This window comes from Enterococcus italicus DSM 15952 (assembly GCF_000185365.1).
GTDB lineage: Bacteria > Bacillota > Bacilli > Lactobacillales > Enterococcaceae > Enterococcus_G > Enterococcus_G italicus.
Genome location: NZ_GL622241.1, coordinates 1,969,361 through 2,023,671 on the forward strand (window position 1 = coordinate 1,969,361; position 54,311 = coordinate 2,023,671).

General features: G+C 40.4%; 43 protein-coding genes, 1 pseudogene, 2 CRISPR repeat arrays and 1 other annotated feature. Of the genes and pseudogenes, 7 read left to right on the forward strand and 37 right to left on the reverse strand.

The features are described from left to right. Window positions 1–338: 338 nt before the first annotated feature. From ppk1 to HMPREF9088_RS09170, 11 genes are all read right to left on the reverse strand, one after another. Window positions 339–2,462 carry a polyphosphate kinase 1 gene (gene ppk1, locus HMPREF9088_RS09120; protein ID WP_007208936.1) on the reverse strand — a complete coding sequence of 708 codons (2,124 nt, stop codon included), beginning with the start codon at window positions 2,460–2,462 and terminating at the stop codon, window positions 339–341. Window positions 2,463–2,469: 7 nt separating this feature from the next. After that, complete coding sequence (locus HMPREF9088_RS09125) at window positions 2,470–4,020, reverse strand: Ppx/GppA family phosphatase (RefSeq protein ID WP_007208937.1); 1,551 nt, start codon at window positions 4,018–4,020, stop codon at window positions 2,470–2,472. A gap of 171 nt (window positions 4,021–4,191) precedes the next feature. After that, entirely contained in the window at window positions 4,192–5,070 is an 879-nt protein-coding gene (locus HMPREF9088_RS09130; RefSeq protein WP_007208938.1) for a PPK2 family polyphosphate kinase, read from the reverse strand. A 215-nt stretch (window positions 5,071–5,285) separates the two neighbouring features. Continuing rightward, complete coding sequence (locus tag HMPREF9088_RS09135) at window positions 5,286–6,380, reverse strand: PLP-dependent transferase (RefSeq protein WP_007208939.1); 1,095 nt, start codon at window positions 6,378–6,380, stop codon at window positions 5,286–5,288. Between the two features lie 13 nt (window positions 6,381–6,393). Then, the gene (locus HMPREF9088_RS09140; RefSeq protein WP_040367404.1) at window positions 6,394–7,575 is read right to left on the reverse strand and encodes a MalY/PatB family protein; all 1,182 of its coding nucleotides are present in this window, start codon (window positions 7,573–7,575) and stop codon (window positions 6,394–6,396) included. 11 nt (window positions 7,576–7,586) lie between these two features. Then, window positions 7,587–8,540, reverse strand: a complete 954-nt coding sequence (locus tag HMPREF9088_RS09145; protein WP_007208941.1) for a homoserine O-succinyltransferase — start codon at window positions 8,538–8,540, stop codon at window positions 7,587–7,589. Between the two features lie 318 nt (window positions 8,541–8,858). Beyond that, the gene (locus tag HMPREF9088_RS09150; protein ID WP_007208942.1) at window positions 8,859–9,632 is read right to left on the reverse strand and encodes an HAD hydrolase family protein; all 774 of its coding nucleotides are present in this window, start codon (window positions 9,630–9,632) and stop codon (window positions 8,859–8,861) included. A 31-nt stretch (window positions 9,633–9,663) separates the two neighbouring features. Further along, on the reverse strand, window positions 9,664–10,815 hold the full coding sequence (locus HMPREF9088_RS09155) for a cation:proton antiporter (protein WP_007208943.1): 1,152 nt from the start codon (window positions 10,813–10,815) through the stop codon (window positions 9,664–9,666). A 138-nt stretch (window positions 10,816–10,953) separates the two neighbouring features. Then, the gene (gene icd / locus HMPREF9088_RS09160; RefSeq protein WP_007208944.1) at window positions 10,954–12,225 is read right to left on the reverse strand and encodes an NADP-dependent isocitrate dehydrogenase; all 1,272 of its coding nucleotides are present in this window, start codon (window positions 12,223–12,225) and stop codon (window positions 10,954–10,956) included. 336 nt (window positions 12,226–12,561) lie between these two features. After that, window positions 12,562–13,209, reverse strand: a complete 648-nt coding sequence (locus HMPREF9088_RS09165; protein WP_007208945.1) for an NADPH-dependent F420 reductase — start codon at window positions 13,207–13,209, stop codon at window positions 12,562–12,564. Between the two features lies 1 nt (window position 13,210). Next, complete coding sequence (locus tag HMPREF9088_RS09170) at window positions 13,211–14,254, reverse strand: Atu2307/SP_0267 family LLM class monooxygenase (protein ID WP_040366946.1); 1,044 nt, start codon at window positions 14,252–14,254, stop codon at window positions 13,211–13,213. 181 nt (window positions 14,255–14,435) lie between these two features. Here HMPREF9088_RS09170 and HMPREF9088_RS09175 point away from each other — a divergent pair, with 181 nt between their 5' ends. Continuing rightward, window positions 14,436–15,605, forward strand: coding sequence for an SAM-dependent methyltransferase (locus tag HMPREF9088_RS09175; RefSeq protein ID WP_007208947.1), 1,170 nt, complete (start codon window positions 14,436–14,438; stop codon window positions 15,603–15,605). Window positions 15,606–15,924: 319 nt separating this feature from the next. On the opposite strand, the gene HMPREF9088_RS09180 is transcribed toward HMPREF9088_RS09175, so the two are convergent. Further along, the gene (locus HMPREF9088_RS09180) at window positions 15,925–17,028 is read right to left on the reverse strand and encodes an SLC13 family permease (protein ID WP_007208948.1); all 1,104 of its coding nucleotides are present in this window, start codon (window positions 17,026–17,028) and stop codon (window positions 15,925–15,927) included. A 249-nt stretch (window positions 17,029–17,277) separates the two neighbouring features. On the opposite strand from HMPREF9088_RS09180, the gene HMPREF9088_RS09185 reads away from it, so the two are divergent. Continuing rightward, complete coding sequence (locus HMPREF9088_RS09185) at window positions 17,278–18,981, forward strand: hypothetical protein (protein ID WP_007208949.1); 1,704 nt, start codon at window positions 17,278–17,280, stop codon at window positions 18,979–18,981. Between the two features lie 20 nt (window positions 18,982–19,001). On the opposite strand, the gene HMPREF9088_RS09190 is transcribed toward HMPREF9088_RS09185, so the two are convergent. The 13 genes from HMPREF9088_RS09190 to HMPREF9088_RS09250 all read right to left on the reverse strand — a co-directional run bounded on the left by HMPREF9088_RS09190 (window position 19,002) and on the right by HMPREF9088_RS09250 (window position 34,755). Then, window positions 19,002–20,972 (reverse strand): heavy metal translocating P-type ATPase, encoded by a 1,971-nt coding sequence (locus HMPREF9088_RS09190; protein WP_007208950.1) that lies wholly within the window; start codon window positions 20,970–20,972, stop codon window positions 19,002–19,004. Between the two features lie 146 nt (window positions 20,973–21,118). Then, window positions 21,119–21,484, reverse strand: coding sequence for a Rid family detoxifying hydrolase (locus tag HMPREF9088_RS09195; RefSeq protein ID WP_040366949.1), 366 nt, complete (start codon window positions 21,482–21,484; stop codon window positions 21,119–21,121). 99 nt (window positions 21,485–21,583) lie between these two features. Further along, a CRISPR array of direct repeats spans window positions 21,584–22,264; the repeat unit is 36 nt; unit sequence GTTCTCGTCCCCTCTTATACGGGGTGGGTTCCGATT. A gap of 111 nt (window positions 22,265–22,375) precedes the next feature. After that, window positions 22,376–23,110: a CRISPR-associated endoribonuclease Cas6 gene (gene cas6 / locus HMPREF9088_RS09200; RefSeq protein ID WP_007208952.1), complete on the reverse strand. Its 735-nt coding sequence runs from the start codon at window positions 23,108–23,110 to the stop codon at window positions 22,376–22,378. Further along, window positions 23,107–24,399 (reverse strand): type III-A CRISPR-associated CARF protein Csm6, encoded by a 1,293-nt coding sequence (csm6, locus tag HMPREF9088_RS09205; protein WP_007208953.1) that lies wholly within the window; start codon window positions 24,397–24,399, stop codon window positions 23,107–23,109. The genes cas6 and csm6 overlap by 4 nt, the downstream gene beginning before the upstream one ends. Continuing rightward, the gene (gene csm5, locus HMPREF9088_RS12095; RefSeq protein ID WP_007208954.1) at window positions 24,400–25,449 is read right to left on the reverse strand and encodes a type III-A CRISPR-associated RAMP protein Csm5; all 1,050 of its coding nucleotides are present in this window, start codon (window positions 25,447–25,449) and stop codon (window positions 24,400–24,402) included. It lies immediately after the preceding gene. Then, window positions 25,446–26,369, reverse strand: coding sequence for a type III-A CRISPR-associated RAMP protein Csm4 (gene csm4, locus HMPREF9088_RS09215; RefSeq protein WP_007208955.1), 924 nt, complete (start codon window positions 26,367–26,369; stop codon window positions 25,446–25,448). Before csm4 ends, csm5 begins: the two co-directional genes overlap by 4 nt. Further along, a complete protein-coding gene (csm3, locus tag HMPREF9088_RS09220; RefSeq protein ID WP_007208956.1) occupies window positions 26,370–27,014 on the reverse strand; it encodes a type III-A CRISPR-associated RAMP protein Csm3 in 645 nt (214 codons plus the stop codon). Between the two features lies 1 nt (window position 27,015). Then, window positions 27,016–27,438: a type III-A CRISPR-associated protein Csm2 gene (csm2, locus tag HMPREF9088_RS09225; RefSeq protein ID WP_007208957.1), complete on the reverse strand. Its 423-nt coding sequence runs from the start codon at window positions 27,436–27,438 to the stop codon at window positions 27,016–27,018. After that, window positions 27,438–29,705, reverse strand: a complete 2,268-nt coding sequence (cas10, locus tag HMPREF9088_RS09230) for a type III-A CRISPR-associated protein Cas10/Csm1 (RefSeq protein WP_007208958.1) — start codon at window positions 29,703–29,705, stop codon at window positions 27,438–27,440. The genes csm2 and cas10 overlap by 1 nt, the downstream gene beginning before the upstream one ends. Before the next feature lie 56 nt (window positions 29,706–29,761). Next, the gene (gene cas2, locus HMPREF9088_RS09235) at window positions 29,762–30,067 is read right to left on the reverse strand and encodes a CRISPR-associated endonuclease Cas2 (protein WP_007208959.1); all 306 of its coding nucleotides are present in this window, start codon (window positions 30,065–30,067) and stop codon (window positions 29,762–29,764) included. Next, the gene (gene cas1 / locus HMPREF9088_RS09240; RefSeq protein WP_007208960.1) at window positions 30,067–30,975 is read right to left on the reverse strand and encodes a type II CRISPR-associated endonuclease Cas1; all 909 of its coding nucleotides are present in this window, start codon (window positions 30,973–30,975) and stop codon (window positions 30,067–30,069) included. The genes cas2 and cas1 overlap by 1 nt, the downstream gene beginning before the upstream one ends. 78 nt (window positions 30,976–31,053) lie before the next feature. Continuing rightward, window positions 31,054–32,226: a CRISPR direct-repeat array (repeat unit 36 nt; unit sequence GTTCTCGTCCCCTCTTATACGGGGTGGGTTCCGATT). A 153-nt stretch (window positions 32,227–32,379) separates the two neighbouring features. Next, entirely contained in the window at window positions 32,380–33,291 is a 912-nt protein-coding gene (locus tag HMPREF9088_RS09245) for a LysR family transcriptional regulator (RefSeq protein WP_007208963.1), read from the reverse strand. 162 nt (window positions 33,292–33,453) lie between these two features. Then, the gene (locus tag HMPREF9088_RS09250; RefSeq protein WP_007208964.1) at window positions 33,454–34,755 is read right to left on the reverse strand and encodes an O-acetylhomoserine aminocarboxypropyltransferase/cysteine synthase family protein; all 1,302 of its coding nucleotides are present in this window, start codon (window positions 34,753–34,755) and stop codon (window positions 33,454–33,456) included. Between the two features lie 54 nt (window positions 34,756–34,809). Then, window positions 34,810–35,036 (reverse strand) — a binding site (T-box leader). Window positions 35,037–35,284: 248 nt separating this feature from the next. Between HMPREF9088_RS09250 and HMPREF9088_RS09255 the strand changes: the two genes are divergently transcribed. The 3 genes from HMPREF9088_RS09255 to HMPREF9088_RS09265 all read left to right on the forward strand — a co-directional run bounded on the left by HMPREF9088_RS09255 (window position 35,285) and on the right by HMPREF9088_RS09265 (window position 39,280). Beyond that, window positions 35,285–36,763, forward strand: a complete 1,479-nt coding sequence (locus HMPREF9088_RS09255; protein ID WP_040366952.1) for an alpha-amylase — start codon at window positions 35,285–35,287, stop codon at window positions 36,761–36,763. Between the two features lie 97 nt (window positions 36,764–36,860). After that, a complete protein-coding gene (locus tag HMPREF9088_RS09260) occupies window positions 36,861–38,063 on the forward strand; it encodes an MFS transporter (RefSeq protein WP_007208966.1) in 1,203 nt (400 codons plus the stop codon). Between the two features lie 221 nt (window positions 38,064–38,284). Beyond that, a complete protein-coding gene (locus HMPREF9088_RS09265; protein WP_007208967.1) occupies window positions 38,285–39,280 on the forward strand; it encodes a LacI family DNA-binding transcriptional regulator in 996 nt (331 codons plus the stop codon). Window positions 39,281–39,354: 74 nt separating this feature from the next. Here HMPREF9088_RS09265 and HMPREF9088_RS12545 read toward each other — a convergent pair whose 3' ends face one another. From HMPREF9088_RS12545 to HMPREF9088_RS09290, 6 genes and pseudogenes are all read right to left on the reverse strand, one after another. Continuing rightward, window positions 39,355–40,041 carry an LPXTG cell wall anchor domain-containing protein gene (locus tag HMPREF9088_RS12545; protein WP_338063974.1) on the reverse strand — a complete coding sequence of 229 codons (687 nt, stop codon included), beginning with the start codon at window positions 40,039–40,041 and terminating at the stop codon, window positions 39,355–39,357. A 138-nt stretch (window positions 40,042–40,179) separates the two neighbouring features. Then, window positions 40,180–41,223, reverse strand: a pseudogene (locus HMPREF9088_RS12440) (glycosyl hydrolase 53 family protein); the annotation flags it as partial. A 144-nt stretch (window positions 41,224–41,367) separates the two neighbouring features. Beyond that, complete coding sequence (locus tag HMPREF9088_RS09275) at window positions 41,368–42,399, reverse strand: aldose epimerase family protein (RefSeq protein WP_007208969.1); 1,032 nt, start codon at window positions 42,397–42,399, stop codon at window positions 41,368–41,370. 2 nt (window positions 42,400–42,401) lie between these two features. Further along, window positions 42,402–43,916, reverse strand: coding sequence for a UDP-glucose--hexose-1-phosphate uridylyltransferase (locus HMPREF9088_RS09280; protein WP_007208970.1), 1,515 nt, complete (start codon window positions 43,914–43,916; stop codon window positions 42,402–42,404). A gap of 2 nt (window positions 43,917–43,918) precedes the next feature. Continuing rightward, on the reverse strand, window positions 43,919–44,914 hold the full coding sequence (gene galE, locus HMPREF9088_RS09285) for a UDP-glucose 4-epimerase GalE (RefSeq protein ID WP_007208971.1): 996 nt from the start codon (window positions 44,912–44,914) through the stop codon (window positions 43,919–43,921). After that, window positions 44,911–46,101: a galactokinase gene (locus tag HMPREF9088_RS09290; RefSeq protein ID WP_007208972.1), complete on the reverse strand. Its 1,191-nt coding sequence runs from the start codon at window positions 46,099–46,101 to the stop codon at window positions 44,911–44,913. The genes galE and HMPREF9088_RS09290 overlap by 4 nt, the downstream gene beginning before the upstream one ends. Before the next feature lie 252 nt (window positions 46,102–46,353). Here HMPREF9088_RS09290 and HMPREF9088_RS09295 point away from each other — a divergent pair, with 252 nt between their 5' ends. After that, on the forward strand, window positions 46,354–46,698 hold the full coding sequence (locus HMPREF9088_RS09295; protein WP_007208973.1) for a PadR family transcriptional regulator: 345 nt from the start codon (window positions 46,354–46,356) through the stop codon (window positions 46,696–46,698). Then, window positions 46,685–47,521 (forward strand): DUF1129 domain-containing protein, encoded by an 837-nt coding sequence (locus HMPREF9088_RS09300; protein WP_007208974.1) that lies wholly within the window; start codon window positions 46,685–46,687, stop codon window positions 47,519–47,521. Before HMPREF9088_RS09295 ends, HMPREF9088_RS09300 begins: the two co-directional genes overlap by 14 nt. 116 nt (window positions 47,522–47,637) lie before the next feature. Here the strand turns inward: HMPREF9088_RS09300 and HMPREF9088_RS09305 are convergent, their stop codons facing one another. The 6 genes from HMPREF9088_RS09305 to argC form a co-directional block, all read right to left on the reverse strand. After that, window positions 47,638–48,609 (reverse strand): bile acid:sodium symporter family protein, encoded by a 972-nt coding sequence (locus HMPREF9088_RS09305; protein ID WP_007208975.1) that lies wholly within the window; start codon window positions 48,607–48,609, stop codon window positions 47,638–47,640. A gap of 385 nt (window positions 48,610–48,994) precedes the next feature. After that, window positions 48,995–50,017, reverse strand: a complete 1,023-nt coding sequence (gene argF, locus HMPREF9088_RS09310; RefSeq protein WP_007208976.1) for an ornithine carbamoyltransferase — start codon at window positions 50,015–50,017, stop codon at window positions 48,995–48,997. Between the two features lie 10 nt (window positions 50,018–50,027). After that, window positions 50,028–51,179, reverse strand: a complete 1,152-nt coding sequence (gene argD / locus HMPREF9088_RS09315) for an acetylornithine transaminase (protein WP_007208977.1) — start codon at window positions 51,177–51,179, stop codon at window positions 50,028–50,030. Continuing rightward, window positions 51,154–51,927 (reverse strand): acetylglutamate kinase, encoded by a 774-nt coding sequence (gene argB / locus HMPREF9088_RS09320; protein ID WP_040366955.1) that lies wholly within the window; start codon window positions 51,925–51,927, stop codon window positions 51,154–51,156. Before argB ends, argD begins: the two co-directional genes overlap by 26 nt. Window positions 51,928–51,972: 45 nt before the next feature. After that, window positions 51,973–53,169 carry a bifunctional glutamate N-acetyltransferase/amino-acid acetyltransferase ArgJ gene (argJ, locus tag HMPREF9088_RS09325; RefSeq protein WP_007208979.1) on the reverse strand — a complete coding sequence of 399 codons (1,197 nt, stop codon included), beginning with the start codon at window positions 53,167–53,169 and terminating at the stop codon, window positions 51,973–51,975. 13 nt (window positions 53,170–53,182) lie between these two features. Continuing rightward, a complete protein-coding gene (gene argC / locus HMPREF9088_RS09330) occupies window positions 53,183–54,211 on the reverse strand; it encodes an N-acetyl-gamma-glutamyl-phosphate reductase (RefSeq protein ID WP_007208980.1) in 1,029 nt (342 codons plus the stop codon). Between the last annotated feature and the right edge of the window lie 100 nt (window positions 54,212–54,311).

Below are 54,311 nucleotides of genomic sequence, written 5' to 3' on the forward strand. Positions count from 1 at the left end.
ATCGTTGTGCTGCGACAACTTTTATATCATAACATCGTTTCAACGTGATGTCAACAACTAATTTTTATTTTTTTAAATTTCAGTTGTTGTCCTATGTTAGCGACTTGATTATCATATCAAATGCAATGTTATTTGTCAACATGTTTTTTGAATTTAAAAACTGTTTTATCAGTATTTAAACGCCTTGTAACAAGTCAACTTCGTTATATTACCATCGATAGTGGCAGCCGTCAACGTTTTTTAATTTAATTATTAAAATAATCGTAAAAAAATCGCCGGTATAGCTACTCAATGCGCTATACCGGTGATTTTTTAGATTGTTTCCTTCATTTCGCTCGCTATTTCTTCCATAAATGACGAATACGTTTCACCCAGGTTGGACGATTTTCTTGTGATTCTGGGTATTTTTTTGGTTGAATGGCTTGTTGTTCAATTGCATTGGCTACAAATGTCGCTTGTGCCGAAAAGAAAGAAGTGCTCACCTTTCTTTGATACGTTCCATCATTTTGCAAATAATAGGATTTATAGTCATCCTTTTGATAGATTTGGACAATATCGGCCATTTTTTGTTTGGCCTTGGCTTCCTCAATAGGGGCAGCTATTTCTACTCGCAACATCATATTACGGGTCATCGCATCCGCCGATGATAGCCAATACTCTTCATGATCGGTTACAAAAGAATAAACGCGGCTATGCTCTAAAAAGCGCCCAACAATACTTTTTACTTCTATTGTCTCACTTTTATCTGGAATACCTGGTCTTAGACAGCAAGCACCGCGAATAAGTAAATGAATCGGTACTCCCTTTTGACTTGCTTCATATAAACTTTGAATAATCACCCGATCAGTGAGTGAATTCATTTTAAAAAAGATAGAACCCGTCTTTGTTTTTTCGTAGTAATCCGCCGTTGCTGAGATTTTTTCTATTAACATTTGGCGAATGCCTTCTGGTGAGACGGCTATTTTTTGATAGTCGGGGCGTTCTCTATATCCACTCAAATAATTAAAAAAGGCGGTGACATCTTCGACATAAGAAGTATGAGAGGAGAACAAACTAAAATCAGTGTAAATCCTTGCCGTCGATTCATTGTAATTGCCGGTACCAATATGTACATACTGTTGCAATTGATTCCCGTTTTTCTTGACTACTAAGGTCGCTTTACTATGTGTTTTTAAATGCATTAAGCCATACGTAACATAACAACCCGCTTCTTCTAATTCTTGGACCCAATGTAGATTATTTTCTTCATCAAAACGCGCCTTCAACTCAACCAGCGCAGTCACTTGCTTGCCTGCTCTAGCAGCTGACTTCAACGCTTCGACAATCCGTGAATTTTTTGCCATGCGGTACAACGTCTGTTTGATGGCAATCGTATGTGGATCTCTAGCAGCCGTCTCAATAAAAGAGACGACTGACTCGTAGGAATCATACGGGTGCTGAATAAGTACATCTTGTTTATCTAATGTCTCATACAATTTGGTACCAAGCCATTGTTGATTGACATAAGGTCGAAACACTGGAAAAACCGCGTCAATGCCTTCTTTACTTAATTCTTCTAAATAAGAGAACAAATACGTCAAATCTAAAGGACCCGGTATGCTATAAATGTCTCGATCTTTTAACTCCAACATGTGGGTTAAAAACGCAATATCCACACTTTGTCTATCCTGTAGTTCAGAAATTTCTAATCGAGAAGGCAATCCTTTCGAGCGCTCTTGAATGTATTCTTCCATTTGGATGAATAGATTTTCTTCTGTGTCTTCTTCAAAAGCTAAATCCTTGTCATACGTAATTCGAAAGACAAATGAATGTACAATCTTCCAACCGACAAATAATTGCGCTAAATGTTGTTCAATCAAATCCTCAATCAAAATTACTTGCTTCATTCCTTCGACTTGGATATACCTTGGAAACAATGCTGGTAGAGGGATAATCGCTCGTTCTTCCCGATCACCATCTTTTACCCGCACAAGTAGATGGGCTTTTTTTTCGACAATTTTAGGGAAGGCATGATACGCGTCAAGAGCAATTGGCGTAAGTGACGGCAAAATCATCTCTTGGAAATAAGCAGTCATCTTCTCTTTAGCTGTATCGGAAAGCTCTTGGTACGCCACTGTCTCATACCCCATTTTTGCTAAATCACTAAGTAAACTTTGATAAAGTGTGTATTGCTCGGATACATTTTCTGTTTGGATGGCAAAGAGTTTTTCAAGTATCTCTTCTTGTGTCCAACCCGTGCGAGAGTCTACTTTTTCTCCAGACATACGCGCCAGGCTCTGAATTCCTGGTACTCGAATCATAAAAAACTCATCTGCATTGTTGCTTGCAATAGCTAAGAAGCGCAACCGCTCTATTAGCGGATTTTTTTCATCTTTTGCCTCCTGAATAACACGCTTATTAAATAATAACCAACTTAAATCACGATGAAAATAATCTCTGGACGTATAAGGAGAATCTTGCACCGATTTCTCACTCCTTCTTCTCACTTCTAGTAAACTCTAATTTCACTGACTTATTGATTACTGCTTCAAAATTTTTCTTTTGACGATTTGCACGATACGATTCAGCCAATGGTTCCTTCGACCAATCAATAGCTAGGACATAACTTTTTTTATCCTTTGTTAAAGAGATACTGCAGATTTCATTAACTCTTGTAATCAATAACGACTCGGTGAATTTAATCAAACTCCCTGCTTGACGAATTAAACTCAATTCTTGAGAGCTAAACCAATCCGGTACGTTTTGCAAAAACTTGCGGGTCAGCGATTTGTTTTTGTAACTAGCCAATAAAGCGAGTGCGACGCGTTCTTTATGCGTGAAGCCATTTAAATTGCTATTTGCTAGTAAGTAAAACGAATGCATCGAGCTATCATCTTCCTCTATATAAGAGCCAATATGATACAAAAAAGCAGCATAGTAGACATATTGCAATAATTTAGGATCAAGCGTCACAAGTCCTTCCTCTTGGCAAAGCGTCAAGAGTTTTTCTGCTAATGCTCTGCGCTTTTGCGCTAATGCTACATCGATACCGTAGCTTTCGGTCATCCGCATCAGCACACCTTCAACGACTCGATCTGGATCATATACTTGCTCGGTCGTATTACTTAATTCCTTCAAAAGCAATCCTTCACGCAATCCTTTATTACAAAAAACAAATTTTTCCGCTTCTGTTATTTCACAAAGCGCCAAAAAAGTGAGGTTCGCTGGCAAAATAATATCGGCACGATCTTTACTTAAGCCGTCTAAATTTTGTAACTCTGCTAAGGTCAAGCTTTGAAACAATTCACTTGTTTCATTCAAGTTCGCTTTCGTCATTTCATATTCATGGATACCTGATAGTGGATAATTCGAAACAATCTGATAGACACTAGCAATATTACGAGCACTTCCCCCGATGCCAATGATCGGCACATCACGTGGTTTTATCCATTTTTGACTAGCAAACTGTTTTCGCACATAGTCTTTTGTTTTTTTTATTGCTTTTGAATCATTGGGTTCTTTATTTTGAAAAAAGAGATTTTTAAGCGTGACCACACCAAATGGGAAGCTATGAGAATGTTGAATCTGGTTGTCTTTAAAGTACGTCACCTCCGTACTGCCTCCGCCCATATCGACCGTGTATCCTTCCGAGAATTGTGTTGTCCGTACGACGGCGTATTGGCCATAATAGGCCTCTTCTTCTCCTGATAATAGTCGCAAGTTGAGCTTTGTTTGTTCCGCTACTTTTGCCAATACTGCTTGCCGATTGGTTGCTTGTCGGATAACTGCAGTAGCCGTAGCTATAATTTCATCCACGTCAAACTCGGAAAGAATCTCTTGAAAAAGCTGAATCACTTCAACTAATTTCGCTGTCCCTGACTCACTTAGTTCTTGGTTTTCATCTAAGTACTGATACAGACGAGCAGGCAATTTCACATTTTGCAATTGAGAAATATTTCCTACTGGGCTCACTTGGTAAATGACCAAACGAACGGTATTCGAACCAACGTCAATAATCGCGACTTTTTTCGTTTTTCCCACTACTTCTCCTCCGTTTCTCTTCCACTCTTATCATACTAAAAAATAACCAACTTTACACAATGAATCACTTCAATCTCTTGGAAAATTGCAAAAATTCTGTAAAAAAGAAGTAAACCTTACGTAAACAAAACATGATCACCTTTCCAAGATGGAAAAGCAATCATGTTTTTCTTATTCTTCCTTTTCCAAAACCTTTTTGCTTCGCTCGAGCGCAGCCTCTTGCTCCGCCGACACACTTGGAAATGCTAAATCCATCTTTGCAAATTGCTCATTGATAATCTCGCTGACCAATAAACGCGAGGTCCACTTGTCATCAGCGGGAATAATGTACCATGGGTTGGCTTTGGTTGCCGTCGCTTTGATGGCTTTTTCATAGGCATCTTGATAATCATCCCAATATGTCCGTTCCTTCATATCTGATTCGGAGAACTTCCAGTTTTTTTCTGGCAACTCGATTCTACGTAAGAAGCGATTTTTTTGTTCTTTTTTGGAGACATGCAAGAAAAATTTTAACACGACAAATCCTTCACGCGCTAAATAGGACTCGAACTGCTTAATTGATTTGTAACGATGGGTGTAAAATTTTTCAGTAATATCTTCTAATGAATCAACCCCAGGTAGACGTTCCTGCAACAAAATTTCCGGATGTACGCGAGTAATCAAGACATCTTCATAATATGAACGATTAAATATGCCGATGTCACCTCTTCTTGGCACTGCTCGGTGGACACGCCACATGAAATCATGGTCCAATTCCAATGTTGAAGGTTGTTTGAAACTAGTCACAACACAACCTTGTGGATTGACTCCACTCATGACGTGCTGAATCATACTGTCTTTGCCAGCTGCATCCATCGCTTGGAAGATAATTAACACACCTTTTCGATCTTGTGCATAGAGCTTTTCTTGGTGGTCTTTTAAATCTTTGATATTTTTTTCAATTTCCTCTTTGATTTCTTCTTTTGATAGCTTTAACTCAATGGCCGTTTTGTATTCAGATAGTTGAAAATCTTTTGCTTTGGTCACTTGATATTTTTTTGTCTTAGCCATACGCTCACCATCCTTTCTTCTATTAGACAGCGTTTTCGTTTATTCAGCAAGTCAAACGCTTATTTGCTATTTTTCAGCTTGTTATTTGGATTGACACAGCTACCCGATCATTTCAGATCGTTCTAAAAAAAGAGTGTGACAACTGCTCGTCGCACTCCCTTAGATTCCAAAGTCACCCCATTGGCAATACTATGGATCCCATTCGTACGGGTCAATTACTCAAAGACGTTCGCAGCTCGCGCAAAGTCGGCAATAATATCATCAGCGGACTCAATTCCCACTGACACACGCAACAAATCAGGTGTTAAACCGTATGATTCGCGCAATTCTTTCGGAATATCTGCATGAGTTTGTGTCGTTGGGTACGTAATTAGCGTTTCTACTCCTCCTAGACTTTCGGCAAAAGTCACCAATTCAAACGCCTCTAAAAACGCGCCTACTTTTGATTCATCCACGACACGAAGACTAACCATCGCTCCTTTGCCAGGATAGATGACTTCTTTGATGCCTGAAAGTTGCTTCAAGGCAGCCACGATTGCTTGAGCATTGGCTTGTTGCTTTTCAAAGCGCAATGGGAACGTTTTTAGACTACGGATGAACAACCAACAGTCAAAGCTACTTAAAGATGGCCCAATTGTATTGGATAGAAAGACTAAGCGTTCGCCTAATTCTTTGCTTTTCGCAACAACCACCCCTGCTAGGATATCGTTGTGGCCAGTTAAGTATTTGGTCGCTGAATGAATCACTAAGTCTGCCCCTTCATCCAATGGTTTTTGAATCAGCGGAGTAAAGAACGTATTGTCGACAATCAATAACGCTTGGTTTTGATGTGCCAAGTCAGCAACTGCTCGGATATCCGTCTCAGCCATAAGTGGATTGGTCGGTGTTTCCAAAAACACTGCTGTAACTTCTGGCGAAAGCTGCTCTGCTAACTCCTCTAATGAAGAAAAATAACCAAAAGAAGCAATCCCGCGTTGCTCTAATTCTTGAAAATAGCGGTAACTACCCCCGTATAAATCACGCGAAACCAAAAAGCGACTACCATTATCAAATAAATCAAAAACCAAAGCAATCGCACTCATCCCTGAGCTTGTGACAATTGCTTGGGCGCCATTTTCCAGTACTGCCAAGCCTTCTTCTAAAATATCGCGCGTAGGATTTTTGGTACGTGTGTAGTCATACCCTGTACTTTGCCCTAGTCCTGGATGAGCAAAGGTAGTCGATAAATAAATTGGTGCACTGACAGCTCCTGTTTGCTTATCAGAGCGATTGCCAAGTTGTGCTAAATACGTGTCAAGATTGCGTGTCATTTTTCCGTCTCCTTTATTGCTTTGCAGCGAGTATGAATTGCTTTAATGCCTGTTTGATAATATCCGGTGTGGTTGCCAAATTGATTCGGATGTAATGCTTGTAAGCTGGCGAAAACCATTCCCCATAATCAATGGCTAACTTGGCCTTTTCTTGTATGAACTCTTTCACCGATTCTCCTGCTAGGACAGACTCAATATTTAGCCAAGCTAGATAGGTACCTTGTAGCGGGCTAATCGTGATTTCAGGAAACGCTTCTTGTAAAGTTGATTTGATGAATAAGTAATTTTCTTCGATGACTTGCAGAAAGGCTTGATGCCACTCATCACTACTTTGGTAAGCAGTTTTTGCTGCGACTTGTCCCAAGACACTGATTTCTGTTTGTCGATGCTGCTTTGCCCACTTTTGAAACTGGGTCCGTAGTGCCTCATCTGGAATCCAAATATGCGAGTGCAACAAGCCCGCAAAATTAAAGGTTTTTGATGGGGAGTTGCAGACAATCAGATCACGAAAGCCCACTTCTTTAGCGACGGTCAAAGCGGAGACAAACGTATGATTGTGTACGACTAAGTCTGAATGAATTTCATCTGACAACAAGCGCACATTGTATGTTTGACATAGACGTAAGACCGCTTGTAACTCATCTTTGGTCCAAACACGGCCAATTGGATTATGCGGTGAACACAAAATAAACAACTGAATATTTTTCGCCTTAAACAGCTCTTCCATTTTCACTAGATCCATCGTATAGTCCTCATCATCGTTTAACAAAGGTGCTTCTACTAACCGACGCTTTTGGTCTTTAATACTATTAAAAAACGGATAGTACACAGGTGTTTGGATCATAATGCCGTCTGCTTCATTAGTGAAACAGGCAATCAAATCATAAAGCGACTGAACCACCCCAGTCGAAAAGATGAGCCATTCTGCTTTGACTTGCGTGCCCTCATGGCGGTCTTGCCACCCTTGATAGCTAGCGACATAGTCAGCTGAACGAATAGAGTATCCATACGCGCCTTCATCCACACGCTTCACCAGTGCGTCTTTGACTACTTGATCAGTCGAAAAATCAGCATCCGCTACCCATAATGGCAATAACTCATCGGATCCAAAGCGTTCCTTTAAGGCATCCCACTTTAATGAATCTGTTCCTTTTCTAGTAATTGCATACTTGTCAATAAATGTCTTTGTGTCCAAATCGCTCACTCCTATTCTTCCAATTGATACTCATCTGGATGATGAAATTCCGCTTGACCGACTTGAGTTAAATCAAACGGTGTCCGTTGATACACATCATTTACCCAATTCATGAAGAGCAAGGATGCATTTGAACGCCAAGTGTTCGGAATCGTTTCATTGTGTTGGTCATCTTCTTGATAATAATACTGCGGCTTTTCTGTTGCGACACCTGTTTGTTGATCACGCAAATACTCTTCTTCCAATGTCTTTGTATCATATTCAAAATGCCCGAGCAAAAAGATATTTTTTCGGTTGTTAGATACTAAGATGCTCGGGCCAGTCTCTGCACTTTTTGCCAAAACAGTCAACGGTGTGTTGGGTATTTGTTCCTCACAAATGCCGGTATATCGAGATTGGGGGGAAGCAAAAGGATTCGAAAAGCCTCTTAGCAACGGATGAGCATGCACGATAGTTTGCGAAAACACGCCAAACAATTTTTTCTCATACAATGTTTTTTCAATACCGTAATGATGAAACAACCCCGCCTGCGCTCCCCAACAAATGTGTAAGATTGACGTGCAATGCGTCTGGCTCCAGCTCATGATTTCGACCAACTCCGACCAATAATCAACATCCTCAAAAGGCTTTTGTTCCACTGGCGCACCGGTAATGATCAACCCATCTAAATTTTCTTTCATCATCTCTTTCGGTGTCCGATAAAATTTTTTCAGATGATTCTCATTCGTATTTTTACTTTTATGATTCGCCATGCGTACCAAGCGAATATCCAATTGCAACGGACTCATTGAAAGCAGTCGTAATAACTGGGTCTCCGTTTGAATTTTTTTTGGCATTAAATTAACAATGCCGATTTTTAGCGGCCGAATATCTTGTCTTTGTGCACTTTGATCACTTAGCGCAAAGATGGATTCCTTTTTTAATATTTCAGCAGCTGGTAAATCTCGAGCGATGATAATTGGCATAGCTGTCTTCCTTCCTATAAATACAAAAAAGCCCCTTTACCGTCAAACGATAAAGGGACGTCAAATACGTGATACCACCCTAGTTCGTATTACTCTCACAAGCAATACCTCACTTAGTATTAAATACTGAGTCATTTAACGGTAACTAGCCGTCTGCAACGCGTGAACGATGCAAATACTCAGAGTTCATCTTCATTTCTTACTATCTGTCTCCATTTCCACTATCAGGAGTCTCTTGAACAAGCAAGTAAATTACTCTTCTCATCACAGTACTTCTCATATTATTTTCATCATTCTATAATGAATAGACGCCATTTGTCAAATCCAACCAAATTTTTTACACGCATAGTAAATTCCATCCTCGGTATTCGCCTTCGTGACAAAGCTCGCTTGCTCCTTTAATTCTGGCACGGCATTACCCATCGCGATACTTGTCCACCGCTTGTCAAACATCACTAAATCATTCACATCATCGCCAAAGACCACGACGTCTTCGATTGGCGCTTGGAGTTGCTTCATCATATGAAGAATACCGACATTTTTATCATCAAATTGATACATTAAGTAATCTGGTACATAGTATAAATTGGCTAAGGTATCTTGGGATGGTAACTTTTCGTGACCGTGCTTTGGCAGAGCGAAATACATTTTATAAATTGCGTCGACTTCATCAATATCTAGAGTCGAATTAATCACGTAATTCGTCGGTTCTTTACGTTCTCCGACTTGCTCACGAAATAAATCATTCGGCGCGTATACGTTAATCGAATCATCCAATGCTAAAAGCGAACCAACGCCGGCTTCTTGCGCTTCCTTGTAGATTTGTTTCGCCTTAGCCAGATCAAGCGAACGATTTTCACGTAAGATTCGATCGATAACGATTGCTCCTCCACCGGCACACACCATATTATCAATGCCGAGTGTTTCCATCAAAGGGACAGCCTTATAATGGGCCCGACCAGTCGCTATCGCCACAAAATGTCCTCGAGCCTGCAACTCTGTTAATGCAAGTTGTGCACTTGGAACGATTTGATTGGTGGTGCGGTCTGTCAACGTTCCATCAATATCAAAAAAGAAATATTTTTTCTCCATCAACAACGCTCCATTCTTGTTTCCCTTTATTTTAGGCAGAATAGACTTTCTTTGTAAAGTACTTCAAGAAAAATGGTGACAAAAGAGTACTTACAATAATCACAATCACCATTGGACCGAACAATTCATGCGGAACAATCTTGGCTTTATCGCCCAATTGTAAAATAATCAAAGCCATCTCACCTCTAGAAATCATCCCAGATCCTATCATCAACGACGAATTTGTGGAAAATCCGACCAGACGACTGCCTATAAACCCTCCTGCTAATTTACTAACTAAGGCTAACACTAGTAACACGATGATAAAGAGTCCTTGGCTTGCGAGTTGTTGAAAAGAAATCGTCAAACCAATACTGACAAAAAAGACTGGAATAAACAAACTATACCCAACAATTTCCACATTTTTAAAGACTTGTTCTTTAGCAGTCGTCTGTCCGATTGCGATCCCTGCAAAAAAAGCTCCAATCACAGAACTAAGCCCCACAAGATCTGCTAAAAATGCCATACCTAAACATAAGACTAACGAGGCAATCACAATCGAACCCGTCACAAACAATTTTTGACTAATCGCGATAACTTTTGGGGCCAACCAACGAATGGTAAAAAAGATAAAGCCAAAATACAAAACTTGCTCAAAAAAGAGCAGTGGCAAAGGAATCGATGATGTCCCACCCTCTTGAAAATAAGGCAGACTCAAACTAAATAACACGACAACCAAAATATCATCTACGACAGATGCCCCTAAAATAGTCGCTCCTTCTTTTGTTTGCAATGCACGTAATTCTTTTAATACTTCCACCGAGATGCTCACCGACGTAGCAGCTAAGATCATCCCGGAGAAAAGGGCTACTTTGAACGAAAAGGCGAAGGCCATCGTCCCTGCCGCCCCTAAAATTATTGGTAAAATAATTCCTAATATAGCCACTAGAAAAGCTGGCTTTGCGTATTTACGCAACAAAGCTAAATCACTTTCCACTCCAGCTAAAAACATTAAAAAGATGACACCTAATTCTGAAAATTCATGAATCATTTCTGTCGATTGTAAAAGCTTTAAGCCTCCTGCCCCTAATAAAATCCCCACGAGCAATTGCCCGACAACGCCTGGGATTCCGATACGCTTTGCTCCATGTGAGACCAATGTCGTCGTGATCAAGATCAAACATAGCTGCCCAATAAATTCCATTTTTATTCCTTCTTTCTAATTAAGTGAAAAAAGCATAGACTTCACGTGTGCTTCTCCCGCCCCTGAAGAAACGCACCTTGAAAGCTATGCTCAACCATTTTTTATTTATAATACTATTATACCAAATTTTAGTGTCAATTACTTAGCCAAACCATCAAAAATTTGCTGACTGAACTCAGACAAGGAAACTTCAGTCGCTCCTGGAAGTAATCGAGCAAAGTCAAACGTCACTTTTTGTGAAGCGATAGCAGCTTCGATAGCTGCTTCAATCGCATCTGCCACCTCGGCCCACCCAAGATAACGAAAGAGCAATGCTCCAGATAGCAAGACCGAGCATGGATTGACCATGTTTTTACCCGCAAATTTAGGAGCTGTACCATGAGTCGCCTCAAAGATAGCATGCCCTGTCTGGTAGTTAATATTGGCTCCTGGTGAAATGCCGACCCCACCGACCGTCGCAGCCAAGGCATCGGAGATATAATCACCATTTAAATTCAAGGTCGCGACAATCTCATGATCTTCCGGACGTGCGATCAATTCCTCTAAGAAAATGTCGGCAATGCAGTCTTTCACGATGATTTTGCCAGCTTCTTTCGCTGCCACTAGAGCTTGATTGGCAGCTTCTTCGCCTTTTTCAGTCTTAATTTGTTCGTAAGTCGTCCAAGTAAAGGTCTGCTCAGCAAACTCTTCATTCGCAACTTCATAGCCCCATTTTTTAAAGCCACCCTCAGTAAACTTCATGATATTGCCCTTATGCACAAGTGTAACCGTCTTGCGATGTTGCTGAATGGCGTAGTTGAAGGCCGAGCGGACCAAACGCTTTGTTCCTTCGACCGAGACTGGCTTGACACCGATAGCACTCGTTTGCGGGAAACGAATACTCGTCACTTGTAGGTTTTCTTGTAGAAACTCAATCAGTTCGTGCACTTGTTGACTGCCTGAAACAAACTCAATCCCTGCATAGATATCCTCAGTATTTTCTCGGAAAACGACCATATTTGTCCGCTCAGGATGCTTCATCGGTGAAGGCGTACCTTCAAAGTATCGGACCGGACGCACACACGCATACAAATCCAATTGCTGGCGCAGTGCCACATTTAACGAGCGAATCCCTCCTCCGATTGGCGTCGTCAATGGCCCTTTGATAGCAACTAAATACTCACGAATCGTCGCAAGTGTTTTCTCGGGCAGCCATTCTCCCGTTTGTTGAAAAGCCTTCTCACCAGCAAAGACTTCCTGCCATTGAATCGCACGACTGTCCCCATATGCGACTTCGACCGCGCGATTAAATATCGCTTGCGCCTGTGTCCATATTTCTGGGCCAATGCCATCGCCACTAATAAACGGAATAATCGGAAAGTCAGGAACAACCAATTCCCCATCTTTCATCGTAATCTTTTGAAATGTCATGCCAAACTCTCCCTTTATCTCAGGTTAATATTGAAGAAAGTATACACGGTTTCTTTTTCATTGTAAATTCATGTAATCAATTATAATCTCATCATTTTCTCATAAAATTACCAAAAATAGCGATTCAATCGACTTTGACCCGATGAAAATTTCTTTTTCCGCCGCCCCTAGCACATCATCGCCATGTAATGAATACGAACATAAAATGAAGAGAGTATGACAAAACTCGTCAAACTCTCTTTAATATAGATAAACGTAAGTTCAAACTTACTACCCGCACGATCTAAAATTCCAAACTTTATCACTCAGAAACTCTACTTCTATCCGAAGCTTCATTCATCCTAGTTGATTAAAAATGGTTAGAAAGGCCTCTTTTTCCAAATTGGCGCCAAAGAGTGGACTACCCGGTTCTAACTTAACACCCTCTGCTAAGTACCCAATTGGCAGCGCATCAAAGCCAAATGACTCAATCAGTTCTCTGACTCTCTCAAGTGCCCATTCATCATCACCGGCGTAAGCAATTGCCTTGCGCTTAGGCACACCCTTCGCTCTTGCTTCATCCGCTAGGTCGTGATACCCCATATGATTGAATGCTTTCACGACTTTGGCAGTTGGCAAAAGTTGTTGCACTTTTTCAGAGTAAGAGTCTGCCCCATTGGAAAAAGCATTCTCCTTGCCATCGACTTCCCACCAGTAATTCATCGCATCTATCACCAACTTATCAGTAAACGAGACATTTTCTAGCTGCAACAAATTTCTGAATTTGCTCAGTGGCAATGCTAAAATAAGCACATCATTTGCCGAAATCAGGCTCGCTGTATCAACTGCCTTTGCTCCTGGTGCCAAGACGTCAACAGTCAACGCTATCGCTTCGGGCGGCCTCGAGCAAGCAATCATTACTTCATAGCCAGCTTGTACACCTAATTGTGCTAAGGTCAAACCCAGTTTTCCTGCACCAATGACTCCGATTTTTTTGCTACTCATGTTACTCACCTTCTGCCAATAATTCTTTCACTCTTGGAATCACAGCCCCACCGTATAATTCGATGGTCTTTAGACGATCTGCTTGTCTTTGACCACCCGCACCGTAGACCAAATCAAAACGTTCGACACCCAATTTAGGCATCGTACGCGCAATTTTTTGGGCGACCGTCTCTGGGTCACCGACATAATATGAACCTTCAGCAATTTCAAATTCAAAACGCTCTTTCGTCATTCTTGCCCAGCCACGATCCATACCCAGACGGTCCATGTATGTTTTTAAGTAGTCCCAAGCAATTTGATACGCCTTTTCATTGGTCTCTGCAATGACACCATGGGAATGCATGCCAACTGGTAAAACGGGGCGATTCATCTGCTTTGCCGCTCGTTGATACAAATTAACATACGGTGCAAAACGCACAGCTTCTCCACCAATAATCGCCAACATCACAGGAAAACCGTAGCGAACCGCTCGTAAAATTGATTCTGGCGAGCCACCAACACCAACATATGTATCCAATTTACGATTATTTTCCATCTTTGGATAAATCGTCGTACCCTTCAGCGATTGTGTAAATTTGCCTTCCCAAGTCACAGGATCGCCTTTAATAATTTCACTATACATCGCAATCTTTTCTTCAAATAATTCATCATAATCACGTAAATCATAGCCAAAAAGTGGGAAAGACTCCGTGAACGACCCGCGGCCAAGCATGACTTGTGCACGGCCATTTGATAGTGCATCTAATGTCGCAAAACGCTCATAGACACGGACTGGATCGTCTGAGCTAAGTACAGTCACACCCGTTCCTAATTTAATCCTTTTCGTTTTAGTCGCAAGTGCTCCTAAGACAACCTCAGGACTAGAAATAGAGAACTCTTCTCGATGATGCTCTCCTAGAGCTAATACATCGATTCCCAGTTGGTCAGCTAAAACTCCTTCTTCTATAATTGTTCGCAATGATTGTGCATAGCTATAGCGCTCATTTGTCTGATCGTCAAATGCTACATCGCCAAATGTATCTAATCCAAATTCATAGTTTTTCATATAATAATCCTCCTGAATCATTTCTAAAGATACTATACCAAGAAAGCTGACGAATAACGATAAATATGCTTACATTTTATAAGTGTATAGTGAACCCATCTCATTTCCCGAGAAATATGCATTGCAAATTTTCAGAAAAAGTCATAATCTTTAAGTAACACCTATACTAGGAGATGACAATATGTTAGAAAAAGAAGTCTATAAAAAATTATTCTCTGAATCCTTTTCTCTTCCCGTCCGTGTGAATTATTGGGATGGCACGACAGAAGTGTATGGAGATACCACTAAAAAAAATCCAATCATCATTACATTTAATGAAAAAATACCACTAAATGCTCTTACCAAAAATACCTCACTCGCTCTTGGAGAAGCCTATATGGATCAAACATTACTGATTGATGGCGATATCCAAGCACTCATAACCGACGCTTACCTTCACGCAACAAGCTTTCTGCGCTCAACTAACTACATTAAATGGCTACCAAAACTAGCAAAACACACCAAGAAAAATAACCTTCACGATATTCATATCCACTATGATTTAGGCAATGACTTTTACCAACTATGGCTCGATCCTACATTAACTTATTCTTGTGCCTACTTCCAAACACCTGAAGACACGCTCGAACAAGCTCAAATAAATAAAGTGCATCATATCTTAGACAAATTATTCATCCAACCCGGCGAAACGTTGCTTGATATTGGTTGTGGCTGGGGCACACTCATGCTTACTGCAGTAAAAGAGTATAATGTAAAAGCAACCGGCATTACCTTGAGCAAAAAGCAATATGAATATATTACACAGCGCATTCAAGAAGAAGGCCTACAAGATCGCTGTGAAGTGATTCTAGAAGATTATCGTGATGTGCGCGATGTATCTTACGACCACATTACCAGTGTCGGTATGTTTGAACACGTCGGAGCTGATAGCCTAGAAGAATACTTCGCTGTCATCAAACGACTACTCGCTCCAAAGGGAACAGCATTGATCCATGGTATCAGCCGGCAACAAGGCGGAGCAACAAATGCTTGGATTAATGAATACATTTTCCCTGGCGGCTATGTTCCTGGTGTTGCTGAGCTTACACAACACATGCAGACCAATGACCTCCAACTCATCGACCTAGAAAGCTTGCGCCGTGACTATCAGCTTACTTTGGAACACTGGAAGAAAAATTTCCACCAAGTGAAAGAAGCAGTCTTAAAACAACAAGACGAACGCTTCTATCGTATGTGGGATTTGTATTTACAAGCCTGTGCCGCATCATTTGAATCAAGCAACATCGACGTCATTCAATACCTCTTGGTTCATCCAAGTAACAACACTATCCCCATGCATCGCAATTGTTAACAGAGGTTGTGACAAAAGCGCTTAGCTCCGAGCGATAAGCTCAGAAATTCCGAAAATTGATTTCCAAATTTTTGGGAATTTTTGACTTATTGTCCAAGGAGCTGCTTTTGGAACACCGTTTCAAGAGGTTGTGATAAAAGCGCTTAGCTCCAAGCGATAAGCTCAGAAATTCCGAAAATTGATTTTCAAAATTTTTGGGAATTTTTGACTTATTGTCTAAGGAGCTGCTAAGAAAAAAACAGAAAATCCAGAAGTTAGCAAAATAACTTCTGGATTTTCTGGTCTTTATTTAGCTGGACACTTCTGTCTCAGCCTATTTTTAAATAATTGAAAATAGTAACAAAAACACTGCCAATAAGCCAAAATTAACCACTGAAAAATACGTAAAGAAGCGCCCTTTTTGATCGCCACTATAGACAGAAAAGACTTTATAGCCGATTAAGTTAGCAAGGGACGCGATAATCGTACCCATCCCGCCAATATTCGTGCCCAGGACCATCGCCCGTCCATGGTCGGTAAATGGTGCTAATAAAAGTGCCGCGGGAACATTACTAATTATCTGACTCACACCAGCTGATACCCAAAGTGTCATACTAGCATTTTGTACACTTTGGCGTAGAAACTGCGCTAGTTCTTCATTTTCCGCTAAATTCCCGACAATGAAAAAGAAACAGATAAACGTCCCTAATAGTAGATAATCCACCTTCTTGATAACTTTAGGGAACGAAACCAAAACCAACCCCACTGCCAAGCCAACCCACCACCAACTCGTCAAGAGATTCGTCACATAGGCCAGCATCATAAGTAGCGAAAACCAAGGACTAATTTTCCATGAAATGTTCGCTTGTTTCTTTTCTTGTTCGATGTGAAAGGACTGATTCGGTACGAGCATTGTCAGACTGAGTAAACTAAAGAGTGCTACTAAGAAAAATGGCAAGACCCATCCAAAAAATGTCAGCAACTCTAGCTGATAATAGGAAAACAAATAAATATTTTGCGGATTCCCCGTTGGAAAGACACTACTTCCTAAATTAGCCGCTAAAATAAGCAAGACCGTCCCAAAGACTAATTCTTTTTTCGTCAACGCTTGATTGGCGATTAGCAAAAAGACAGGCAACAACGTCAAAATTGCCACATCATTTGTTAAAACCATCGATGCCACAAAAGCCAATCCTACTAACGCCTGTACCAACTGTCGCTTCGTCGCAGTGATGACTGTCAGTCGGTCGGCTAACCATTTCAAGACGCCCATACTCTTTAACGCTTCAATGACGACCATCAAGCCAAATAACGCCAATATCACTTTACTATCAATAAAGCCCACATCAAATCGTCCAAATAGGCAGCTCCCCAAAGCACCTATCAAAGAAATCGTAAAGGTCGGATCTTTCGTCAGAAAGATCTTTAATTTCTCACCCACCACTTGTCACAACACTTTCTATTAAGAGTGTCTCTAGTATAGCATTGTTTGTAGCGTATGAGGAACGGTTCATATTTCTCTCAGACCGTTATAAAAAAACGCCTTCAATCTGAAGAAAGTACAAAGGTTTTCGGTTCATTCATGCAAGAATACCTCACTTACGCTATGCTTAAAGTATCGGTGCTTTTTTCCTTTTATAAAAGCCCAAAATGAAGTCTTACTATTCATGTATATAAGAAAGGAACGTGACACATGCATTTATTAAAAAGATGGGCTCCTTTTGTCTCTCTTGCCATTATTTCATTTTTTCTGGTTCTTCCACAAATTCTGACAAAAAATAGTATTATCGGTGCAGATTATATCTTTCACTACAATCGTTTTTACGACGCTGCAATGCAAATCAAAGAGGGCAACTTCGAGTATTTTCTTTCATTTTATGGCTTTCAATCCTCTGGAAGAATTGTCAATGCCCTCTACGGTCCTTTGATGGCCTATCTACAAGGTGGCCTTGTCCTACTCGCTGGGACTTGGTTTCGATACCAAGTCTTATCGAATTTTGTGATGTATTTTTTGTCGGGCAGTACTTTTTATTACCTGCTGCGTCGCCACGGTCGTTGTCAAGGTGTTTCACTAGTAATGGGCATTGTCTATATGACAAGCTACTGCACCCTTTATTGGGTCTTTCGACAATCTTTTACTAGCTGGGGAGCCGCACTTTTCCCATTGACCTTACTACCATTAAAAGACTTCATCGAAAAGAAAGAAGTCCATCCAGTGCAACTAGCTGTTGTCCTCGCTCTCATGGTACAGACGCATCTTTTCTCAAGTCTGCTTGTCATAGTGATTTACTTTATCGCCTTTTGTTTTGTCGTGACGACCGGTGTGACTCGCACTTTCTTTGCCCAACTAACTAAAGCAGTCGGTCTATTCGTTCTACTGACAGCCAATATTTGGGGCTCGTTTCTCTCTGTGTATCTAGGAAATACACTACAGCCTCCATTTATCAACGATCAGATGGCTGCCTATTCAATCGATCAACTAGGGAAAAACTGGGTACTCTACCCGCGCTTTTTATTGGTCATTCTTTTTGCCTATTGCTTGTTGTATGCCGTTCGACTGAAGCATCTTTCTACTTATTCTCACGTAATATTTTGGTTATCAGTGTTCTTTGGTTTACTGTCGACCTCACTGTTACCATGGAACAATTGGGTTCTTGAGCGCGTGCCTTTTGTGACAATCATTCAGTTTCCCTTCCGCTTTAGTGTGCCCTTTATCGTGTTAGGTCTATATGGCTTTTCTGGGCAAATCGAACAACTCCAATGGTCCTCAAAAAAATGGCTGCTTGTCGCCATGCCGTTCTGTTTGTTCTCATTTGGTCAGGCTATCCAGGAAACGATTACCAAGCTCGCTGAATGGGATCACCTTTCAGAATCGAAGTTTGTCCGTAAGCATACCTATCTGCTCACTGATAACACATCAGAGGTCAAAGAAAGCTTCCACGATCGCAATTTAGCGACCCTTCTGACTCTCGTGCAAAAGTCTACGCCCGATTACTTACCGACTAATAAAGAATTGACGGGTAATCGATACGATATCTATGCAAAAGAAGTCCTCTTTTCGACGACGAAATTTACCAAACGTGTCCGTTCCAAAGGCGACATGACGGTCTATTGGCAAGCAGCTACTACAGGACCAGTCACCTTGCCACTCATTGCCTATCACCAGACTGAATTAACGCTCGACGGCCAAGCAATCAAGCTAAATACAACGGAACAATCGGCCATCGGAGCCATCACTGTGACCCAACAAAAAGGGCAAAACAAACTAACCATTCACTACCAAGAGTCCTGGGCTATGCGTCTGAGTCTATGGCTTACACTAGTCACTTGGCCGGCCGTCCTACTTTTAGTAGTAATACACCATCTACGACCAACTAAAAATAGTCAAGTGCCTTGATTGCGCACTTGACTATTTCATTAGTTTTTATTTAGTAATAAACGCAAGCCGTTAACAATGACGACCAAGGTACTACCTTCATGGACGATAACGCCAAACGTAATATTTGCCAAGCCCATAAAATTCAAGACAATGAGCATCACGACAACAGCCATCGAGAAGACAATATTTTGCATCACGACTTTGTTCAATCGTTTTGAGACACGGTGCGCTTCACTTAATTTGGCTAAGTCATTGTTCATGACCACCACATCTGCGACATCAATCGCCACATCTGTTCCATCACCCATCGCAACCCCGATATCAGCTTTGACCAAAGCTGGCGCATCATTGACTCCATCGCCGACCATGCCGACGACACCATATGTTCCTTTTTGTTGCTCAATAATCGTTGATTTTTCTTCTGGTAAGACATTTGCGACAACTTCATCAACACCTAATGTCCGACCGACCGCTTCACCAGTCAGCTTAGCATCACCGGTAATCATTGTTGTACGGACATTTTGTGAACGGAAGTAAGCAATTGCTTGTTTTGCTTGCTCATTAGGTACATCCATCAATGCAATCAGACCAATGACTTGTTGGTTGCATCCGATGTAGATGACTGTTTTCCCTTCGTTTGCTAAAGATTGTTGCTTTTGATGAATGGCATCGCTCACTCCTGTAAAGACAGATGGCTTACTGATTTGATACTGCTTGCCATCTACTGTCGCCTCTAAGCCTGTACCGACCACATTTTCGACCGTCAATTCTCGTACCGCCGCCACATCTTTTAAATATGTCACAATTGCTGTCGCAAGAGGATGATTGGATTGCCGTTCCATATTGTAGACAAGCTCTTGGACAAATGGCTCGTCCGCCACATCAAATACATCAAAATCGGTAACTTTTGGTTTTCCTCCCGTTAAAGTACCTGTCTTATCAAACGCAATCGCTTTTAGATCTGCTAAATTAGCTAAAAACGCACCACCTTTGAATAAAACTCCTTTTTTCGCAAGATTGGAAATCCCAGATAGCGTTGCGGGCACAGCACTCGCTGCTAAAGCACAAGGCGAAGCTGAAATCAAAAAGACTAAGCCACGGTAAAAACTATCCGACCATGACCACCCCAAAATGAATAGACCCGCTAAAATAATCAATGGCAACAACACCAAGACAATCGTCACATAGCGTGGCTCGAAGCGTTTGATTCTCGTCGCCGTTCGTGACAAGTTCGATTGTGATTGGTTCACTAATTGTAAAATCTTAGCAAAGACTGTGTCAGAGCTATCCTTTGTAACTTCGACGGTAATCACGCCCGTCCCATTAATCGTACTGCCATAGACTTCATCGCCGACTGTCTTTTCTTTGGGCATGCTTTCCCCATTAATCGAGGATTCATCAATCGCTGTCGTACCACTAATAATCTTGCCATCAGTCGGTACTTGCGCACCATTCAAGACTTTCACGCGATCGCCAATCGTTAATTCAGAGACTGGCACTGTTTTTGTCGTGCCATCTGCTTGAATGAATTGTGCTTCAGTTGGGTTCATATTTAGTAAATTGGTAATTTCGCGACGGCTTTTTCCCTCTGCATACTCCTCTAAGAAATGCGCCCCAGCGAAAATCAAAATCAATAGTGCGGCTTCTTCAAAACTACCAATTACCATCGCACCTACCGCAGCTAAGGTCATTAATAAGTGGATATTAGGTACAAACTTTTTAGCAGCTACAGAATCTCTATACGTATCACCAAAGCCTTCCCCCATCACATGGTAACCAGAAAAGACAACGGCTAGGAAAAAGAGTCCATTGGCCAAAATTAAAAAGGAACTATGAAGAAATAATGCTACTACAAACAATGCTAAACCAATAAAATACAAAACAACGGGCGATTGTCCATGATTGTGTTCATGTGTATGTTCATGCGTATGGTTATGTTCATGGCCCTCTTCATGGGTATGATCGTGGCTATGTTCATTATACTTTTGACAATTCTTCTGATTTTCCATGATAGCTTCCCTCCAAAACATATGTTTAATTAATCATATGTTGGTTCATTCATATTATAATTCAGACATATGTTTTTGTAAAGAAAAAAAAGCATCGAATGAGAAAAACTCATTCGACACTTTGGCATTCGTTTTTTAAGGTAATGCTAGTGTGTTTTTTCAGCAATGACTTCGATTTCAACTAGTGCGCCTAATGGTAAATCTTTCACTGCAAAGGCACTTCTCGCTGGATAAGGCTCTTCAAAGAACGTCGCATACACCGCATTCACTGCCTGAAAATCATCAATATTTGCTAACAAGACAGTCGCCTTCACTACGTTCGCTAATGTTAGGCCATCTTCTTCAAGAACTGCTGCCACATTTTTTAATGAAAACGTCGCTTGATTTTCAACACCATCGACTAAAGCCCCTGTCTCAGGATCAATTCCTAACTGCCCCGATACAAAAACAAGTTCACTGGTTCTTCTAGACCGTGAATATGGTCCTACTGGTTTTACTTTCTTTTCACTCATTGCCATTCCTCCTAATGTTGAAGCTTTTCATTAGTTTAAACCATGCCTGAAAAAAAATACAGTCCAAACGTGTTAATCGATAATAAAAATACAAAAGAACCATTTGGCCCCTCTTATACGGGGTGGGTTCCGATTTCTGATGACAAATGAAAAAAAGGCTATAAGCGAGATGTTCTCGTCCCCTCTTATACGGGGTGGGTTCCGATTTCGTGAATTTGTGGATGGAGATATGATTTACTTAATGTTCTCGTCCCCTCTTATACGGGGTGGGTTCCGATTCAAAGCACCACCTTAATTTGAATAAGTGAGTGATAGGTTCTCGTCCCCTCTTATACGGGGTGGGTTCCGATTTACACATACCGTGCACCATATTTTGTTGTTCGTGAGTTCTCGTCCCCTCTTATACGGGGTGGGTTCCGATTTAATGCTTCACTTGTCAATTCTTTTAAATTTTCCGTTCTCGTCCCCTCTTATACGGGGTGGGTTCCGATTACTAAGCGAATGACACCACTTGAAGCATACAAGTTGCTGTTCTCGTCCCCTCTTATACGGGGTGGGTTCCGATTACTTTTACAGGAGATAAGAGAAAAATATGATCTGTTCTCGTCCCCTCTTATACGGGGTGGGTTCCGATTTTGATGATGAATGGTGGGCAGTGGCGAAGGATGTTGGTTCTCGTCCCCTCTTATACGGGGTGGGTTCCGATTGGGTAAGGATAGTGAAATAGATGCAGTGGAAGCATACGTTCTCGTCCCCTCTTATACGGGGTGGGTTCCGATTAGATAGCCCTGAAAAGGCGATCATATCAGCGTAAACAGATAGTTTTCCATGTCCGCAAACAGGACAAATGACTTAGTATGTACTGCTAGTTTGTCCTGCTTACGGACAACATTATTCTAGAAAATATTTTCCCATTCCTAAACTTGTTTTTACTCCAATGCCTGTCCACTGCCCAAATGTCAGTAAAAAATACGATAATTGCTTAACAGGTAATGGGCCATTCAGTTGGACTGTAAAATTCCCTTGAAAGGATGGAATCTTAATTCCCTCTAGGTGAAATTTCGTGCTTCTTAGCTGATAATTTACGATTTTTGTTTTGCTAACCAAATATTCTAAAGTATCACCATCAAATAAGCGATACTCTGGAAAAAAAGTATCCGTATTTCGCATGATACTACGAAAAATTTTTTTCAGATCAGGAAAAATATCGTATTGCCCATTAGATTTAAAACTTGTTGGAGATTGAATATTCAGTCTAGCATAACGTGGAACTTCTTGCATTGAAAAATATTTCTTTACTAATTCTTCTATCGCTAATTGTTGTATCTCGATTTTTTCTATCGTGATTTCTTTCTGGTTATAATGCAAACGAAATGATTTTCTAAGCGTTAATGTCTGTTCAATTTGGTTAAAAAGAATATCATTAAAAACAACAATCTCCCATTGAACTTTCTTATCATTTAACAACAGTCTTTGTTTTAAAGGACTGTAAGTTGAATATTGATGAAGAAAAGAGACTGTTTCTTCCGGTAGCCACTCCATCAAGCAACCATGCAATAAACTTCCTATATTAGCAGTTTTGATTTCATCAGGGAGTCCAATATTGACTAAAATTTTTGAAATCATAGTAGCTCCTTAATTGATTGATTAAATTGTTTTAAATAGTGAAAGTCATTCTCTTGAACTTCTGGAAAAACAGCCAACAACATCGTTCTTACAGCTGTAACAGCATTGGTAATTTTGCGTCCATTTTTATCACGATCAAGATTTAAGGAATCCAAATTGTGAGCCACTTTGTTTCGTAAATTATTAATTTCATTTACTTTATTCATCTCATTTGTCATTTCATTGGATGCTTCTAAGAGCTGTAAAAAATCCCGATAGGCAGGAAAGCCAAGAATTCTATCAAGTGAATCTACTGTCATTTTTTTATTTGTTTTCTTATTTCTAGAATCCATTAAAGCCAGATATGATTCTGTCAACTCTTGAGAATAGGAAACATTAAAATATGGTTTATCCTCTTTATAAATAATTAGATAAGGATAATTTTTTTGAATGTATTGCTCAACAATATATTCGGCGATTGATTTGACACGAATTAACGTCTCCGCTATGTCGCCTCTTTGATGCCGCATTTCTAATAAAATCGTATGCAATAAAGCTTTCTGCAATTTTTCATTTCTGGGATACTGTTTGATAAGGTACGAAAATACTCGATGCATTTTGATATCATCAATTAGCTCTTTTAATTTTTTTCGTATCTCTTTACCATTTCTAAACGATTTTTGTGAAGCGACAAGCTGTAACGCTGCTTCATAATCATAGTTGTCCAATAAACTTTTAATTTGATTACGTACAATCGCTTCTCTAAAGCTTAAAATAGCAATTTTATGACAACGAGAAGGCTGTTGTGATTCTTCTTCGTTAACAATCTCTAAATCGACTTCCTGACAATCTGCTTGAGCATACTTGGTTTTTGCGTTACTTGTTTTTAATGGCGTAGAAACTTGAATGCATCTCATCTTATCTGGATAGGTCACATACTCCAAACACAAAGTTGTCTCCATCTGTGGTGTACCACTAGTCACATTTAGAAAAATTTCTGCATTGGGATATTTTCTTTTTTCTTCCACTAAATATTGATGGAATAAATCTTTATACGCATCAAAATCATTTTCAACTTCAATCGTATCGCATTTAATTTCTATTTGACAATTTTCATTGATTGATTGAATAATTTTCACCCAATCGAACGCTTGCTGACCTGAAAAATGTTGATTCCCTTGCCAGATACTTTCGGTAAAAAACAGTACCACGCGATCGGGTTGATAATGCCGAACAATATGCAACATGGCACCATCCCGATCGTTTCTCCAAGGATCGGTATTTCCAATTGGACTAAAGAGTATTTTCATTTATGCTTCTCCTATCGGTTGAAACTCTAGAAGGCAGACACCTTGCTGATACCATTTGTTTGTCGAATCATTTACGGTTCCTTTTAGCACCATTGGTACATTTTTAGGAACAGTCGCCATCTTCCCATAAACATTTCGAAACCGTCTTTGTAAAATTGCGAAAATGTCTTTTTGTGCTTGTTCTTTAGGTTTTTGTAAATAATGTGTCGTTTTAGAGGGAAAACCGGTCCCACCACCCAAAAAGAGAACCGTCGGGCGATGTTTAGCATGAAGAACTGATGGCAGACCGCCCCCTTTAATAAACGCTTTCCCTCCTGGAGTCGTCACCATTCCCACAAACCATTTATTCCAATACTGAAGATAGGCTTGTTGAATCTGTTTCTCTATTTTTTCAATAGTCCAGTCATCACTGTTAATTTTCATTGTAAATTCAACAGTTGTTCCAACGTTTACACATTCTCGATATAAAGGCATAGGTTTTAATTCTTTGTTAATATCGATTTTTTGGTAAATTGCCAAATTTTTTGGATCAATTGGCAAAGAATCACTAATCGACAACGAGTGAAAAGCCTCTGCGGATTGATTTGCTCCTTCCAATACCGTTCGAAGAGCCCCCTTTAGTGAACTGCCAGGAATATAAAGATCCCCTCTTCCATCTCGAACGAAAAGATGCAAGTCATTCATTCCTTTGTCAACTTGTCTTCGATTCGTTGACGTTCGCGAGTAAGGATTATGATCCTTCATATCAATTTTCCCTTGGTTTACACGTTCTGTGTATAGCACAAAAGTCTTCCAGTCATTTGTGTCAATCTGCTCTTGTCTCAAAAATGTATATAGATCCGCTCTTTCTTTCGTTGTATTCAAATACTGTAAATAGGCCGTAAATTTACCCTTTTTATTTAAAAATTTTACCAAATTAGGTCCATCTACAATATGAGCAAGTGACTTTCTTCGATCATAGATATATTCTTGTTTTCTTATGATTTTTCCACTACCAATATGGACCGGCCCATATACTTTTAGCTTGACCTGATAAACTTTTTCAATCATATTTTTCCCTCCAACCAAAAAGCTTTGGCATAACGATAAACTGAATGACGTCCATTGTCTGATACATCAAAGATTTTTCCATTAAATTTTTGGTAGAAAGTTGAACCTGCTGAAAAGGCATAAAAATCTTTCTTTTTCACAAGTTGATCAGCGTAGGTCTTTGATTGTACAAAGCCTGTGCGTTTTTTTAATAGATAACGCGCATCTTCTAAACAATCGACTAGTTCTTCATCAGACGCCATCGCTGAGGATAGAAGAATCGCTATATTCCCTGTTTGCGAAAGAAGGGAGTCGAATTTACCACTGTCTTCGATAGTACAACGAAATTGACCATATCCCGCAGAACGTTTCCCCCCTATTCCTGAATATTGCAAGGCATGCATTAGTATCTCAAGTTGTCCAATCGTATCGGCATTTCCTTTTGCCAGAAAATACAACCCCGATTCTGGATAAAATGTAAAATTTCCCACTGAATATGGTTCACTTTCACCGTTGTGATCAACAGCTTGGAGCGATACCTTGGTCGATAGACTCGCTTTTCCCAGATTTAAAGATTCTGCTATTTTGCTTGCTTCGAGACTATCAATTTCTCCTCTTAAATACTCCGAGTAATTCTCCACGGGAATATAGGTTAGTTTTTTAAAGGCTTTGTACCCAGATTCATCCCCTTTTTTCCCTTCAATTCGAATCAATGGCTTGGGTAAAAAATAGGACGTTTTATTGTAAGGAAATAAGTCAGTTATCACTAAGTTATTTAGCAGATGAGATAATTCAAGTTGTTGTTGAAGGGCTTCAATAATCAGTGCACTGAACAATGTATCCGCAGCTATTGTGTGGTTCGAATCACTCAAGCGCTTCATTCCAAAGTGTACAGGTGATTTAAAAGTTAGTTTTACTAATTTGACTACCAATTGATTCACCTACTTTATACTTAAATTCGAGCTATCAAAATCACCTACTACGGTGTCAATCGAGTCAATAACAAAACGAATTCTTCCATTTCCTCTAGTACCACCACCGCCAAGATAATCATTTTCCAATAGGTGAATAGCAGTTTTAATGTTTTCAAAATCCGCCATTACTTCGTTTATATTTTCGACATTGTAAATAATATGAAAATCAAACGATGCTCCACGTGTCACTCGCTCAATTTGTCTAGGGTTGGCAACAGCAGTTAATCGGCTAATTGTATTTTCAAATTTTGTTTCTGTGTAGGCTAAATCTTTTTTATCAAATTCTTCTTGGCTTGCCTTTGAAAAGAAAGCATCTGAAATTTGTAAACGTGAGCTTTGAATTGCTCCTTTTTGGCTAGAACCAAAAAGACGTAGAATTTCTGGAGCATCTTGGTTATGCATTTTTTGTCCAGGGATTAACCCAATGTGTTTTGCTAATAAACTGCGCATTTTCCCTTTAATTGAACTACCTGGTATAATAGGCAAGCGTGAATAAGGATCACGTACTACCGGTGAATCAATTGCTCCAATCATGCTTGTCTCACCGCCACCGCCAATATGTAAACCCGTCAAAACGTCAATCTTACCTACAATTCGAATTTTAGAATACATATTAATCTCCCATTCTATAAAATTTTGCATAAGCAACTAGTGCCTCGAAATACTTGCAATAATCCAAAAAAATTTTCTTTGTATTTTTCTTTAGAACAACATCTACTAATTTATCTACATATGTTTTTTCAATAAACGTTCGCACAGCTGGCTCTCTGCCCGATTCATAAGCAAACTTAACTTTTAGGTATTCTAATTCATCTCGAACATCTTCAGATAAGGTTGTATCATCTGAATTGTAAACCTTTGTATAGACGTGATTAATCAGTTCAAGTAAATTTCTCAATTTACTTGTAGTTAACCCATTAAAAAGAACGATTTCTTGTCTTCCCCGATTATCTTTGACACGTTTGTTTTCTTCGACAACTTTCCGAGCGAAATTCAAATCAATCATTTCACCAGTCTTCGTTTTTGCCAGTTCCATTAATCTGCCTCCCTTATCTGATAAACAAGATATTCTATTGCTGTTATTAGTTCCACTTTTTGTTGCTTATTCTGTGACCATGCAAAAATGGATTGTGTAAGCTCTTCGGATAACGAGCTTCTAGCCAACAAATAAGCTAACCGTGCAATATTTATTTGATCTTCATTTCTAAGAAGTTCCAACATTTTATAAAGGAAAGATTTCCCATGTTCCTGACTATTAGTCAGTGCTTCTTGAAGGGGTATCATTTTTTCTTTCAGTATCTGTTCTTCTAACTGTGACCAACCAAATACTTTTGAGTCATTCCACAAAGCTACTTGATTTTTTTCTCCACGTTTTGCAAGATCTTCCAACACTCCTGTTTCACTGGCCATTTTTGATATAGGGTATTTGACAGGATACATGCCAATACCTGCAGAAAAAGTTAACTTTCCAGCAGAAAAACGAGTAAATGCTTTTCTTAAAACCAGTGCTTTAGAAATGACATCATCCCAAGCCCCAATTAAAAACAGATCATCTCCACCTGAATAGATAACAGAAATGCGTGCTCCTTTTAGGATATTGGAAAGCTCAAACTTGAAAAACATTGAGAGTTGTCTTGAAAGTGTTGCTGTTCTTGAAATCGAACGATATTGTTCAGGAATTCCCTTAATAAAAGTCGTTCCCAAATTATCAATATCTGCTCGCAATACGCCCAATCGAGGAATGCCCACTTCTCGATTCACATAACTAGCAATGCCTTGTTTTTTAGTTTCTGGATTCAGTGTAGAAAAATCATAATCGCACATCCATAAATTCGTGACCAGTTGTTTCCCCACAAAAGGCTGATTTTTACTGTAGATACGTGTTTCCTTATTCATTTTTATTTTTCTCTCTGCCCCATCTTGATTTTCGACGGATAGGTATCTATTTCTTGGTAAAGGAACCTTTCCCTCTGGAGAAACCACAAAGAAAGAATAATCGCGTAAATCATTGGAAATTGCAATAATCCCCTCACAGATTTTACAAAGCGAGTCCTCTGAAATATCAATATCGCTACGTAAACATTCTTTGCATTCTTGTGTACCAGCATGAATGGTTGAGTTAAATAGTTTTATTTCATTTAGCGAGTATTTGTGTGCTTTTTTATCTGACAATTTTCGACTGACAGTTTGCCACAAATCACTATACGTGCCATTCGAATTCATCAAGTCTTCACCGGTACATGCTTTATAAGCTATGGCCACACTCAAATCTGTTTTGAAAATCTTAATAAACCATTCTTTCATTTCCCCTTCGAAAGACGCTAATACGTCCCTTGCTCTTTCGGTATTCGGTAATAAAAGATAAGCATGTCCCCCACCTGTATATAAGAGATTCGCTCTCGAAAGTTCCAAATCTGAAAGAAGATCATCTACCAGAGATTCAAGCATGGTTTCTAAATAAAAACTTCTTGAGCGTAAACTCTTTAATGCTTTTGAACCACTAATGTTATATATAAAATCTTGAATACCACTCATATCGAGACTGACAAGTAAAAAAACGTCCTCTTGATAAAATTGTTTTGTTTTTTCATACGGACTAAATAGTTCTTTTCGATAATTCACGCAATTCATTTCAGTCAGATAATCATAAATACATGAAGCAATCGCACAAGTAATTTTGGAATGGTCATATAAAGAGACGTCCATCACTTGATTCGTGTCTGTTGAACTTGGAATATAGCTCCATAAACTTTCCGTCCACTGGAGTAAGGAAGAAAAAGAATCTGGTCCAACTTTTAGCTTATTAGATAAATCATCTGTCATTTTATTTACTAAAGCAGCATATTGCGAGCTCGTGTATTCCTTCTTTGCATCTGTCGGATAACGATAGACCTGCTCCTTCTCAAATGAATACGTATAATTGGCAAGGCCTTTGGTTTCACTGTTTACCACATTGAAAATACTTGCTAGTGGTGCTCGTTTATCAAAACGCTGTCTGTTCCCTTCCCCTTCATAATCCCCCTCGGAAGCTCTTCTGTCTGTTCCACTAGCTATATTATCGGCAATATAAGTAATATAGGCTACACTATCATCTAAAAGTGATGAACTTGCCAATTCTTTATAATGATGATAGCTTACGGAATCAACAATTCCTGACAATTGAAAAGGCTTAAATTTATTCAAAAACTGCGACCCAATCTTTGAATGCGTACCTTTAGCAAAATCAACCGAATTACTCCGATAAACGATTTTCCCAATGTCGTGTAACAAAGACCCATACATTAACTCTAACTTCTTATTCATTTCACCCTCCTAAATAATAGTAATGTAAAATGTACCGCTTTAACCATTCTTACTTTTTATAATACTAGAAACTTGGCTCTTCGAAAAGTTGTTCTTGCAACTTTTTCACCCAAAATCGTGATTTGTTGATCATTCACTTCATCCGGCAACTCATACAATGTTATTTGCCCTTCTTCTGGTAAGCACTCCGATAAAGTTGCAATCACTTTTCGACGAGTATCCGTCTGTCGAATTTCTCTCTCATACAGACTAAATTGTTTCATAGTAAAGCCCAACTCAACTAAACGTTTTCTGTATTTTGTTGCATCTTTGCGGTTCTTGATAGTCGCCCTTGGTAAATCAAAGCATACCAATAACATCATCACCTACCCACCTCCACAAATTGAGGGACTGTTAATGCGGTCGCACTGTTCTGATCAATTGATTTTACGAAAGATTGCACTGCTTGATTAATGGCATCCGTCAGTTGAAACACTTTTCCTTGAATGATGCATGAATCAAAAAAAACTTGAAATAGTGCTTGTTTGTCAGTATGTTCGAAAGTCGTTTTTTCTGTCAAATAAAAATTTTCATACACACTTCGATCTACGAATGGTCGAAAAGGTTCAATAATGTCATCAGCTAAATTAAACGGATTTTCACTTGATTTATGATGGATGCCAAAGCTCTGTTCTACACCATACCTTGCCAGTTCTTTTTTGATCATTCCTCTAACAAGTGCATACCCATAATTTAAGCCACTATTTACAACATCATCATAGCGTCCGCGCCTAAAGTTTTCACCAAATAATGCAGTGAAGTAAATCTTAGCTGCCACCGCCTCTCTATTTGAACTGTCTCCTTCCTGCACAGAATTTGACAGAGACATAAGGTAATCTCTGCTCTTCTGGTTATCTGTTAATTGATCAATGCATTGGGCTTGATTATGAATTTTGGTCCTGATTATTTTCTTCCATAATCGTTTTTTTGTTCGATTCGATACAGATAATTGATGATTCACTCGCGTTAATCTTTGTCGATGTCCAAACTGATTCAGTAAAATAGCATCTGGTGAATGCTTGCCATCGCAAAAAAGCACACCTATCCCTCTAACCATACATTCAGTAATTAATTTGTTTGAAAAATAACTACTAGGATGATCAAAAATCAACCATTCCACATCATCAAGCGGGATGTATTTTTCCGTTTTGTCCATCACGTTTACGAATTTTATGGACTCCCCTTTTACGGTTAAAAAATACTTTCGTTCAACATAAATAATATCCTTCATTTTCTATCATCTCCCTCTGGTTATTTTTTAAATCGCTTACATTCCCCCATTACAAACTCCTTCACATAAACAAAATCAATAAGTGTCCCCTCTTATACGGGGTGGGTTCCGATTGCAAGAACGATTGTAGATAGCGATGCATTTCTAGACGTTCTCGTCCCCTCTTATACGGGGTGGGTTCCGATTAGGAATCATTAAAGTGAAAAATATCAAAAAAGCAGTGTTCTCGTCCCCTCTTATACGGGGTGGGTTCCGATTCGTGAACCAAGAAAATGAATTGTACGTAATGAGTGTTCTCGTCCCCTCTTATACGGGGTGGGTTCCGATTAGATCATTGGGAAAACAGCAATGGCTTAACATCGGCGTTCTCGTCCCCTCTTATACGGGGTGGGTTCCGATTCAAAAATGCCAATCTGATTTATCCTGGTCAAGTCCTGTTCTCGTCCCCTCTTATACGGGGTGGGTTCCGATTGAATACTTACAACAATATGACGATGAAGCATTTGAGTTCTCGTCCCCTCTTATACGGGGTGGGTTCCGATTACTTTGACTGGTGAAGATGAAATTAGATACTAAAAGTTCTCGTCCCCTCTTATACGGGGTGGGTTCCGATTCTCTTTGTCAATTTCTTTTAACGTTTTCAGTGCTTCGTTCTCGTCCCCTCTTATACGGGGTGGGTTCCGATTTTTACGCATATCAAACATATTGCTATTAGTATCGTTCTCGTCCCCTCTTATACGGGGTGGGTTCCGATTAACAGCAAAGCACAAACGGAATCATGGCACAAGCAGTTCTCGTCCCCTCTTATACGGGGTGGGTTCCGATTAACATCATTGCAAGAATCATGGTAGAACGTGGATTGAGTTCTCGTCCCCTCTTATACGGGGTGGGTTCCGATTAAAACTTACCAAAATGCTAAGATTTCTGTGACGATGTTCTCGTCCCCTCTTATACGGGGTGGGTTCCGATTAACAACTTGAAAACTTAATAGCTTTCATAAGTCGTTCTCGTCCCCTCTTATACGGGGTGGGTTCCGATTAGGAAATAAAAATGACAAACGAAAAAGTAAGAGGAGTTCTCGTCCCCTCTTATACGGGGTGGGTTCCGATTATACAGACAAAGCAATAGATAATTACAACTATTTGTTCTCGTCCCCTCTTATACGGGGTGGGTTCCGATTACATACTTTAAAGATAAAGAGTTTGGATACGCAATGTTCTCGTCCCCTCTTATACGGGGTGGGTTCCGATTAGATAGCCCTGAAAAGGCGATAATATCAGCGTCTACAGCTGGTTTTCCACGTCCACAAATAGGACAAACTGCTAGAATAGATTAGCTCATTTGTCCAATTTGCGGACAAACTGATAACTTTATTATACACAAAACAATAATTAAGGAAAACGATTATTTCACTATCCTCATACTGTCCAAGTACTCTTCTAAGTAGGCAATAAACTTCTTGCCTAAAAATGAGAATGTTGCTTGGTTTTTATAAATCAACACGAGCTGGTTATCTTCCTCATTTTCTAAAGGAATTAATTTAATGCCTTGCCTTTCGGGGTATTTCACAAGACCTGAACCGGAACCATAAGCATCTGTTTCATGTAAGATGCCGACCAAGGTGGCACGATCAGTGGTATGGATGACTTGTTCTGCATCAAAGAAGTCCAAGATATCCTCTGAAAAGAAGGTGTAATGGTTGTCTTCTTGCGTAAATCGTACTTGCGGGAAGGGTTCTAAATCTTGGACGGTGACTGCTTTTTTACGGCTTAACGGATGGTGCTCACTTAAAAAGATATGGGTTTGAAAATCGCCCATGACTCGATAGGTCAAATTGCCGCCTTCTAGCAAACGTAACAACCCTCGCCGATTGCGATTGTTAAAATACATCACGCCAATCTCGCTGCGAAAATTTTCAACATCTTTGATCACATTCATAGTCGTATTTTCAAAAATTCGAAAATTGGTGTACTCAGGAAACTCTTTAATTAAGCGGCTCATCACTTCAGCAACAAAATCGTAATGCTGACTGGCAATAGAAAAATGATGCTCGCGCTGTTCTTTTGATAAGAAGCGATTCTCCAATAAGCTCACTTGGGCCAAGACTTGCTGCGAGTATTGCAAGAAATCTTTCCCGTCAGCCGTTAATTTGGCCCCGTGATTGGTTCGCTCAAATAACGATAGCCCAATTTCATTTTCCAATTCTTTAATCGCATGCGAGAGACTCGGTTGCGAGATGTATAATTTCTTGGCTGCTTCTCGAAAGCTACCATTGTTGGCAATTGCGATAACGTAACGCATTTGCTGGATGTTCATTGCTCCCCCTCCTCACCTTTTCCTTTTCTACTATTATACTGTAACCCAACTAATTAATAATATACTGTAACCCAACTAATTAATAACTTTTTTGTGCAAGATTTTGCTAAGAATACCCTCGTTAGAAAAGGCCTGTCTATCACCAACAGGCCCATTCCTTGCTTATTGAACTGCGGCGAAGGCTTCATCTAGCGCGGCAATCAAATCATCGACTCGCTCAATACCGATCGATAAGCGGATGGTATTTGGCTTAATCCCTTGCTCGGTCAGCTCTTCTTCTGTCAGCTGGGAGTGAGTTGTGCTGGCTGGATGAATCACGAGAGACTTCACATCGGCGACATTCGCTAATAAAGAAAAAATTGGCAAATGATCAATGAATGCTTGCGCTGTCTTGGCGTCACCTTTTAATTCAAATGTAAAAATTGATCCTGCTCCATTGGGGAAGTACTGCTGATACAAGTCATAACTGGTCTCTGTCGGTAACGATGGATGGTGTACGGCTTCAACCTGGGGATGGTTAGCTAAATACGACACGATTTTCAATGCATTGGCTACATGGCGTTCCACCCGTAAAGACAATGTTTCTAGCCCTTGGAGAAATAAAAACGCATGGAATGGTGACAACGTCGCGCCCGTATCGCGTAGCAAAATCGCACGGATGTATGTCGCAAATGCGGCTGGTCCGGCTGCTTCAGCAAACGAAATGCCATGGTAGCTTGGATTGGGCTTAGAAATCCATGGGTATTTGCCCGAAGCTTTCCAGTCAAATGTCCCACCGTCGATAATCACACCACCAATGGCTGTCCCGTGTCCGCCGATAAATTTTGTAGCGGAGTGAACCACGATATCAGCGCCATACTCAATCGGACGAATCAAATACGGTGTAGCAAATGTCGAGTCAATGACTAGCGGAATCGCGTGCTGATGAGCAATTTTGGCGATGGCTGCGATATCCAAAATATTGGAATTTGGATTGCCTAAAGTTTCAATAAAGATTGCCTTGGTATTTTCTTGGATGGCTGCCTCAAATGCCCCCTCTTGGTAGGGATCGACAAAGGTCGTCGTGACCCCAGCCGCTAGTGGCAATGTATTGGCTAATAGGTTATACGTGCCGCCATAGATGGTTTCAGAAGCGACAATGTGCTCACCTGACTTAGCCAATGCCGCAATGGCGTAATGGACTGCCGCCGCACCAGACGCGACTGCTAGTGCTGCAACACCACCTTCTAATGCGGCAATCCGCTTTTCGAAAACTTCCTGTGTTGGATTCGTTAAGCGTCCGTAAATATTTCCCGCATCGCGTAGCCCAAAGCGATCGGCTGCGTGTTGGGAATCATGAAAGACATACGAGCTTGTCGCGTAGATGGGCACAGCTCGTGCATCCGTTGCCGGATCTGCTTGTTCTTGTCCAATATGCAATTGCTTTGTTTCAAAATGCCAGTTTTCTGATTGATGTTTGCTCATGTCTCATTCCTCCATTTATTCATCCTTATAAAAAAAGCCCTTCCAGATTCATTCTGAAAGGACGTCATCACGTGTTACCACCTTTTATTTATCAGCTACAAAGCTGACCTTACTAAGTATCAAAATACTCGGTGTCAATAACGGACACACCCGTTCATTTCTACTCCATTCGAAATGAAATGCTCCAAGACCATTTTCACTATGCGCCATCTACTCGCTCTCACCTACCCGAGTTCTCTTTAAGATCGTTGCTTAGGTACTTATCTCTTCATCGCAGCCTATGAAATTGTTGTCATCATAGCGAGAAATTCATCCAGAGTCAATCATTTGCCTGATTGCCTTTCGCTATCACGACGGATAAAAAATGATAAAAAACTGCGATTATCTATTATTATCTCATTTTTAGGCTATTCTTTATTTCTATCACACCCAATCACTCACTCATCACGATTCTTCTCAATAGCATTTAGTTCCCTAAGAATCCAAAATGGATTACACTGTAGCTAGATTTATCGAAGGAGGCATTATTATGGCAAAAGAGGTCATCTTACAAGGATTCGAATGGTATCTACCCAATGACGGATCCCATTGGCAACTACTCGCATCAAAGGCTGAAGAATTTTCTAAGCTTGGATTCACTGGTATTTGGTTACCACCTGCTTACAAAGGAGCAGCCGGTAAAGACGATGTCGGTTATGGTGTCTATGATTTATTTGATTTAGGTGAATTTGATCAAAAAGGGACCATTCCGACCAAATATGGCTCAAAAGACGAGTACTTTGCCGCAATCCACTCCTTGAAGGAAGCCGGTTTAGCTGTATATGCCGATATTGTCTTCAATCATATGCTTGGCGCTGACGAGGTGGAGAAGTTCCCCGCCGTGCAATACAATCAAGACAATCGAAAGGAAGAAGAAAGCCAAGAAGAAGAAATTGAAGCCTGGACAAAATTCACCTTCCCTGGTCGGAAGGGTACGTATGATGATTACGTATGGACATGGCAAAATTTTTCAGGCGTGGACTATGACGAGCGCACGAAAAGCCACGCTTTGTTTAATATTGGCGACAAAGGCTGGAACGAGGAAGTCGACGGCGAAAAAGGAAACTTTGATTACTTGATGGGCTGCGACTTAGATATGAATAATGCCGACACCATCAATCAATTAGAAAAATGGGGCTCTTGGTTTTATGAACAGACGGGTGTCGATGGCTTCCGACTTGATGCAGTCAAGCATATTGAGTTCTCTTATTATGTCGATTGGTTAATGAATCGTAATAAGCAAGCCGATCGTGAGCTCTTTGTCGTCGGTGAGTACTGGTCAGAAGAGACGGCAAAACTAGAAGAATACTTAAAATCTTCCGGCAATATGGTCAATCTCTTTGATGTCCCCTTGCATTTTCAATTTTACAATGCAGCGAACTCCAATGGCGAGTTCGACATGAGCACGCTTTTTGATAATACATTTGTCTTCAACCAACCCGATTTTGCGGTCACTTTTGTCGATAATCATGACACGCAAATTGGACAAAGTCTTGAATCTTGGGTCGATGGTTGGTTTAAACTACACGCTTATGCCTCTATTTTACTAAGACAAGAAGGAACACCGGTTGTTTTCTGGGGCGATTTATATGGGATTCCAAGCAAAGACGTCGCACCTGTCGGTCAACCTTTGCATGATTTATTAGCCGTACGTCAACAACTTTTAGATGGCAAAGAAATTGACTCCATGGATGACCCGAATGTAATTGGTTGGGCTTGCATCAGTGAAGAAAGCCAAGAAGACGGCGGCTTTGTCGTCTTGATGACAAATGCCACCGGTGGCGAAAAAGAAATGACGCTCCACCCTCGTTATGGGAACAAAACCTTTGTTGATATTTTGCATAACAATGAAGCAAAGATTACCTTAGATGAAACAGGCAAAGCAATTTTCCCTGTAAATGATGGGCAAGTCTCTGTCTATGTCCAAGAATCCTTTGCCGAAAAACTAGGTAATACGTCTGCTGAATAGAATTTCCTGATTTCTTTCAAAAATACTTGCATTTTGCCATCCATTTCGATAAAATTTTGATAATTTGGAAAACTTTTCCAAAAGAAGGGATGGCATTATGACAAAGTATCAGAAAAAGGTCTTATTTTCTACATCTGCAGGGATTGCACTCGAGAACATGGATATTATGTTTTTAGCTTTTTCACTGTCTTCAATTATCACAACCTTTGGAATTAGTAGTACGTTGGCAGGCTTTATTTCGACGATTACGAATTTAGGGATGTTAGTTGGAGGCATTTTTTTCGGACTGATGGCTGATCGCTTTGGTCGCGTCAAAGTTTTTTCTTACACGGTATTACTTTTTTCGATTGCATCAGTATTGATGTACTTCGCATCAAATATTTACCTCGTTTATTTATTCCGTTTTATCGCAGGAATTGGTGCAGGCGGCGAGTATGGCGCTTGTATGGCACTGCTTTCAGAAAGTATTTCTAAAAAGCATCTCGGCATCGCTACTTCGATTGCCGGAGTCGGCGCACAAGTCGGAGCTGCACTAGCAGCAATTTTGGCATCATTCATTATTCCCACTCTGGGTTGGGAAATGCTTTATGTGATCGGCGTCTTACCGATCTTCATGGTGCTCTACATTCGTCGTGATCTAAAGGAACCAGGAGCCTTCCACGACAATCAAAAAGAGCAAAAAACGAGTCGCTTGGCTGATTTATTTACCACCAAGGAACTCACCTTACAGACGATTGGTCTTAGCATTATGGTGACCGTCCAAATCGCTGGCTACTTTGGTCTAATGAACTGGCTGCCTTCCATTATGCAACAACGACTCAATCTTTCAGTATCAGGGTCTTCTCTTTGGATGGTGTGCACGATTCTTGGCATGTCGCTTGGTATGCTAACGTTTGGTACGATTATGGATAAGATTGGCCCACAAATCGCCTTTGCTATCTTTTTATTATTCTCTTCGGTGAGTGTTTATCTTTTGATTTTAGCAACCAACAAGTTCACCTTAGTTGCCGCAGCAATGATCGTTGGATACTTTATTAACGGTATGTACGGCGGCTATGGCGCAATCATAAGTAGTCTTTATCCGACAACTATCCGCGCCACAGCAAATAACTTTATCATGAATTTAGGACGAGCAATCGGTGGGTTCTCTTCTATCTTGATTGGCTTTCTGATTGATCATTACTCACTGACAGCAGTGATGCTCTTTTTGACAATTATCTATTTGATTAGCCTAGCAGTTGTTTTACTTTTACCTGGTATGAGACAGCTCCAAAAAGCAAAGACATCCACATTGGCTTAATTTCTCTATGAAAATTAATGCAAACCTTGTTACGGAATGTTTATTCTGTAACAAGGTTTTTCTTTCGTCCTTTTCGCCCTACATAAACAAAAATAACTCGTTTTATGTGATTATTTTACTATATATTGTAAATATTTTAGATTTTACCCCAATATCCATTGACAACAAGACACTTCATTCTTTAATATCATAGATAGTAAAAAAGAAACGAGGCGAATGATATGGTCACCATTAAAGAGATTGCAAACAAATCAGGTTTTTCACAAGCAACCGTCTCTCGTCTATTAAATGGCGACGAATCTCTTTCCATTGCCGAAGACACCCGCAAAGCAATCATCCGATCGGCTCTAAGCTTGGGCTATGATCGATCAAATATCAAGACACCTATCGATAGAATTGGCCTGCTCTTTTGGATGAGCGAATCGGAAGAGTTACAAGATTTGTACTTCAAACAATTACGAGAATCACTTGAAAAATACGCCAAGCTGAGCAACATGGACTTGATTGCAATCAAAAAGACCACGAAACTAGCGGACTTACCTTCAGACATCAATGGCTTCATCGGCGTCGGCGGGTTTCGTTCTGATGAAATGCACGCGCTAAAAAAGAAATACAAACGAGGCGTCATTCTCGAAATCAATCCTGAGCCTGAGCTTTTCGACACTGTCCGACCTAATACTGATCGCAGTGTCGCGGTCGCAATCCAATCATTTTTAAACAAAGGCTACCAATCAATCGGATTCATCGGTGGCTCTCACTATCATCCTGACTTGCAAATTGAAGAAGAAGATAGTCGTGAACACGTCTTTCGACAAGAACTCATAAGTCGTGACCTGTATCAAGAGCACTACATGTTTACCGGTGGTCCCTTCTCTGTAGACAATGGCTATACGTTGGCTAAGCGGCTCATCGACAGCTGCAGAGAAGACTTACCAGAAGCAATTTTAGTGGCCTCTGATACACTCTCAGTCGGTGTCTTACAAGCATTTAATGAAGCTGCAATCAATATTCCTAATGATATTGAACTATTAAGTATCAATGACAACGACATTGCAAAATTTGTCTCACCACCATTGTCCACGTTCCGCATTGATGTCAATGAGATGGCCAAATCCGCTATCGATCTCCTTTTAGAGCAATTGGTTCATCCAAGAACCATTACCAAGACGGTCCTCATCGGAACAGAATTAGTGATTCGAAAAAGCTTTCAACCATAAAAAAAATCGACATCCTAGGTTTGTGTTACCCGGGATGTCGATTCTTTTTATATTAATTTATTGTTCTTACATTTTTACCCATCTACTCTTGATTTTCTAGCTATTATCGTTTTCACCACTATAATGCCACAAATACTCAATAACAGAGAGCCAAGCAACACTAATTTCATACTTCCACGACTACCCGTTTTCGGCAAACTCTCTGCTTTTGGTTCATTTTTTTGATTACTAGTTCTTTCTACCACTTTCTCAGAGTCTTGTTTTTCATCTTCAATTGATTTTGTTGATTCCGTACCTGTATCTTTTTCACTTGGTTTCGTTACTTCCGGTTCTGTTCCTTCTTCACTTGGTGTCGTTTCTTCCGGTTCTGTTCCTTCTTCGCTTGGTGACGTTGGAACGGCCGATTGAATTAGGCGAATATCATCTATTGTGCCCCAAGAACCCGCATCACCTTGAAGTTCAATTTCAATAGTCACATTTTTTGTCGTATCGCCAGTTAGTTCAAATTGGACGATTGGTGTTTGCCAGTTTCTCCAACCATCTAGTGTAGCACCAGTTTCATATATATCGTCACCGACTTTTACACGCAACATTGCTTTCGGTTCGTTTCCTTTTAGTTCCCCTTGGATGGATGCTATTAATTGATATGTTCCTACTGTCAAATTCGAAATGACCTGGCTTGCGACACTATGGATAGCTTGCTCACTATAAAAGTGTAAAGACCAAGTCCCCTCAGCTGGATCATCCCATGAGCGGCTCATTCCAGTTGCAGTATCATTAGGATCTAAAAGGTTTTTTAGTTGCCAAGTAGCTAATTCTTGCTCAAAACCTCCATTTGTTACATAGTTTTTTGCTAGTATGGTGACAGTTGCTGTGGCCTGTTGCTCATAACCTTGTATCGCTCCTTTCACTACGTAAGTACCCGGTTCATTCGCATTGATGTTTGCTAGATCATCTTTATTCCACACTACTGAAACTTCCTGGCTACTGTTATCATTAAAGTTCACTTGTACCGTTTCGGGTAAAGATAAAGCGGAGCCTACCTCAATCGTTGGTTTAACTTCTGAGACTGAAACGACTTTTTTCTCAGCAATAGAACCAGTCTTGATGTATTGGAAAATATTCGCACTTGCTAGTGGTTTTCCTACAAAGTCAAAGAGTGCTTGATTATCAATCGCACTTCCTCCGTACCATTTACCTGCATCTGCACTATCATATTCTCCTGCAAATGAACTAGCCCATCCCGAACCATATGTTTCCCACTTTTCTTGATTTGCTGTTTTTTGATTAGGTATTCCTACTGGTATCCATGCTGGTTCCCAATAAAAGACACCTAATCCTTTCGTTCCGACATTTTGAACTGCCTGAAATACTTCTCTAACTGCAGTTGCTTGTCCTTGAACAGATACCGGATAGTATAAAGTGGAGTCATCATTTTCTTGAATAGTATTTCCATGCCCATCCCCTTCAGCGAACGTATACGCGTAAGACGTCTCAGCTATCATCACTTCTTTGTCATACCTTGTTGCGTAATCAGTTAATACCGATTGTAAATTTTCGATTGTTCCATGCCAATAGGGATAATAAGAAGAAGCAAAAATATCATAATCTACATTATTCTCTTTCAATTTTTGACCAATACTGTGGTACCAATCTACTTTTTCTGGATTAGTGAAATGCAACGCAACTTTGATCAATGTATTTTGTTCTGCGCTTATTTTTCTAACTGCTTGGCTCCCTTTATTAAATAATTGACTCATTGCTTCCCAACTAGTTTCACCCGCTAAGCCATTATTCGTCTCGTTTCCTATTTGTACCATGCCAACATCAACACCCGCTGATAACAACCTTTGTATACTTTCATATGTATAATTGTAAAGCGCTTCCTTTTTTTGGTTCAACGAGAATGACTGCCAAGCTTTAGGCGCCTGTTGCTTTGCTGGATCTGCCCAATGCCATCACACTTAACAAACCGATACCAAAATGTTTCTTCATTTCCTTTACCCTCCAATTTTTGTAAGCGTTTCTACATCCTTATAATAAATTATTTTGCTAAAGATGTAAATATATTTTATTATAAAAGTTACTTATTTTATTAAAAATTGAAAGGCCGTGGTTGAATAGAAGAGTTCATCCTTTTTTAAGATCACATTACCAAAGTTATCATGATGGACAGCATCAGGTAGGACTTGGGTTTCAAATGCAATCACATCATGCTGACAGATGAGTTGGTTGTCCATGTTTCGGTGCTCATCTGCACCATTAAATGTATAAATCACCGTGCTTGGACGATCAGTAAACATCTTTAGTCGATAGTGCGGAGTATCCAGCCACACAGCTGGTTCATCCTCTTCCCGCTTGTCTAATACAAAGCCATGATCAATGCCAGCCACAAGTCGAATTTGCTCGTCTTCACTTGCCAAGCAAGCCAGCAAATCGACTCCTGAATCATCCCGCAAATCAAAAGCAGTATTTGCGACAGAAGCAATCGTTAGTGGGATACCATCAGATTGAATTGGTGTGTAGCGACTTGCCTTGACATGTAGCCGAACGGCATGATTGGTTTTCTCATGCAAGCCGGTATAAAAGTAGGCATGATTGGTCGGGTTAAAGAACGTATCTTGATCACTTTTTGCTTCATATTGGATTCGCCATTCATTTGTATTCGTTAAATAGTAATGAACGGCTACATTAAGCTTACCTGGATAGCCACTTTCTCCATCCACACTTGTATAAGAAAAGATAAAATGAATCTGATCACGCTCAATGGTATACGTCGCTTGCCATAACTGATTATGAAACCCTTGGAAGCCACCGTGATGACTGTGCGGTCCTTCTACTTTATCAAATTGGTACTCCTGACCATTGAGCTCTGCTTTGGCGTTAGCAATCCGGCCAGCCACACGACCAATTGTTGCACCAAAGTAGACATCTTGCTTGCGGTACTCTGCTGCCGAAGCAAAACCCGGAATAATCACTACCTCTTGCTCTGCTTTTTCCCATTTTAACGAAACAACACGGGCACCATAATTGGTAACCCGTAATGTCAAATCATGATCATTTGTCAGTTGATACACATATTCTCCCTGTGTACCAAATACTTTTTTTTCGACTTTCATCGCTATGCTCCTTTTCTATCGGCTTGCCATCTGGAAACAAACGCTCGGAAAGCGTTTTGTCCTGCTTCTGTCCGTTTAAAAACACCCGCATTTTCCAAAATTTGCTCAAAAATTTCGCCTAATGATTGCTCAATCAGTGCATCCGCTTGCTCTTCGGATAACGGTCCGTCCACTTGCGCTTTTAAGTCTTCCACCCAATCTTGATGTGCTGATACAACTTGGCTATTTTCTCCTATAAGGGTTTTTTTCACTTCTGCTAATTCATCTTTCAAGCGTGGTGGCAAAATCGCTAAGCCCATTACTTCTATTAAACCAATATTTTCTTTCTTAATATGATGGTATTGTGGATGTGGATGGAATAGACCGTCTGGATAAGTCGCTGTCGTATGATTGTCGCGAAGCACCAGATCAAGCTCATACACCCCATCGCGCTGTCTCGCAATCGGCGTAATCGTATGGTGTCTTGTACCATCTTCTGCATGCGCTACGATATCTTGTGATAGATCTGAATACTCATCCCAGTAAGCCAATACCGACGTCGCACAAGCCACCAACTCTTCTTTGCTTGAACTAGACAGGCGAATGACCGACATTGGCCAGTTAACAATTCCTAATTGTACAGAAGCAGATACCGTATCAGGTTGCAACCAATCAATCGTCGCTTGGCTCATCGGAAAGACATCTAGTCCGCCTTGGTAATGATCATGCGACAATATAGACCCTCCGACAATCGGTAAATCAGCATTCGATCCGACAAAATAATGCGGGAAGCGATCAATAATTCCTAATAGACGCTCAAACGTCTGTTGAGTGATTTTCATCGGTACGACTTTCTGATTCAAAAAGATGCAGTGCTCTTGATAATACGCATAGGGGGAGTACTGAAAGCCCCATGTCTCTGCCCCCATCGGAAACCAAATAATACGATGATTGACCCGTGATGGATAATCCACCCGTCCTTGATAGCCTTCATTTTCTGGTGCTAACATCGTCCGCGGATACTTGCTTGTTTTCATCGTTCGTGCCAAAGCAATTTCTTTCGGATCTTTTTCAGGCTTGGATAGATTAATCGTAATCTCGTACGTCCCATATTTTTGTTTTGAAAAGAATCGGATATTTTTTGCAATGGCTTCTGTCTTAATGTAATCATTTTGGCAGCTTAATTGATAAAAATAATCCGTCGCTTTTTGAGCATCTGTTTCAGCATATTGATGAAACGTTTGATTTACTTTTGTTGGTGAAGGTGTAATCAAGTCCATCAGTGTCGCACCTAGTTGGTCACGTGCGCTAAATGAATCAGCGATTGCACCATTGCTCACAGCCATCTCAACTAAGTGATTTTTACATGTCACTAGTGCTGGCAGTGGTGTTGGTCTACTATAATCGTCAGCTGCAATCTCGTTCATTCCAATCAGTGCTATCACGCGATTCACCAAATAATCGCGGTCATACTCTGTCCACTCAGCTTCATGAATAACGCCATCGACAAAATAGTGAATCCATTTATCGTTGCTCATCTCTACTCCTCCTTTGCATACCCGTGTGGATGTGTCTGATGCCACGACCAAGCAGAAGAGAAAATCGTTTCAATCGTCGTATACTCTGGCGTCCATCCTAAAATTGTTTTTGCTTTTTGTGGTGATGCGACAAGAACAGCTGGGTCACCTGCACGTCGCGGTCCGACTTTGACCGGAATTTCTTTTCCAGTAATCTGACGTGCTGCAGTCAGCATTTCTTTGACACTAAATCCTTCATTGCTCCCTAGATTGAATGCATCACTTTTTCCACCGTTCACCAAATAATCATAGGCTTTTAAATGCGCCTGAATCAAATCTACTACATGAACATAGTCGCGCACACAGGTACCATCTTTTGTCGGATAATCTTCCCCAAAAATCGTAAAAGACTCTCTTTGGCCGAGTGCCGTCTGTAATAATAGCGGGACAAGATGTGTCTCTGGTGTATGATCTTCACCGATTGAATGGTCTAATTTCGCTCCTGCGACATTAAAATAACGCAACGCAACATAACGAATGCCATACGCCTCATCACACCACCGCATCATATTTTCCATCATTCGCTTACTTTCCCCGTATGGATTCTTCGGCGAAGCTGGCATATTTTCGGTAATAGGAGTTTCATTGGGTTCTCCATAAGTCGCAGCAGTAGATGAGAAGACGATTCGTTTGACTCCATATTCATGCATCACTTCCAGTGTCACTAGCGTCCCGTAAACATTGTTGTCAAAATATAACAACGGTCGTTCCATGGACTCACCAACTAATGAACTCGCCGCAAAATGAATCACCCCTTCGATTGATTCTTTTTTAAATACAGACTGCATAAATGCTTTATTGCGAATGTCGCCCTCATAGAAACGAGCTGCTGGATGTACCGCCTTACGATGACCAGTTAATAAATTATCAACGACTGCCACATCAAAGCCAGCTGTAATAAACTGATCTACTGCATGAGAGCCAATATAGCCTGCTCCACCAAGTACTAAGATTGTCATACATGTGCTCCTTCACTAAGCAAGCTTGTTCCATCAGCAATATCTGCAACATAAAAGGCTGCTGGATAGCCAATTTCTTGTTCATAGGCTTGGCCGACATGATTGATGAACGTTGTGACAGCCTCTTTTTCAACCAATGCAATGGCGCAACCACCAAATCCTGCACCAGTCATCCGAGCTCCAAGCGTTCCTTCCTGTGCTTGTGCATGTGCAACAATTGTATCTAATTCTTTCCCAGTCACTTCATAATCATCACGCAAGGATGTATGGGAAGCATTTAATAGTTGGCCAAATACTGTGAGTTGGTTTGCTTCCAATGCTTCTTTGGCATCTAGGGTTCGTTGATTTTCACTCACAGCATGGCGAGCCCGACGATACAAGGTTTCGTTTGATTCAAATAATCCTTGGACTTTTTCTAATTGTGCAATGGTCAATTGACCCAGTGATTCGACCTGTTCGACTGATTGAATGAGTTTAAGTGCTTCTTCACATTCAGCGCGTCGCTCGTTGTATTTTGAGTCTGCAAGTTCTCGTCGTTTATTTGTATTCATAATAACGATGACATGGTTGTCCATTTTTACTGGCACCAAATCATACGCTAAGGTCTCACAGTCAAGTAATATCGCATGGTTTTTTTGCCCCATACCGACTGCAAACTGATCCATAATCCCTGAGTTAACCCCTATGAATTCATTTTCGACTTTCTTACCTAACTTAATCAACGCTAAGCGTGAAGCATTTAGTCCATACTCTTCATTTACAATGACACCGATTAATAATTCTAATGAAGCAGATGAGGACAGACCAGCTCCATTAGGAATTGTTCCATAAATATAGCAATCAAAACCATGTGGCAAGGTGCCATAGTCTTCTGACAGATAACGAATCATCCCTTTCGCATAGTTTGCCCATTGATGGTCTTTTTCAAATTCAAGATGATCTAAGTCAAACTCAATCACGCCAAGTGAAGCGAAGTTGCCTGAAAATAGACAAACCTTACGATCATCTCTTGCACGATATACACCATATGTCCCTAAAGTTATCGCACTAGGGAATACATGTCCGCCATTGTAGTCGGTATGTTCACCAATTAAATTAATCCGTCCTGGAGAAAAATACGTTGCTTCTCCCGCCGTACCAAACTCTTGCTCAAACGCTTTCAGTAAATCGCTTTCTTTTTTACTCATCTTAAAATCCCTCCTAAATATTCTGTTTCATTCTCGTTTATTATAGATTATCAGCCTTTAAAATTCAATACATTTAGTAAAATTAGTAAATGGTTTTACTATATTAGTATAATTATTTTATAAAAGAGCATGTCATCTTCTATCACTACCTTTTTATTCTACTTACAACTATTATGCTTTACATACTAGTTAACATCTGCTACACTGTGATTATCAACTAAGTTGTATTACATACTAGCTATTGGAGGGATTATGAAAAGTACTCAGTTATTAAAAGGTGTCTTAGAGGGATGCGTTTTATTGTTTATTCAGCAAAAAGAAGTATATGGCTATGAGCTAGTCCAGAATTTAAAACAATTAGGGTTTACTGAAATAGTCGGTGGCACCGTCTACCCTCTTTTGCAAAAATTAGAGAAAAAAGGGGCCCTGACTAGCTACATGAAGCCATCACCTGATGGACCCGATCGAAAGTATTATCAAGTCACCCCTTTAGGAGCCACATTGGCCAGTGATTTTTTAGAGGAGTGGCAGGATTTATTGCGGACAGTCGCACATTTTCAACAACTTAAAGGAGCGATGAACAATGACGAACAGTGAAACAGAACAACTTATCGAACAAAATAATCAACTACGGGAACAATTAACAAAAGAAAACGAACGCTATTATAGCGATTTGCTTGTGTATACGCGGATTAGAGGATTTTTCTTGAATGAGCAACAATTGGAAGAGCAACTTTTGCAAATACTACAAGATATGCTTGATGCTCAAAACGATGGCGTAAGTGCCGCCGATTATTACGGACATCAGCCCCAACAATTAGCCGAACAATTACTCGATACGTTCCCTAAAGCTAGTAACTATACGTTAGTCAAATGGGCTGGTTATATCTTTGGTCTAAGTAGTTTTTATACACTCCTCTCTCAATTTAGTGATGCGACAAATCAATTACGTGTCGGGAGTTTCGTACTGAATGGGCTTTTAACGATTCTTTTTATCGTTTGTGTCTTTTTGATTATTCAAAAGAGTATCTACCAAAGACTGATACAGAATAAAATCATTTTATACACGGTTTGCTCGTTGTTAATTGGTGGGTTACTAGTTGGTGTGATTGGCTCACAAATCTTTCTACCATCTTTTATAACCATCTCCGTTTCAAATCGCTTTATGGTTACGTTGATTGGTTTATTTTTAGTTGTAATTACAGTCTATTATCTTAAACATTGGACCAAGCAAAGAGCTATCCTTGTAGCAATTGGACCGTTTCTCTATTTTTCAGCGCTCTGTGGCTTACTGATTCGTACTGCTAGTTTGCAAGAACTGATGAATAGTTTACCAGGAAAAACATTACTTGTTGCCGGCAACATCATTTGCTTAATTTGGTTCTATATTCGCTTTTTCGCGGCAGCAAAAAAAGAATAAAAAGCAGCTAAGGCAGACTCAACTATAAACAAAAAGCCAGAAAATCCAAATTTTTTTCAAACATTTGGATTTTCTGGTCTTTTTATCATAGTGCCTAATCCTGTTTTGCTATTTCCTTAGGCGACAGATTGGGTGGTAGCTTCAACTTCTTTCACAGCTTTTTCATCGCGGCCTTTCCACCATGTAGCTAAAACAGAGCCTGATAAATTGTGCCAAATCGAAAAGATGGTTGCGGCCACTGCTGCTTGTGGTGTAAAAAATTTCAAAGCAAGTGTAGCAGCTAGAGCTGAATCTTGCATTCCTACTTCAAAGGTAATTGCCTTTTGTTGCGCATGATCGAGCTTGATTGCTTTGGCAAAAACAAAACCAAGTGCATAACCACATAAATTATGCAGCATCACGACAGGAATAACTAGTAACGTCGCTGCATTGGTAAATGTCGCATGGTTCGCTGAAAAGACTGCAACGATCAATGTTAAGATTGCCAGTTGAGAAATCATTGGTGTCACTTGATTCACCTTATCTAGCTTATGACCAAAGAAAGTGTGCAACACAACACCTAAAACGATTGGCAATAAAACAATTTTGATTGTGTTAAAAAACATTGCAGCTGCCGGGACATCAATGTAACTTCCTGCTAGGAAAGATACCAATAATGGTAACATGACAGGCGCTAACAAGGTAGATAGCACACCAATCGACACATCGAGTGCCACATCACCACCTGCGATAAAGGCCATAACATTGGAAGATGTTCCAGATGGTGCTGAGCCGACCAAGATGACACCGACAGCTAATGCACCTTCTAAATGGAATAATTTCACTAAAAGAAACGCCAAACTGGGCATAATCACATAGTGGGCAACCGTTCCTAAAATTACTGGTAAAGGATTTTTCGCAATCCGTTTAAAATCGGCCACATTTAAGCTTAGTCCCATTCCGAATAATACAACCATTAACAAATACGAAGCGTACGGTACAATTGCTAAACCGACTGCTGGCACCATAAATGCAAAGACGGCGGCTACGACCACCAAGAGTGTAAAATATTTTGAAACCCACTTACTTGCTGCTGTTACTTGTTTCATTTTTATTCCTTCTTTCTCTCTCCAGTACTAATGAATACACAAAGGTAAAATCTGACAGTCAATCATCTCTAAATTTTTCTATAAAAAAAATCCTATTCGACAAAAGCGAATAGGACCTAGTCATTAGCAACATTGCTTGCCAATTCTCTACGTCCTACTCTTAATAATAATGACTAAAGCGATTGATTGATTCATGTCGTTTCATCCTTTCTTTTTAAAGAATTTTTCATTAGTTGTCTATTAAAATAATCCTAATTTATAAAAAAGTCAATTATTTTTCAGAAAATTCTTTCATTTTTTTGTTATTTGTCTGATTTTGCCTAAAAAAAGCAACTTTTTCATGAGCGACGGCAGTCTTACGACTACACTCACAAAAAAGTTGCTTTCATTTTTGTTCAAAAAAACTCGTCGGAATAAATAAATTTCCCAATGTTGCTGCCATGATGGCCTTAATGGCATGCATCCGATTGCCCGCTTGCTCAAATACTTTGGACCGTTCACTTTTAAAAACATCATCGGTTATTTCCAAAGCAGGAACTTGAAATTGCTCCGCTAACTGCTTGCCCATCACTGTCTGCTGATCATGAAACGCTGGCAAGCAATGCAAGATGATGGTATCGGCCTTGCCAGTTTTTTTCATTAACGAGGCATTTATTTGATATGGAAGCAATACGTTAATTCGCTCAGTAACATCAATCTCTTCCCCCATTGAAACCCATACATCTGTATACAAAGCATCGGCGCCTTTAACAGCTTCTTCTACTTGATCGGTGATAAAGATTGTCGCACCTGACTCATTGGCATACTGCTCAGCTAGCTTACGCACCCATTTTTCTGGTTGCAGCGAAGCGGGTGCGGCGATATGAATCGAGACTCCGAGTATCGCGCCGGTGACGAGTAGACTATTGGCTACATTGTTGCGCCCGTCACCGACATAAGCAATGGTCTTATCAGCTAATGTCCCAAATTGCTCTTTCAGTGTCATAAAATCCGCAATCATTTGCGTCGGATGCCAGCTATCTGTCAAGCCATTCCAGACTGGTACATTGCTATCGGCGGCTAGTCGTTCGACTACTTGTTGATCAAATCCACGAAATTCAATGCCATCAAACATACTACCTAATACTTTAGCAGTGTCACTGACTGATTCTTTTTTGCCTAATTGGATATCCTCTTTCCCTAAAAATTCAGGATGCGCGCCTAAGTCACTCGCCGCTACGGTAAATGCTGACCGCGTACGAGTAGAAGTCTTTTCAAATAATAGCGCGATATTTTTACCGGCTAAATAGGGATGGGGAATGTGTTGTTGCTTGAGTGCCTTTAAGTGAATCGCAAAATCAATCAAGTATGTCAGCTCACTAGCGTTAAAGTCGATTTCTTTTAAAAAGGATTTTTCTTGAAAATGCATACACTACCCCCTATTGATGGACCATACTTGTTTGTAAGACTTGTTTTATTTTTTGACTAGCTTCGATTAATTCCGCACCTTTGATTACAAGGGGTGGTAATAGTCGTAAGGTGTTGCCGTGTGCCGATAGAGTCAGTATACCTTCTTGATGCAAGGCTTGAATGACGTCGGCTACTGGCAGTTCTTTTGCCAGATGAATGCCTATCATTAACCCTTTACCCGAAATCCCTTCAACGAACTCGATATCACTTAACTCTTTCTCTAAGTAATACCAAAATAAATCTGCCTTTTGTGTCACCGCTTCTAAAAATTCATCATCGATTATCGTCAATACTTGGTTTGCAGCAGCCATCGCTAGGGGATTGCCACCAAATGTCGTACCATGAGTGCCGGCAGAAAAGGCAGCCGCCAGTTCCTTTTTACCAATCATCGCCCCGACTGGAATGCCATTTGCAAGACCTTTAGCCGAGGTAACGATATCAGGATCAAGTGCGTAATGTTGATAGGCAAATAATTTTCCGGTTCGCCCGATACCAGTCTGTACTTCATCGATAATCAATAGCACACCTTTTTCTTTGCATTCGGCATCTAGCGCTTCTAACCAATCCGCCTCTCCTGCTGTCATGCCACCTTCTCCTTGAATCACTTCGACAATCACTGCCGCATACTCACTCGTAATGGCTTGTAAGGAGTGAAAGTCGTTATAGGCAACGAACGTCACATCGGACAATAAGTCGCCAAATCCTTCCTTTATTTTCTCATTGCCAGTCAGTGACAAAGACCCTACTGAACGGCCGTGGAAAGAATGCGCAAATGACAGAATTTTTGTTTTGCCTGTCGCTTTACGGGCTAACTTTAGGGCAGCTTCATTGGCTTCTGTTCCTGAGTTACAGAAAAAGACGACCTTTTCTGTGCCTTGGGTCAATTTTTCAGCGACTTCCTCTTGCAAGTGGCTTTCATATAGATTAGATGTATGCCAGATTTGACCGAGTTGCGCTGTGACTGCTTCATTTAATTGTTTGACATTATACCCTAAGTTACAAACGCCAATCCCACTCGTCAAATCCAGATAGGAATTGCCTTCTTGGTCAAAAACGGTCACGCCTTCTCCAGAAATAAGTTCAAATGGAAACCGGTTATACGTTGGAAATAGTGTAGCCATAAGTCTGTGCCCCTTCCTTTAAAATCGTTGTGCCTGCTTGTGATAAGACGTTGGTAATCACGATTTTTTGTACGCCGCTTTTTAATGCATGAAACGCCGCTTTCAGCTTCGGTTGCATGCCGGCTGTAATGATATTTTGTTGTTGCAACGTGGTGGTTTGCTTTGCTGTGAGTTGTTTGATAACTTTGCCATCTTTTAAGACACCGGGGACATCTGTCACCAGATAAAGAGCCTCCGCTTTTAGAAGACTTGCTACACTCGCTGCGGCCGTATCTCCATTGACATTTAGCCAGTTACCCGATTCATCGATGGCTAATGGTGCCAAAACACCAATTTCATTTTCTAAGATCGACGAAAGATACGGCTCATTTACTTGGGTGATTTCCCCGACAAAGCCATAGCGGTCTCGATCAAGACATGTACCTAAAAGCAAGTGATTGCTTGCTGCATGTAAACCAATCGCTGCTAGATCATGCTGAGCTAATTGTTGCAATATTTGTGGTTGCGCATAGCCTAAGAGAACCATTCGGGTGATTTCTAATGTGGCAAAATCAGTCACCCGAATGCCATTTTCTTTACGAACGGGGAGGTGTACTTTTTGAGAAAACTCCGTAATTTTATTGCCTCCACCATGGACAATCGCGATCTTTTTGCCCATTCTACGCCATTCGGCCAGTTGGCTATAAAAAGCTTCGGTTAAGTCATTCATCGCATTGCCACCAATTTTTATGACAATTACATTTTCCATATGCTCCCTCTTTTCTCTACTTTTCTCTACTCTATGCGTAACCATTTAAGTCGAATACGTGGCATTGATTTTGACATAATCATAGGTCAAATCACAGCCCCATGCCTTACCGGAGTGTGCACCTGCGTTTATATCCACGTGTACAAAGACTATCTCTTGTTCTAGTGACTTACTTGCCGCTTGTTCCGAAAATGCGACTGGCTGGCCATCTGCCACCACGGTAATTTCATTCAATTGTACGGCGACCTTATTTGGATCAAATGTGGCACTCGTGGCACCAATCGTGCTAATGATTCTACCCCAGTTTGGATCATTGCCAAACATCGCTGCTTTAACTAAATTAGAACCGACAATTGCTTTTGCTATCGCCTGTGCTTCTTTTTTGGTCTTGGCACCATCGACAGTTACTTCAATTAATTTGGTTGCTCCTTCACCATCTCGAGCAATCATTTTTGCTAGCTCCGTTAGCAAAAGGTGATACAAGTTTTTGACGAGCGGATAGTCTTCGTGCTCAGTCGTCACTTCTTGATTACCCGCCACACCATTTGCTAATAAGAGCACCATATCATTGGTTGAAGTATCGCCATCGACAGTGATTTGATTAAACGTCTCATCGGTAAGAGTACTCAGCATCGTTTGGAGACAATCAGGCGCAATCTGACAGTCGGTCACGACAAATCCTAGCATGGTCGCCATATTCGGGTGAATCATCCCCGACCCTTTGGCAAAGCCGCTAAATGTACATTGTTTTCCCCCGATTGTAGCTGTTAGGCAAAGTGTTTTGGTCTTGGTATCAGTCGTCAAGATGGCTTCTGTCAAAAGGGTGTTCGATGTTTGTTTTAATGCTTGAATTCCTTTTTCCATCTTAGCCATCGGTAAATAGCTGCCGATGAGTCCCGTCGACGCTACTCCGACTAAATCAGGCGTAATCGCCAACTTTTCGGCGACCCATTGTTGTTCTTGGGATACATCTTTGACACCTTGTTCTCCCGTACAGGCATTGGCGAAGGCACTGTTCATCACAAGTGCTTGAAGCGTATGTTTTTTTTGGATTAATTGCTTGGTGATTGCTGTCGGTGCGGCACAAAATTGATTGGTCGTATAGACTCCCGCAGCCGCGGCCGGCACCTCAGATACTAACCACCCGACATCTAATTTGCTATATCGTAACTTAGCGTGCACTGCATCACTAGTGTATCCTTTCGGCCAAATAAACGATTGTTCTTCCCACTCTGTCATCATTTGTTCCTCCTTATTATGGAAATTGAGGAAGAAGGGGGAGCCCTGTTGATTCCTCAAATCCAAACAACTTATTAAAATTCTGCACTGCCTGTCCCGCCGCACCTTTTACTAAATTATCAATGACAGAAACAATCGTTACGACTTGGGTTGCTTCATTCATGACAAGCCCGATGTCGCAAAAATTTGAGCCAGTAACCTCTTTAATGGTCGGTAAATGCTGCTCTTTAAAACGAACAAATTGACTAGCTTGATAATAGGATTGATATAGCTGGTTCAGTTCTTCTTGGGTTACTTGTTTTTTCAGCCTGACGTATTGGTTGGCTATAAGGCCTCGTGTGATTGGTAATAAAGTCGTCGAAAACTGAATGGCTTCGATTTCTTGGTCCCATTGGTGTAGTTGCTGTACCATTTCGGGAATGTGTTGGTGTTGATTTAGTTTGTACACCCAAGCATTTTCATTAATAAAGGTAAACTGACTGGTTGGCGCTAATTTTTTTCCTGATCCAGAAACGCCGGATTTGGCATCAATAATAATCGATGTCGGATCTAGCCAACCTTCAATTGCTAGTGGTGCTAAGGCAAGTAAAGCCGCTGTCGCGTAGCATCCTGGATTGGCTACATAAGTCGCATAAGATTTCGTAAATTCACTTAAGCCATAGGTGACCTTAGCAGCATCTGGTAAGGTGCGATTGGGTTGACCATACCAAGTGTCGTATTCATCAGATGAGGATAGACGGTAATCCCCGGACAAATCAATCACGGGAAAGCCACACTGAATGAACTCGTCGGCTAATTGACTAGCTATACCAGAAGGCGTGGCAAAAAATAAACAATCGACTTGCTCCATCACTTTTTTTGAGTCAAATGGATAAATCATTTGCTCGCTCATCCCAAAGGCCGGCACCTCATCTGTCAGTCGACGAGGTTCTTCATTCTGTTGATTTCCATATAAATAAATATGATCGACTTCTGAATGATTGATGAGAAAAGAGTACAACACCATTCCGCTGTACCCCGTAACTCCTACGATACCGATATTCATTAAAACTCACTCTTTTCTGAATAAAAATCCAATAATTATCTAACAATATAATATATATTCTTTATTTTACAATCTATTTTATTAATAAATATTACTATTT

Excerpts from the sequence above, each read along its gene's own strand:
- HMPREF9088_RS09135 (WP_007208939.1), bottom strand. The coding sequence starts at position 6,380 with ATGACACGCAATCTTGACACGTATTTAGCACAACTTGGCAATCGCTCT.
- HMPREF9088_RS09130 (WP_007208938.1), bottom strand. The coding sequence starts at position 5,070 with ATGGCTAAGACAAAAAAATATCAAGTGACCAAAGCAAAAGATTTTCAA.
- HMPREF9088_RS09290 (WP_007208972.1), bottom strand. The coding sequence starts at position 46,101 with ATGAGTAAAAAAGAAAGCGATTTACTGAAAGCGTTTGAGCAAGAGTTT.
- cas1 (WP_007208960.1), bottom strand. The coding sequence starts at position 30,975 with ATGAAGGATATTATTTATGTTGAACGAAAGTATTTTTTAACCGTAAAA.
- HMPREF9088_RS09250 (WP_007208964.1), bottom strand. The coding sequence starts at position 34,755 with ATGAGCAAACATCAATCAGAAAACTGGCATTTTGAAACAAAGCAATTG.
- HMPREF9088_RS09155 (WP_007208943.1), bottom strand. The coding sequence starts at position 10,815 with ATGGAATTTATTGGGCAGCTATGTTTGATCTTGATCACGACGACATTG.
- argC (WP_007208980.1), bottom strand. The coding sequence starts at position 54,211 with ATGAATATCGGTATCGTAGGAGTTACGGGGTACAGCGGAATGGTGTTG.
- HMPREF9088_RS09265 (WP_007208967.1), top strand. The coding sequence starts at position 38,285 with ATGGTCACCATTAAAGAGATTGCAAACAAATCAGGTTTTTCACAAGCA.
- argF (WP_007208976.1), bottom strand. The coding sequence starts at position 50,017 with ATGCATTTTCAAGAAAAATCCTTTTTAAAAGAAATCGACTTTAACGCT.
- HMPREF9088_RS09245 (WP_007208963.1), bottom strand. The coding sequence starts at position 33,291 with ATGAACATCCAGCAAATGCGTTACGTTATCGCAATTGCCAACAATGGT.
- HMPREF9088_RS12545 (WP_338063974.1), bottom strand. The coding sequence starts at position 40,041 with ATGAGCCGCTCATGGGATGATCCAGCTGAGGGGACTTGGTCTTTACAC.
- HMPREF9088_RS09175 (WP_007208947.1), top strand. The coding sequence starts at position 14,436 with ATGTTAGAAAAAGAAGTCTATAAAAAATTATTCTCTGAATCCTTTTCT.
- HMPREF9088_RS09185 (WP_007208949.1), top strand. The coding sequence starts at position 17,278 with ATGCATTTATTAAAAAGATGGGCTCCTTTTGTCTCTCTTGCCATTATT.
- csm3 (WP_007208956.1), bottom strand. The coding sequence starts at position 27,014 with ATGTATTCTAAAATTCGAATTGTAGGTAAGATTGACGTTTTGACGGGT.
- cas2 (WP_007208959.1), bottom strand. The coding sequence starts at position 30,067 with ATGATGTTATTGGTATGCTTTGATTTACCAAGGGCGACTATCAAGAAC.
- csm2 (WP_007208957.1), bottom strand. The coding sequence starts at position 27,438 with ATGGAACTGGCAAAAACGAAGACTGGTGAAATGATTGATTTGAATTTC.
- HMPREF9088_RS09165 (WP_007208945.1), bottom strand. The coding sequence starts at position 13,209 with ATGAGTAGCAAAAAAATCGGAGTCATTGGTGCAGGAAAACTGGGTTTG.
- HMPREF9088_RS09280 (WP_007208970.1), bottom strand. The coding sequence starts at position 43,916 with ATGAGCAACGATAAATGGATTCACTATTTTGTCGATGGCGTTATTCAT.
- cas10 (WP_007208958.1), bottom strand. The coding sequence starts at position 29,705 with ATGAATAAGAAGTTAGAGTTAATGTATGGGTCTTTGTTACACGACATT.
- csm6 (WP_007208953.1), bottom strand. The coding sequence starts at position 24,399 with ATGAAAATACTCTTTAGTCCAATTGGAAATACCGATCCTTGGAGAAAC.
- galE (WP_007208971.1), bottom strand. The coding sequence starts at position 44,914 with ATGACAATCTTAGTACTTGGTGGAGCAGGCTATATTGGCTCTCATGCA.
- HMPREF9088_RS09170 (WP_040366946.1), bottom strand. The coding sequence starts at position 14,254 with ATGAAAAACTATGAATTTGGATTAGATACATTTGGCGATGTAGCATTT.
- HMPREF9088_RS09275 (WP_007208969.1), bottom strand. The coding sequence starts at position 42,399 with ATGAAAGTCGAAAAAAAAGTATTTGGTACACAGGGAGAATATGTGTAT.
- cas6 (WP_007208952.1), bottom strand. The coding sequence starts at position 23,110 with ATGATTTCAAAAATTTTAGTCAATATTGGACTCCCTGATGAAATCAAA.
- HMPREF9088_RS09145 (WP_007208941.1), bottom strand. The coding sequence starts at position 8,540 with ATGCCAATTATCATCGCTCGAGATTTACCAGCTGCTGAAATATTAAAA.
- HMPREF9088_RS09305 (WP_007208975.1), bottom strand. The coding sequence starts at position 48,609 with ATGAAACAAGTAACAGCAGCAAGTAAGTGGGTTTCAAAATATTTTACA.
- HMPREF9088_RS09195 (WP_040366949.1), bottom strand. The coding sequence starts at position 21,484 with ATGAGTGAAAAGAAAGTAAAACCAGTAGGACCATATTCACGGTCTAGA.
- csm5 (WP_007208954.1), bottom strand. The coding sequence starts at position 25,449 with ATGATTGAAAAAGTTTATCAGGTCAAGCTAAAAGTATATGGGCCGGTC.
- HMPREF9088_RS09295 (WP_007208973.1), top strand. The coding sequence starts at position 46,354 with ATGAAAAGTACTCAGTTATTAAAAGGTGTCTTAGAGGGATGCGTTTTA.
- HMPREF9088_RS09260 (WP_007208966.1), top strand. The coding sequence starts at position 36,861 with ATGACAAAGTATCAGAAAAAGGTCTTATTTTCTACATCTGCAGGGATT.
- HMPREF9088_RS09300 (WP_007208974.1), top strand. The coding sequence starts at position 46,685 with ATGACGAACAGTGAAACAGAACAACTTATCGAACAAAATAATCAACTA.
- HMPREF9088_RS09150 (WP_007208942.1), bottom strand. The coding sequence starts at position 9,632 with ATGGAGAAAAAATATTTCTTTTTTGATATTGATGGAACGTTGACAGAC.
- HMPREF9088_RS09255 (WP_040366952.1), top strand. The coding sequence starts at position 35,285 with ATGGCAAAAGAGGTCATCTTACAAGGATTCGAATGGTATCTACCCAAT.
- argJ (WP_007208979.1), bottom strand. The coding sequence starts at position 53,169 with ATGATGACAGAGTGGGAAGAACAATCGTTTATTTGGCCGAAAGGATAC.
- argB (WP_040366955.1), bottom strand. The coding sequence starts at position 51,927 with ATGGAAAATGTAATTGTCATAAAAATTGGTGGCAATGCGATGAATGAC.
- icd (WP_007208944.1), bottom strand. The coding sequence starts at position 12,225 with ATGACATTTCAAAAGATTACGATGAAAGATGGGGAATTGGTTGTTCCT.
- argD (WP_007208977.1), bottom strand. The coding sequence starts at position 51,179 with ATGGCTACACTATTTCCAACGTATAACCGGTTTCCATTTGAACTTATT.
- HMPREF9088_RS09190 (WP_007208950.1), bottom strand. The coding sequence starts at position 20,972 with ATGGAAAATCAGAAGAATTGTCAAAAGTATAATGAACATAGCCACGAT.